Annotated in this window: 47 protein-coding genes (2 of these 47 running past the window's edge); 26 read left to right on the forward strand and 21 right to left on the reverse strand. The window is 64.2% G+C overall.

The window, feature by feature from the left end:
* Together ACIQLF_RS08340 and ACIQLF_RS08345 are read right to left on the reverse strand one after the other, a co-directional pair.
* Positions 1-503 carry the beginning of a BCCT family transporter gene (locus ACIQLF_RS08340; RefSeq protein ID WP_400296728.1) on the reverse strand. 1,243 nt of this gene lie to the left of the window's left edge, so 503 of the gene's 1,746 nt are visible here — the first part of the coding sequence; the start codon lies at positions 501-503; the stop codon falls past the left edge of the window.
* A 511-nt stretch (positions 504-1,014) separates the two neighbouring features.
* A complete protein-coding gene (locus tag ACIQLF_RS08345) occupies positions 1,015-1,686 on the reverse strand; it encodes a response regulator (protein WP_400296730.1) in 672 nt (223 codons plus the stop codon).
* A 383-nt stretch (positions 1,687-2,069) separates the two neighbouring features.
* Between ACIQLF_RS08345 and ACIQLF_RS08350 the strand changes: the two genes are divergently transcribed.
* Both ACIQLF_RS08350 and ACIQLF_RS08355 read left to right on the forward strand, forming a co-directional pair.
* Positions 2,070-3,335: a sensor histidine kinase gene (locus tag ACIQLF_RS08350; RefSeq protein WP_400296732.1), complete on the forward strand. Its 1,266-nt coding sequence runs from the start codon at positions 2,070-2,072 to the stop codon at positions 3,333-3,335.
* A 427-nt stretch (positions 3,336-3,762) separates the two neighbouring features.
* Entirely contained in the window at positions 3,763-4,386 is a 624-nt protein-coding gene (locus tag ACIQLF_RS08355; protein ID WP_400296734.1) for a malonic semialdehyde reductase, read from the forward strand.
* A gap of 92 nt (positions 4,387-4,478) precedes the next feature.
* Here ACIQLF_RS08355 and ACIQLF_RS08360 read toward each other — a convergent pair whose 3' ends face one another.
* Together ACIQLF_RS08360 and ACIQLF_RS08365 are read right to left on the reverse strand one after the other, a co-directional pair.
* A complete protein-coding gene (locus ACIQLF_RS08360; RefSeq protein ID WP_400296736.1) occupies positions 4,479-5,654 on the reverse strand; it encodes a hypothetical protein in 1,176 nt (391 codons plus the stop codon).
* 99 nt (positions 5,655-5,753) lie between these two features.
* Positions 5,754-9,131, reverse strand: coding sequence for an SNF2-related protein (locus tag ACIQLF_RS08365; protein ID WP_400296738.1), 3,378 nt, complete (start codon positions 9,129-9,131; stop codon positions 5,754-5,756).
* Between the two features lie 534 nt (positions 9,132-9,665).
* On the opposite strand from ACIQLF_RS08365, the gene ACIQLF_RS08370 reads away from it, so the two are divergent.
* From ACIQLF_RS08370 to ACIQLF_RS08380, 3 genes are all read left to right on the forward strand, one after another.
* Complete coding sequence (locus ACIQLF_RS08370) at positions 9,666-10,943, forward strand: NAD(P)/FAD-dependent oxidoreductase (protein ID WP_400296741.1); 1,278 nt, start codon at positions 9,666-9,668, stop codon at positions 10,941-10,943.
* Positions 10,944-11,156: 213 nt separating this feature from the next.
* Positions 11,157-12,377, forward strand: coding sequence for a formaldehyde dehydrogenase, glutathione-independent (gene fdhA, locus ACIQLF_RS08375; RefSeq protein WP_400296743.1), 1,221 nt, complete (start codon positions 11,157-11,159; stop codon positions 12,375-12,377).
* Between the two features lie 210 nt (positions 12,378-12,587).
* The gene (locus ACIQLF_RS08380; protein WP_400296745.1) at positions 12,588-13,052 is read left to right on the forward strand and encodes a hypothetical protein; all 465 of its coding nucleotides are present in this window, start codon (positions 12,588-12,590) and stop codon (positions 13,050-13,052) included.
* A 122-nt stretch (positions 13,053-13,174) separates the two neighbouring features.
* On the opposite strand, the gene ACIQLF_RS08385 is transcribed toward ACIQLF_RS08380, so the two are convergent.
* The gene (locus ACIQLF_RS08385; RefSeq protein WP_400296748.1) at positions 13,175-14,029 is read right to left on the reverse strand and encodes an SDR family oxidoreductase; all 855 of its coding nucleotides are present in this window, start codon (positions 14,027-14,029) and stop codon (positions 13,175-13,177) included.
* On the reverse strand, positions 14,026-14,655 hold the full coding sequence (locus tag ACIQLF_RS08390) for a uracil-DNA glycosylase (RefSeq protein ID WP_400296750.1): 630 nt from the start codon (positions 14,653-14,655) through the stop codon (positions 14,026-14,028). Before ACIQLF_RS08390 ends, ACIQLF_RS08385 begins: the two co-directional genes overlap by 4 nt.
* 152 nt (positions 14,656-14,807) lie before the next feature.
* Here ACIQLF_RS08390 and ACIQLF_RS08395 point away from each other — a divergent pair, with 152 nt between their 5' ends.
* From ACIQLF_RS08395 to ACIQLF_RS08410, 4 genes are all read left to right on the forward strand, one after another.
* The gene (locus ACIQLF_RS08395; RefSeq protein WP_400296753.1) at positions 14,808-15,320 is read left to right on the forward strand and encodes a nucleoside deaminase; all 513 of its coding nucleotides are present in this window, start codon (positions 14,808-14,810) and stop codon (positions 15,318-15,320) included.
* 217 nt (positions 15,321-15,537) lie between these two features.
* A complete protein-coding gene (locus ACIQLF_RS08400; protein ID WP_400296755.1) occupies positions 15,538-16,275 on the forward strand; it encodes a DsbA family protein in 738 nt (245 codons plus the stop codon).
* 18 nt (positions 16,276-16,293) lie between these two features.
* Entirely contained in the window at positions 16,294-17,169 is an 876-nt protein-coding gene (locus ACIQLF_RS08405; protein WP_400296757.1) for a cytochrome c biogenesis CcdA family protein, read from the forward strand.
* A gap of 148 nt (positions 17,170-17,317) precedes the next feature.
* Positions 17,318-17,665 (forward strand): LexA family protein, encoded by a 348-nt coding sequence (locus ACIQLF_RS08410; protein WP_400296760.1) that lies wholly within the window; start codon positions 17,318-17,320, stop codon positions 17,663-17,665.
* A 168-nt stretch (positions 17,666-17,833) separates the two neighbouring features.
* Here ACIQLF_RS08410 and ACIQLF_RS08415 read toward each other — a convergent pair whose 3' ends face one another.
* On the reverse strand, positions 17,834-18,403 hold the full coding sequence (locus ACIQLF_RS08415; RefSeq protein ID WP_400296762.1) for a dihydrofolate reductase family protein: 570 nt from the start codon (positions 18,401-18,403) through the stop codon (positions 17,834-17,836).
* Positions 18,404-18,861: 458 nt separating this feature from the next.
* Here ACIQLF_RS08415 and ACIQLF_RS08420 point away from each other — a divergent pair, with 458 nt between their 5' ends.
* From ACIQLF_RS08420 to ACIQLF_RS08435, 4 genes are all read left to right on the forward strand, one after another.
* The gene (locus ACIQLF_RS08420; protein ID WP_400296764.1) at positions 18,862-19,743 is read left to right on the forward strand and encodes an aldo/keto reductase; all 882 of its coding nucleotides are present in this window, start codon (positions 18,862-18,864) and stop codon (positions 19,741-19,743) included.
* 67 nt (positions 19,744-19,810) lie between these two features.
* The gene (locus ACIQLF_RS08425; RefSeq protein ID WP_400296767.1) at positions 19,811-20,122 is read left to right on the forward strand and encodes an antibiotic biosynthesis monooxygenase family protein; all 312 of its coding nucleotides are present in this window, start codon (positions 19,811-19,813) and stop codon (positions 20,120-20,122) included.
* A 242-nt stretch (positions 20,123-20,364) separates the two neighbouring features.
* Positions 20,365-23,073, forward strand: coding sequence for a PEP/pyruvate-binding domain-containing protein (locus ACIQLF_RS08430; protein ID WP_400296769.1), 2,709 nt, complete (start codon positions 20,365-20,367; stop codon positions 23,071-23,073).
* A gap of 84 nt (positions 23,074-23,157) precedes the next feature.
* Positions 23,158-24,435 carry a Y-family DNA polymerase gene (locus tag ACIQLF_RS08435; RefSeq protein WP_400296772.1) on the forward strand — a complete coding sequence of 426 codons (1,278 nt, stop codon included), beginning with the start codon at positions 23,158-23,160 and terminating at the stop codon, positions 24,433-24,435.
* Here the strand turns inward: ACIQLF_RS08435 and ACIQLF_RS08440 are convergent.
* Positions 24,432-24,878: a hypothetical protein gene (locus ACIQLF_RS08440; RefSeq protein ID WP_400296774.1), complete on the reverse strand. Its 447-nt coding sequence runs from the start codon at positions 24,876-24,878 to the stop codon at positions 24,432-24,434. The genes ACIQLF_RS08435 and ACIQLF_RS08440 overlap by 4 nt on opposite strands.
* 210 nt (positions 24,879-25,088) lie before the next feature.
* Between ACIQLF_RS08440 and ACIQLF_RS08445 the strand changes: the two genes are divergently transcribed.
* Positions 25,089-26,270 carry a glycoside hydrolase family 3 N-terminal domain-containing protein gene (locus ACIQLF_RS08445; RefSeq protein WP_400296776.1) on the forward strand — a complete coding sequence of 394 codons (1,182 nt, stop codon included), beginning with the start codon at positions 25,089-25,091 and terminating at the stop codon, positions 26,268-26,270.
* Here ACIQLF_RS08445 and ACIQLF_RS08450 read toward each other — a convergent pair.
* From ACIQLF_RS08450 to ACIQLF_RS08470, 5 genes are all read right to left on the reverse strand, one after another.
* The gene (locus tag ACIQLF_RS08450) at positions 26,267-27,466 is read right to left on the reverse strand and encodes a serine hydrolase domain-containing protein (RefSeq protein WP_400296779.1); all 1,200 of its coding nucleotides are present in this window, start codon (positions 27,464-27,466) and stop codon (positions 26,267-26,269) included. The two genes, ACIQLF_RS08445 and ACIQLF_RS08450, sit on opposite strands and share 4 nt — an antisense overlap.
* A 163-nt stretch (positions 27,467-27,629) precedes the next feature.
* Positions 27,630-30,959, reverse strand: coding sequence for a S8 family serine peptidase (locus ACIQLF_RS08455; protein ID WP_400296781.1), 3,330 nt, complete (start codon positions 30,957-30,959; stop codon positions 27,630-27,632).
* Between the two features lie 404 nt (positions 30,960-31,363).
* On the reverse strand, positions 31,364-32,188 hold the full coding sequence (gene thiD, locus ACIQLF_RS08460) for a bifunctional hydroxymethylpyrimidine kinase/phosphomethylpyrimidine kinase (RefSeq protein WP_400296784.1): 825 nt from the start codon (positions 32,186-32,188) through the stop codon (positions 31,364-31,366).
* Positions 32,189-32,363: 175 nt separating this feature from the next.
* Complete coding sequence (locus tag ACIQLF_RS08465; RefSeq protein WP_400296787.1) at positions 32,364-33,020, reverse strand: hypothetical protein; 657 nt, start codon at positions 33,018-33,020, stop codon at positions 32,364-32,366.
* Between the two features lie 198 nt (positions 33,021-33,218).
* Complete coding sequence (locus tag ACIQLF_RS08470; protein WP_400296789.1) at positions 33,219-33,866, reverse strand: TetR/AcrR family transcriptional regulator; 648 nt, start codon at positions 33,864-33,866, stop codon at positions 33,219-33,221.
* Between the two features lie 295 nt (positions 33,867-34,161).
* On the opposite strand from ACIQLF_RS08470, the gene ACIQLF_RS08475 reads away from it, so the two are divergent.
* The 5 genes from ACIQLF_RS08475 (at position 34,162) to ACIQLF_RS08495 (ending at position 37,984) form a co-directional block, all read left to right on the forward strand.
* Positions 34,162-34,884, forward strand: coding sequence for a queuosine precursor transporter (locus ACIQLF_RS08475; RefSeq protein WP_400296792.1), 723 nt, complete (start codon positions 34,162-34,164; stop codon positions 34,882-34,884).
* Between the two features lie 220 nt (positions 34,885-35,104).
* Positions 35,105-36,328, forward strand: a complete 1,224-nt coding sequence (locus ACIQLF_RS08480; RefSeq protein ID WP_400296795.1) for an MFS transporter — start codon at positions 35,105-35,107, stop codon at positions 36,326-36,328.
* 256 nt (positions 36,329-36,584) lie between these two features.
* Positions 36,585-37,025, forward strand: coding sequence for a MarR family winged helix-turn-helix transcriptional regulator (locus ACIQLF_RS08485; protein WP_400296798.1), 441 nt, complete (start codon positions 36,585-36,587; stop codon positions 37,023-37,025).
* A gap of 82 nt (positions 37,026-37,107) precedes the next feature.
* Positions 37,108-37,530 (forward strand): organic hydroperoxide resistance protein, encoded by a 423-nt coding sequence (locus ACIQLF_RS08490; RefSeq protein WP_400296801.1) that lies wholly within the window; start codon positions 37,108-37,110, stop codon positions 37,528-37,530.
* Positions 37,523-37,984, forward strand: a complete 462-nt coding sequence (locus tag ACIQLF_RS08495) for a hypothetical protein (RefSeq protein ID WP_400296804.1) — start codon at positions 37,523-37,525, stop codon at positions 37,982-37,984. Before ACIQLF_RS08490 ends, ACIQLF_RS08495 begins: the two co-directional genes overlap by 8 nt.
* Positions 37,985-38,110: 126 nt before the next feature.
* Here ACIQLF_RS08495 and tgt read toward each other — a convergent pair whose 3' ends face one another.
* From tgt to ACIQLF_RS08525, 6 genes are all read right to left on the reverse strand, one after another.
* Positions 38,111-39,418, reverse strand: coding sequence for a tRNA guanosine(34) transglycosylase Tgt (tgt, locus tag ACIQLF_RS08500; RefSeq protein ID WP_400296807.1), 1,308 nt, complete (start codon positions 39,416-39,418; stop codon positions 38,111-38,113).
* A gap of 146 nt (positions 39,419-39,564) precedes the next feature.
* On the reverse strand, positions 39,565-40,011 hold the full coding sequence (locus tag ACIQLF_RS08505; RefSeq protein WP_400296810.1) for a hypothetical protein: 447 nt from the start codon (positions 40,009-40,011) through the stop codon (positions 39,565-39,567).
* A gap of 105 nt (positions 40,012-40,116) precedes the next feature.
* A complete protein-coding gene (locus tag ACIQLF_RS08510; RefSeq protein ID WP_400296813.1) occupies positions 40,117-40,608 on the reverse strand; it encodes a hypothetical protein in 492 nt (163 codons plus the stop codon).
* Positions 40,609-40,813: 205 nt separating this feature from the next.
* Entirely contained in the window at positions 40,814-42,289 is a 1,476-nt protein-coding gene (locus ACIQLF_RS08515; protein WP_400296816.1) for an APC family permease, read from the reverse strand.
* A 232-nt stretch (positions 42,290-42,521) separates the two neighbouring features.
* On the reverse strand, positions 42,522-44,849 hold the full coding sequence (locus tag ACIQLF_RS08520; RefSeq protein ID WP_400296819.1) for an aminotransferase class III-fold pyridoxal phosphate-dependent enzyme: 2,328 nt from the start codon (positions 44,847-44,849) through the stop codon (positions 42,522-42,524).
* Between the two features lie 88 nt (positions 44,850-44,937).
* Positions 44,938-45,729, reverse strand: a complete 792-nt coding sequence (locus tag ACIQLF_RS08525; RefSeq protein WP_400296821.1) for an SDR family NAD(P)-dependent oxidoreductase — start codon at positions 45,727-45,729, stop codon at positions 44,938-44,940.
* Positions 45,730-46,110: 381 nt separating this feature from the next.
* On the opposite strand from ACIQLF_RS08525, the gene ACIQLF_RS08530 reads away from it, so the two are divergent.
* Positions 46,111-47,181 carry an FUSC family protein gene (locus ACIQLF_RS08530; protein ID WP_400296823.1) on the forward strand — a complete coding sequence of 357 codons (1,071 nt, stop codon included), beginning with the start codon at positions 46,111-46,113 and terminating at the stop codon, positions 47,179-47,181.
* Here ACIQLF_RS08530 and ACIQLF_RS08535 read toward each other — a convergent pair.
* Positions 47,178-47,717 carry an NUDIX hydrolase family protein gene (locus ACIQLF_RS08535; protein WP_400296826.1) on the reverse strand — a complete coding sequence of 180 codons (540 nt, stop codon included), beginning with the start codon at positions 47,715-47,717 and terminating at the stop codon, positions 47,178-47,180. The two genes, ACIQLF_RS08530 and ACIQLF_RS08535, sit on opposite strands and share 4 nt — an antisense overlap.
* Positions 47,718-47,881: 164 nt before the next feature.
* On the opposite strand from ACIQLF_RS08535, the gene ACIQLF_RS08540 reads away from it, so the two are divergent.
* The 4 genes from ACIQLF_RS08540 to ACIQLF_RS08555 all read left to right on the forward strand — a co-directional run bounded on the left by ACIQLF_RS08540 (position 47,882) and on the right by ACIQLF_RS08555 (position 54,123).
* Positions 47,882-49,324 carry an MDR family MFS transporter gene (locus ACIQLF_RS08540; protein ID WP_400296828.1) on the forward strand — a complete coding sequence of 481 codons (1,443 nt, stop codon included), beginning with the start codon at positions 47,882-47,884 and terminating at the stop codon, positions 49,322-49,324.
* A gap of 284 nt (positions 49,325-49,608) precedes the next feature.
* Entirely contained in the window at positions 49,609-52,356 is a 2,748-nt protein-coding gene (locus tag ACIQLF_RS08545) for an AAA family ATPase (protein WP_400296831.1), read from the forward strand.
* A gap of 92 nt (positions 52,357-52,448) precedes the next feature.
* Entirely contained in the window at positions 52,449-53,273 is an 825-nt protein-coding gene (locus ACIQLF_RS08550) for an alpha/beta fold hydrolase (protein WP_400296834.1), read from the forward strand.
* A 16-nt stretch (positions 53,274-53,289) separates the two neighbouring features.
* Positions 53,290-54,123, forward strand: coding sequence for an alpha/beta hydrolase (locus ACIQLF_RS08555; protein WP_400296836.1), 834 nt, complete (start codon positions 53,290-53,292; stop codon positions 54,121-54,123).
* Between the two features lie 447 nt (positions 54,124-54,570).
* Here ACIQLF_RS08555 and ACIQLF_RS08560 read toward each other — a convergent pair whose 3' ends face one another.
* Entirely contained in the window at positions 54,571-55,557 is a 987-nt protein-coding gene (locus ACIQLF_RS08560) for an Lrp/AsnC family transcriptional regulator (RefSeq protein ID WP_400296838.1), read from the reverse strand.
* A 163-nt stretch (positions 55,558-55,720) separates the two neighbouring features.
* Between ACIQLF_RS08560 and ACIQLF_RS08565 the strand changes: the two genes are divergently transcribed.
* Both ACIQLF_RS08565 and ACIQLF_RS08570 read left to right on the forward strand, forming a co-directional pair.
* Positions 55,721-56,968, forward strand: coding sequence for a M20 family metallopeptidase (locus ACIQLF_RS08565; protein ID WP_400296841.1), 1,248 nt, complete (start codon positions 55,721-55,723; stop codon positions 56,966-56,968).
* Between the two features lie 48 nt (positions 56,969-57,016).
* Positions 57,017-57,671, forward strand: the start of a protein-coding gene (locus tag ACIQLF_RS08570) for an MFS transporter (RefSeq protein WP_400296844.1). It continues 719 nt past the right edge of the window; the window shows 655 of its 1,374 coding nt (coding positions 1-655); the start codon lies at positions 57,017-57,019; its stop codon lies beyond the right edge, outside the window.

Below are 57,671 nucleotides of genomic sequence, written 5' to 3' on the forward strand. Positions count from 1 at the left end.
TGGATGGCGTAGGCCAAGGCCAACCCGATCACCACATAGATCGACCATGCATGAACTCCCCAGTGGAGAAATGTCTGTGCTTGTGCTTGCTGGGCAAGTTCCGCGGGGATCCCGGTAACGCCTGGTTTCGGTGACGCAAAGTGGCTGAGCGGTTCGCTTACGCCGTAGAAAACCAAACCGATGCCCATGCCAGCGGCGAAAAGCAAGGCAAACCATGAACCCAGTGAAAACTCGGGTTCGTCGTCGTCTTTGCCGAGCTTGATGTCACCAAATTTTCCGAACCCCAACCACAGGCTGAATCCAACAAAGGCAGTGGCGATCAGTACGTAATACCAATTGAAATAACCAATGATCTTGGATTGAACCGAAGCGAAAAGCGCCTCCGCGGTATTGGGGGCGATCATGGCGAACGCTACAAAAACAATAATGATCAGTGCGGCAGGCCAGAATACCCACCTATGGACGCGGGGTGATGAACTTTCCGTCTTTTGTTCCGTTGTCATTTGCTGAGCCTAAGCGATCGTAGGGGGCGACCTCCAAGTAAAGTGGTTTTGCCCACCAAATTTGCAAAAAGGTTAACGAATATGTTTTGCAGAATGATTTGGTTTGAAGATACTCCGCCACGGGTTTCAACGTAAGGTCTGGATGCAAGCCGACGGAGGCCAAACCTGCCAGCAGTGGCGATGCCCAGGGGTTTGGAGGTCGCAGCGAAAAGGGGGACCGGGTGCACAAAAGATGGGGCATGGATTGGGTGAAGAAGCATTGGCCAATTGGTGTCTACGGCTAGGTACGAACTCGCGGATACCGCAGGAAAAGTTCCATCCGGCGAAGCGCAATGGCATGACTAAAACGTATGCCCTGAAGCTGGTCGCCGTGGTGAGGGTCATTGATGCTGATTTGCCTGCCTGAAGGCAAGAAGGTCTCGTAACAAACAGGGCGCATTTCGAGACCGATTCATGCACGGGAGCCCGTCATGCCAATGCCAGTGGCAGCTAGGACTGGGATTGCCTGAAATCAGTCCATACTCAGTTCAACCAGGCCGAATTGAGTGGCCCGAATCAGTGTTTGCACTCGGTCACGAACCCCGAATTTGGCCATGATGCGACTTAGATGTGCCTTGACTGTGGTTTCTGCAACGTGGAGTTCTGCCGCAATTTCCGGATTGTTTCGACCTCGGGCGAGAAGGCGGAGTACTTCTAGCTCGCGTTCGGATAAAGCGATGGGAGCCATTCCTCCCGGGGCGGATGGCTTTACGTCGTGCGCAACGCGGATTGCCTTGATGAGGTCTTGTGAGACCGAGGGGGAGATGGCAGCACTGCCATCAAAGACGGCCTTGACGGCGGCAAGAAGTTCGGCTGGTTCTGAGTCTTTGACCATGTAACCGGCGGCGCCGGCACGCAGGGCGGGAACGAGGTATTCCTCAGAGGAGAACGCCGTAACCGCGAGTACTCCGATGCCGGGGTAGCTCGTGGTGATTACTTCCGTTGCCTCAACGCCGTTCATGCGGGGCATTTGCATATCCATGAGAATGACATCCGGAGTATTCCCGGCACAGAAATTCACTGCTTCGATTCCGTTGGTGGCTTCGCCCATCCAATGGAACCCGGGGGCTGCGTCGAGAATGATCTTGAACGCCTGGCGCATCAATGGTTCATTGTCGACAACTAGAACTTGAATATCCGTCACATTTTTGAGTCTAGTGACGATTGGAAGTTTCATCCGCGTGGACGCGAAATTGACATGAAAATGTGTACAAAAGTACCTATTGACATCAGGTAATAGCTGGAACAATGAGGCCTATGACGCATAAAACTCGCATATTCGCCACTGTTGCCATGTCCGTTGCCCTGCTGATCCCAGCAGCTATCCCTGCTCAGGCCGCTCCGACCTCCACTTTGGTGGTTTCCGGACCGATCTCGCAGGGCGCCAACAATCCAGGTGTTAGCACTCTCGGAATGTCCGATGCATTCAATGACTGGGTTTGCCGCAATCTTGGGGCCTTGTGCCGCTAACACACCTTGAGTTGGGGGTCCGCTGACTTGGGCCCCCAACTCATAGACAATGGAGGGGTGAAACTTTCGTTGCCCTTCCTATCTGGTCCTGCAGAAGCCGCTTCGTCGTATCCGATTGGACGAAAGTTCCTCTTGGTCGCGAGCGGCATTGCTGTGCTTCTTTTGGGCACCGATGTTCTAACTTTTTTGGGCGCAACCGATCCCGTGGTGGCCCAACGCGCCGGCCTCTCCGTGCTAGTGAGCGCTTTGTTTGTCGCTGCCTTGGGTTTGCTCTGGACCCGAACCACTTATGCTGTGATCGTCTCCATGATTGCCATGGTCGCAAGTGTTTGGGCGGGACAGTATCTTTTTGCGCTCTTTGTCGTTCCGTTCCTGGTCGGCATGATTACGCTTGCTGAAGACCGCAAGTACTCCATGCGCTTCTTTGGTGTGACCGTGCTGTGGGTCGTGTCGATCGCCGTGGTTCGTCCACTGGACATCGGTTTCTTGGCCCTGATTCTCCCTTTGCTCGGTCTGGCCTACGTGATTGCTTACGTTTCTCGGAAAATTCAAGCCCAGCGGGAAGCCGACAGGGCGCGCATGGCTGAACTCCGCCGCAAGCAACAAGAAGCCGTGGAGGCTGAACGAAAGGCGATCGCGCGGGATCTTCACGATATCGTCGCCCATGACATAACGGTCATTTCCATGCAGGCCAAGGCGGCTGAATTTTCCGGAGACCCTGTGGTGGCCCAGGCCGCGTTGAAGGTTATCGGCGCCACCTCCAAGGAAGCGCTCCAGGATCTCCGTGTTATGCTCAACGTTTTGCGCAGTGATGGCTCTGCCACCCGGGTTGACGGTTCCCTTGTTGATTCTGCCGGCAACGCGGCCAGTAGCCTCGAAATTCTTATTGGCGTCGAAATTTTCGCGGAACGTCTTGTGGATCTCGGGCATCCGACGAAAACAGCGGCGGATCCGCGCCTTTCAGGCCTGCCGCAGTCGGCGCAGGCCGCGCTTTACCGGATCCTCCAGGAATCGACGACCAATATCGTCAAGCACGCGGATCGGAATTCGGAGTGCCGGATTGAAGCGCTGATCGATGATGATCGCGTATGGCTCGAAGTCGCGAACCAGCTTCCGAAAAACATGGCATATGAGGGCCTCGTGCGGAGCGAGCACAGCTCTGGAATTGTCGGAATGACGGACAGGATGGCCGCCTTCGGAGGAACGCTCACGGCCAGGCGTCAGCGCGGTGACTGGGTCGTTCGTGCCGAGTTGCCCGCCGATATTATCGATTTCGAACGTACTCGGCTCGGGGAAGTGACCCCTAGCACGGAAAACAACTGAGGCAACCTCAGTAACTATGGTCAAAAGTCCAATGTGCAGCATCGATGAGGTCTATAAAGTTATTTATAGATCGACGGAACGGTTGGTCACAGGAAATCTGAAGAACGTTTTGCGAGTGGCGTTCTAAAGATTTTTTATCCAGCACGCCAGACGACGCCAATACTGCGAACCATTCCCCCAAGCTGGTTCGCACCCAGGGATACGCACAAGTACTTTCCCCCAAGCAGTACTTTTGTGAATGATTCCCCCGGGTTGCTGCAACCCCAAGTGCAGCAGCCCACGGCGTCGTCAGGCGTGCTGATGACTTTAACGGGCAAACCCCGGGTGAATGCGGTGATCGGCATCACGTGAATGGTCGGGAATGATTCGGGCGGTTGTACGGGTTCAACCTAAGGACAACCCCAAACGAATCACAAGGAGATTTTCCGTGAGCCTGGAAACCACCGAATCCATTTACTCGAATCTGGCGATTGACAGCGAAACCGCTGACAAGCTTTTCCTCGAGGCGCGCACGGCAAACACCTTCTCCGATGAAACTGTTTCCGACGAAGCGCTCAACACCATCTACGAGCTCACCAAGATGGGCCCGACCATGATGAACAACCAGCCGTTGCGCATCACTTGGATCAAGAGCCAGGAAGCTCGCGAGGCAGTTGTCGCACACATGATGGAAGGCAACCGCGCCAAGTCGCTGGCCGCGCCGGCGCTTGCCGTCCTGAGCTACGACGCCGACTGGCACGAGCAGTTCTCGGAGTTCTTCCCGCATGCGCCCGAGCGCAAGGCCATGTTCGACGAGGACGCCGTCATGCGTGCCGAAATCGCCAAGAACAACGCCTGGATGCAGTCCGGGTACTTCATCATGGCTGTTCGCGCTGCAGGCCTGCACGCCGGCCCGATGGGCGGCTTCAACCCGGCCGGCGTGGACACCGTGGTAAACGCCGGCAAGGCCCACCACTCGTTCCTGATCGTCAACGTCGGCACCCCGGGCGAAAACCCCTGGTTCGACCGCCTGCCGCGTCTCGACGCAGACATCGCCACCAGCAGCATCTAAGTTCCCTGCGGCTTCGAGACAGAAGCCCAGCATGAAATGAGGCCACGATCGCTTGAAAGCGGTCGTGGCCTCATTTCATGCCCAAGCGAAATCTAGCCGAGGACCTCTGCGGCGACCCGTGTCAGCGCGCGTTCAAGCGGAGCACGCAGAACACGGGGCACGCGCAAGTGCTTGCCGATCCGGACCATGCCCTCGGATTCCAGGGCGCGCAGGATTGCTTCGGCACCGGGGATGGTCTTCTCGAAAAGCGGCTGCAGGTGGGCCTGCTCGGGTTCAAGATCGTCAACGGTTGGAAAGTGGAAGGCAACTTCGGTGCGCGGCGGGTTGTTGGAGCCTGCCTTGCTCATTAGGGCCGCCGCCATCTGGGTGATGGTGTGATCGTTCTCCGGGCCGATGGCGTTGAGCAGCACGTGCGCGTAGATACCCTCCGCGGTGATGTCCTTGATGCCACGGGCGCTGAACCCGGAGTTGGCTGCGAGCGCTTCCGCCACCACCGGCGTGGGCACTGCCTTGTCATCCTGCTTGGTGAGCATGCCGGCGCGCAGCAACGCGTCCCAGTAGGCGCCCAGCTTGGGAAGGTGGGCCAGCGAACCCACGGCCGTCCCTGCCTCGGGAACCCAGTGGAAGGATTCCGGCTGTGCGTCGGCGTCGAAAACGACATCGATCCCGATCGCCGCTGCCGCGGAGACCAGTTCCGACTCCTTCAACAGGCCGTTTGGTTGCACCGCCCGGCCCTCGCCGACCCAGGCAAGGAGCTGTCGGGCCGTTGCAACCATGGGAAGCTTCGACCATTTTTCATCGGCGGTCGCCTCGTCGAGTTCCGGAACCGCAATGGGGGACTCGCCGCTCTGGGCGGAAATCAATCCGAACACGGCCTTGAACTCCTCGACCGTTCCGCTCCACAGGCCGGTCTCGGCCAGGAACAAGACGAACTCCTTGAGGATGCTGGCGCAGGCGATGGCAACGTCCTCGCCGATGGCGCGCAGGTCGCCGAACTGGATGGCCAGGGCGTCGTGTTCCAGTTCCGTCACGGAAACCTGGTTGCGCAGGCGCGAGTGCACCGTCAGCAGGGTGACCAGGCCCTCGATGCCGGCTTCGGTGTCGGCGGCGGTGTGTCGTTCGTTGAAGAACGCACGCAACTGCGCGGCGTACCGTGCCATGGCATTGCGCACCGGCTGCTCGAAGACGGAAGCCCCGTCGCTGGTGCGACGTGCCGGGTGTCCACTGCGTGACTTCGCGGCGGGGGACTTGGACTTGGATTTCGACATGACGTGGTTTCCTAGGGATCGACAGGGTTCTGATTGCTAATGACTATTGTGGCGACCAGTGGCCGCATCGTTGTGCCGGGGCACGCTGCTGGCGTGGCGCTACTCATCAAAGAGCGCACGCACATCATCGGCACTGACCGCCGAGGCAAACGCCGCGTCGTCGTCCAGCACCGCAGTGAAGAGCTTGGCCTTCTTTTCCTTCAGCGCCATGACCTTTTCCTCGATGGTGTTCTTGGAGACCATGCGGTAGACCATGACATTGCGTTTCTGCCCGATGCGGTGGGCGCGGTCGACGGCCTGGTTTTCCGAGGCCGGGTTCCACCATGGATCCATGAGGAAGCAGTAGTCGGCCTGCGTGAGGTTCAGCCCGAAGCCGCCGGCCTTCAATGAAATCAGGAACACCTGGACCTTGCCCGAGGTGAAGGACTCAATGACCTTGCCGCGGTTGGTGGTCGAGCCATCCAGGTAGGCGTGTTCGATCCCGGCTTCGGTGAGCATGGTGCTCGCCTTGCCCAGGAACGAGGTGAACTGGCTGAAGACCAGCGCGTTGTGGCCCTCCGAGGTGAGGTCCTCGAGCTGCTCCAGCAGGGCCTCGAGCTTGCTGCTGGGCACCGAATGGTACTGGTCGTCGATCAGCGAGGCATCGAGCGAGAGTTGGCGCAGCTTGGTGAGCGAGGAGAACACGGCAAAACGGTTCTTGTCCATGTCTTCGAGCATGCCCAGCACCTTCTGCCGTTCACGCTGCAGATGGCGCTGGTAGATGGTTCGGTGCTTCGGGCTGAGTTCCAGCTCCAGGATCTGCTCTTGTTTCTCGGGCAGGTCGGTGGCGACCAGTTCCTTGGTCCGGCGAAGCATCAGCGGGCGGATGCGCCTGCGCAGGCGCGTCAGGGCCTCGGCGTCGCCGTCCTTCTCGATCGGCCTGCGGTAGGTCTCGTCGAAGCGCTTCAGTGTCGCGAAAAGTCCCGGGGCGGCGATGGCGAACATCGACCACAGCTCGGAAAGGTTGTTTTCCATCGGCGTGCCGGTGATGGCCAGCTTGAAGCTGGTGGGGAAATCTCGGGCCTGCTTGGCGGCCTGCGTGGCCGGGTTCTTCACGAACTGGGCTTCGTCCAGGACGAGCCCTGAGAACTTGGCGTTGCGGTACTCGTCCTGGTCGATGCGGAACAGGCCGTAGGAGGTGATGACGATATCGACCTCGTCGGCGATTTCCTGGACCGGAACGCCGCCGCGCTTGATCGTCTCGGTGAGGTAGACGGCCTTGAGCCCGGGTGCGAAGCGCCTGGTCTCGGCGACCCAGTTGGGAACCACCGAGGTGGGCGCGACGACCAGGAACGGGGGCATCTTGCCGGCCGAGGCATCGTGGCGGTCCTTCGCATGCTGGATCAGTGCCAGGGTCTGCAGGGTTTTTCCCAGGCCCATGTCATCGGCCAGCACGCCGCCGAGCGAGTGGTCGTAGAGGAACGAGAGCCATTCAAACCCCTCGCGTTGGTAGGGGCGGAGGGTGGCGTCGATACCTGCGGGCACCGGGGCGTGCTCGACGGAGGCGATGTTGACCAGGCTCCCGGCGGAGGTTTTCCATTCCGCCGTGGCTTCGGCGTTTGTTGCTAGTTCCTTCAGGTCTTCCCACAGGGAAGCCTGGTGCTTCGAAATGCGGACGGTGTCCTCGCCGTGCGAGTCGGACAACGAGCGGGCTTCCTCGATGAGCCGGCGAAGTTGTTCGTATTCGGGCCGGTCGAGCTCGAAGTATTTCCCGTTGGGCAGCATGAGGTGCTTCTCGTCGTGTGCCAGCGCCAGGAACAGCTCGGTGAAGGGAACCTTGTTGCCGTCGATCTGTACCTCGACGCCAAGATCGAACCAGTCGTTGGTTTCGGTGTTTTGCGCCGAAACGGTGATCAGCGGATCGGCGGTGAGCTCCTCGAAGTCGGTGGCCGGGCCTTCCACGATGATTTCCAGGGAGGGAAGCTGCTGGAGCAGCGGCAAGGCCAGTGAAACGAACCGGGCGGCGGGGACGCCGTGCAGGACGGTGGTGTTGGCCCCGGATTCCCCGCCGGTGTTCGAACCGGGGAACAGCTCGGCAAACGCCTCGGGGAAGTCCGCCAAGGCCGCTGCAATTCCGCGGTGCAGGGACGTCTCCGCCCTGTGGTCGGGTTCGGCGGGGCCGGCGGGCGAATGCCCCATGGGCACGAACGTGCCGGAGTAGTCGTAACCCCAGAGCAGTTTCACGCCGGGTGCGGCGGTCTTGTCCTTCTTCTGCTTCCGGGTTTGCCCCTCGTCGCCGGCAAGGTGCGTGAGTTTCAGGACCATCGTGGGGGCCACGGAGGCCGGGACCGATACGGAGTGGTCCGACGAGACCAGAGGAGTGGCCCTGGCGATCTTGGGCAGGTATTCCCGCTCGAAGTTTTCGCGTCCGTTGGCCGGAATGGTGATCTTCTTGTCGGAACGCAGCAGGCCGGTGATGAGCGGGGACAAGCGTTCCTTGGAGGGCGCCAGGTGGATGTTGGCGTTCTTGAGGGTGCTGGAGCTGTCCCACCAATAGATGCCGTGGTCCGAAATCGTTCCGGCGAAGTCGGTGTCGAAGCCGGCAGGAGTTTCGTCGATCAGGGGCCGAAGCCGCAGTTTCTTTCCCTCGGAGGCGACATCGGCGCGGACGTTCACCGCGTCGTGCACAGTGACGAGGGACTTGGCCGACAGCGCGCGGAATTCGATGCCCAACGCGGGTGCCTGGGCAAGGTGTTTCCACACCATCGGGCTCAGGAAGTCGCTGGTGAGCAGGTGCGACCCGTTCCAGGCGGCGAAGGAATTGAGCTGCAGCAACGTGCAGAACCACTCGACCTGGATGGGGTCGTATTCGCTGTCGAACGGCAGCGTCGGGACTTCTCCGCTCCTGGTGTACCTGAAGTGCTGCCAGGTGAGGTTTCCGGAGACCCAGCGGCCCTTTTCGTTCAGCTGGACCGGGCGCATCGTGAGTTCAAGCTTCGAGGTGTGCGGGATTTCCCCGGAATTGATCTTCTCGACGGCGCTGGCGTAGTAGCGGGGGCTGGCCTTGGGGCGCAGTTCAAGCTGCACGCCCAGGGAACGCGTTTGCTTCTTTTCGCTGCCGAGTTCCTCCGCGCCCATCAACGCCAACAGCGAGCGTTCCCACGGTGCCCGCGGGTCGGGCTCTTCGAAGTTGGATTCCTCCCACATGAAGGCCAGCAAGACGGCCGCGGCATGTTTGCAGTTGTTGCCGACAGGGCAGGTGCAAATGCCGTGCTGCGGGTAGAGGTATCCGTTACGCACCTGGGAATGGATCGCAGTGCGGTAGATCTTGTTTCCCGACCCCACCACGCTGCCGCGCACGATGCTCATCGGCGGTATCCATGTGGTGTCAAGGACCCGGCCGGTGCTGGCGTATTCCGATCCCCGCTCCATGCTCGTCACGCCTACGAGTTCGGCAATAAGGGTGCTCGAAGCAAGCGTCGGGAAAGCGGAAGTCATGAAAACAGTCTAGGTGGGTCCGCCCACGCGAAGCGTCAAAACAAGCAGGATCACATCTCAAAGCTGAAACCGTGATTGGCGGGCCAACCGGCCGCGTTTGCTCCGCGCCTCGGCACGCCGGATACAAGCGCCGCTGCGCCCAAACGGCCGTGTCCGGACTCCGCGCAGGTCGGGTCGTGGAGATCGGTTGTCATCCCCGGGAGGCATCGATTGGACGCCGGGCTCGAGGCGATCGGCATCTACTTCGGCGCCGGGTTGCCGCCGAGTGCCCCGGGCCGCCCCGGCGCCGGCGGAAAGGACCGGTGCAATCGGGGAACAAAAAATGCAAAGCGGATGCGGCGGCTTGAAGTATGGCCGACTCGAAGCTTGCCCGTAGAAAATACTGAATATTGCCTTATTCGCCGCACTTAATGCAACCGGCGGTTCATTGTGGCTTGCGTCACCGATGAAATGCGAAATGCCGTTGCTTCGCACGCATTTCGGCGTCAAAGTTGAGGGCAACTGTTAAAAAATTCTTGAATCGGAGTGTGAATCATGGCCAGCGCAACGACGCCTGAGCATGTTGTAATCGTCGGCGCCGGGTTCGTCGGCCTTTCGGCGGCCTGGTACCTGCAGGAAGAGGGCGTCAAGGTCACGGTCGTGGACCGCGGCGGCGTTGCCTCGGGTGCCTCGTGGGGCAATGCCGGCTGGCTGACCCCTGCGCTGACCCTTCCGATCGCCGAGCCTGCGGTCTTCACCAACGGCTTGAAGATGATGTTCGACCCGGCTTCCCCGCTGTACATTCCGTTGAAGGCCGACCCGAAGCTGCTGCGCTTCCTGGTGGGCTTCGCCTGGCACTCCACCCCGAAGAAGTGGCAGGAAGCCATGCGGATCTACTCCGAGATCGGCACCACCGGCCTGGACGCCTTCGATGAGATCGCCGAAGGCACCAACGCGGGCCCCGGCGTGGTCGAGAAGACCAAGCCTGCCAACCCGTTCCTCACCGGCTTCAAGTCGCTGAAGGACCGAGACGGACTGCTCCACGAATTCGACATGATCCACAAGACCGGCGGCAACGTCGAGTTCGACCTGCTCACCGGCGACGAGCTGCGTGCGATCGAACCGACCCTGTCCGACACCGTCGCGGCCGGCGTTGCGATCAAGAACCAGCGCTTCCTGAACCCGCCGAAGTACATGGAATCGCTGGCCGAGTCAGTGATCGCCCGCGGCGGCGACATCGTTGGCGCGTTCAACGTCACCGACATCCGCGACAACGGCACCTCGGTCACCGTCATTGGTTCCGAAGGCCGCTCGATCACCGCCGACCACGTGGTGATGGCCACCGGCGCCTGGTTGAACGACATGACCAAGAAGTTCGGCGTGAACATCGTGGTCCAGGCAGGCCGTGGCTACTCGTTCACCGTGCAGCCCGAGGTCATGCCGACCCACCCGATCTACTTCCCGACCCAGCGCGTGGCCTGCACCCCGCTCGGGGACCGTTTCCGCATCGCCGGCACCATGGAGTTCCGCGACGCCAACCACGCGTTGGAGCCCAAGCGCATCGAGGCCATCGTGGCCGCGGCGACGCCGGTCTACAAGGGAATCAACTGGGAAAACCGCAAGGAAGAGTGGGTTGGCGGACGTCCGTGCACCGCCGACGGCCTGCCGCTGATCGGTGCCACCAAGTCCCCGCGCGTCCACGTCGGCGGCGGACACGGCATGTGGGGCGTGGCCCTTGGCCCGCTGACAGGCAAGCTGCTTGCCGCAGGCATCGTGGGCAAGGACAAGCCCGCAGTGGCTCGCCACTTCAACCCGCTGCGCAAGGGCTTCTAACCTGCCGCAGAATTTCCTGAAAACCCCGGTGCCTTGCGCGGATTTGACCTCCGCGCAAGGCGCCGGGGTTTTCTTGTGCCCGAGCTTTTCCTTAAAAGTTGCGATAGCCAACAAATGGGCGCGATTAACTATGGCAATTCGTCATATTCGTCGATAGCCTGTCCGGAGGTCGAGGCGCTTGCCCCGGCCTTTTGGTCACAGGAAGGAAAACTCATGTCAGGTAACAAAGCTGTTGCGTACAAGGGGCCTGGAATCGTCGAGGTCATCGATACCCCGTTTCCCACCTTCGAACTACAAGATGGACCGGGTGTAAACCCGGCCAACGTCGGCAGGAAGGTCCCGCACGGGGTCATCCTGCGCACTGTCACCACCAATATCTGCGGCTCCGACCAGCACATGGTCCGCGGCCGCACCACGGCGCCCTCGGACCTGGTCCTCGGGCACGAAATCACCGGCGAGGTCATCGAGGTCGGCTCGGACGTCGAGTTCATCAAGGTCGGTGACATCTGCTCGGTTCCCTTCAACATTTCCTGTGGCCGCTGCCGAAACTGCAAGGAACGAAAGACCGGCATCTGCCTGAACGTCAACCCGGATCGCCCCGGCAGTGCCTACGGGTACGTGGACATGGGCGGCTGGGTCGGCGGCCAGGCCGAGTACGTTTTGGTCCCGTACGCAGACTGGAACCTGCTGAAGTTCCCGGACAGGGACCAGGCGCTGGAAAAGATCATGGACCTGACCATGCTCTCCGACATCCTGCCCACAGGCTTCCACGGGGCCGTGAGCGCCGGCGTGACCGTGGGTTCCACGGTATACGTCGCGGGCGCGGGCCCCGTCGGCCTGGCAGCGGCAGCGGGTGCCCAGCTGTTGGGCGCCGCGGTGGTCATCGTCGGTGACCTGAACGAGGAACGCCTGGCCCAGGCCCGCAGCTTCGGTTGCGAGACCATCAACGTGGGCAACGGCGACCCGGCGGACCAGATCGAGCAGATCCTCGGCGTGCGGGAAGTCGACTGCGGCATCGACGCCGTCGGGTTCGAGGCCCGCGGCCACGGCCACGGAACGGGGGCCCAGGAGGCGCCGGCCACGGTGCTGAACTCGCTGATGGACGTCACCGCCGCGGGTGGGGCACTGGGCATCCCGGGGCTTTACGTCACGGGCGACCCGGGGGCCGTCGACGACGCCGCAAAGCGCGGCAGCCTGTCGTTGAGCCTCGGCACGGGTTGGGCCAAGTCGCTGTCCTTCACCACGGGCCAGTGCCCGGTCATGAAGTACAACCGCCAGCTGATGATGGCGATCCTGCACGACAAGATCCAGATCGCCAAGGCGGTCAATGCCAAGGCGATCTCGTTGCTTGACGCGCCGCGCGGGTACGCGGAGTTCGATGCCGGAGCGGCAACGAAGTACGTGCTGAACCCGAACGGCTACGTCAACAACTAGCCTTGCCGCATTCGAGGGCGCAATCCCGAGAGCGACGGCACTCAGGCTGAGTGCATGGTTGCGAAAGCGCCAGGGTTCCCGATTCGTCGGGGATCCTGGCGCTTTCCGGTTTCGGTGATGCAGGGAAAGGATCGGATGCGCAGATTCCGTGCCGATTCACGGGGTCATTTTCGCGCAGGGAGGCCGTTCAAGTCGTGTAAGCATGGAGGCATGGACCAAACTCCCCAAGACCTCACCGCGAAGCAGTACAAGGCGCTGACCAAGAGCGCCGGCAACTACTGGGTGACACAATTTGCCGCCTGTGTGCTCTTCATGCTCATGGGGTTTGCCGGGGTCGTCGCCGCGTGGGGATATGGCATCGGGTTCAGCGGGGATGACGCGGCGGGAGGCGACGGGCTCATGGCGCTGTTTATTGCTTCCCTCTTTGTTGGGTGCTTTGTATACCTGCTCAAGATCCGCAAGCGAAGCACGGGACTGGGGAAGCTGCGCTTTGCATGGGTGATCAGGCAGACCGAGCATGCCACCATCGCAAACTTCCGCAACGTAGGCCGGGACATGGCGGCGTTGGCCCTCGCGCAAAAGGCGTCAAAGGACGAGCTGACCAAAGAGGAACTGGCCGGGCTGCAGGCGATGGATCCGGAATTCCCGTACCCGTGGCGGATTCCGCCCAGCTAGCTGACCGGGCGTATGGGTGCCGCTTCATCTTTCCGGCCGAAAGGTGCCAGGGCCAAGCCGAGCGTAGACCAAGAATTCGGCGACACTGTTTCGCCGGTCAAGCCACTACCGACCCCACGCCCTTAGGGGTGCCGGACGCCCTCGCCGGCCAGCACGCTGGCATAGCCCTCACGGTAGGTCGGGAATGCGAATTCAAAGCCGCTGGCCAGCAGCCGCGCGTTCGACAATCTGCGGTCACCGCCGCGGTTCACCGAGGCTTCGCCCTCCGGGGGAGGGGCAACGCCCAGACGCTCGGCCAGGAATCCCTGGACCTCGGCAAGATCCACAGGTTCATGGTCCACGCCCAGGTAGAGATGCTCGGGAGTCTTCTCCGTGGTTCCCAGATGAACGATCGCGGCCGCGGCGTCGTCGCGGTGGATCCTGTTGGTCCACACCACTCGTCCTGCCGTGCGTGCCTTGCCGTCCCGGACCTGGTTGATCAGGTGGTTGCGGCCGGGTCCGTAGATACCGGCGAGGCGCAGGACGATCGGAGTCCCGGACTGCCCGAGCACTAGGTCTTCGGTTGCGGCAAGGACCTGCGCGGTCTCGGCGCGCGGATCGATGGGGGTTTTCTCGTCGACCCAGCCGCCGGCGGCATCGCCGTAGACGGCGGTCGAGGAGACCATGATGAAGCGCGCGGGGTGCACGTTGTCGCGCTCAAGCGCCGACAAAACGCGTTGCGCCGCCAGCAAGTAGGTGCGCCGGTAGGCCTCGAGGCTGCGCTCGGGCGCGGCTGGGGTGAAAACAACCAGCTCGGTGTCGGGGTCGATGGCCGGAAGTGCGCGTTCGGAATCGCCCAGGTCTGCGGACACCGCAATGAAGGAAGCGGGCAGCAATTCGGCGCGTCGGCGCCAAGCTGTCACCTCGTGCCCGGCGGCGACCAGGCGAAGCCCTGCCTCGGTGCCGAGGTCTCCGGCACCGAGGATCAGGACCTTCACTTCTCGTTGGGTCGCAGGCCGGCGCGCGCCATGGCGTCGGTGTAGGCGGCGACCATTTCATCGAACCAGGCTTGCTGCTTTTCTGCCGATCCCAGGAATGCGCGGTCCGCGGTGGAACGCACCTCGTAGATCTTGATGCCGCGCTGGTTGATGACCTGCTGGCCACCTGCCTTGATCCAGGCCTGCACCAGGCGCTTGGCCTCGGTGCCGTGCGCCACGATCGCGGAGGTCCGGTACGCAATGCGCATCAGTTCCTTGAGCGGGCGGATCCCGGCCTTGACCTGATCCGGGGTCAGCTTGGTTCCGCCGTCGGGGAGTTCCCACGGGAACACGTTCCACGGGATGCCGTAGCGCGGTTCCAGCCCGGCTGCCTCATAGACCGACGCAAGTCGGGCTGCCGTCGGATCGTCGTTGCGCAGTGAGAGGAAACCCGAGGACGTTCCGGGACCCGGCGCGATTTGCAGGGAAATAACCCGAGCTTCATCCACGTCGTGTATCGGATCGATCAGCGGAACCCGCGAACCGGGCTGCTGTTCCTGCAACTTGCGACATAGTGCAGTGAGCTCGGCGATGGAATCGTCCTCCACCTTGCTCAACTGTTCTTCAAAGTACTCGGATTGGCTCATTATTCACCTTTCGCCCTACCCCTGAGCCTACGCCGATTGTGCCGTCCGCGCATTCGCCGCCCGCCGGGCGAACCATTCCGCCGGCTGGATCGGTTGAATCCCGGCGCGGGAACTGCATGGTCAACCGGCAAATGCCGGTGGATGATGGGTCGATGGGAATCAACGCGAACGATCTGTATTACCTGCGGCGCTGCATCGAATTGGCCGGGCAGGCGCTGGAATCGGGGGACGAGCCGTTCGGGTCGGTGCTCGTCGACGGGACCGGGACTGTGCGTTTCGAGGGACACAACCAGGTGGCCTCCGGTGACGGCACCGCCCACCCGGAGCTGGCCATTGCGCAATGGGCGTTCAGGAACCTTACCGCCGAGCAGCGGGCAGCATGCACCGTCTACACCTCGGGGGAGCATTGCCCCATGTGCGCGGGGGCGCACGGATGGGCGGGTCTCGGCAGGATCGTGTTCGTCGCCTCGGGCGCCATGCTCGATGCCTGGCTGCGGGAATGGGGCGTGGCTCCCGCGCCGGTGGCGCCGCTGCCGGTAAACGCCATTGTCCCGGGCGTCGAGGTCGACGGCCCGGCGGAGGAACTTGTGGGCCAGATCCGGGCGCTGCACTTCCGCTCGCATCATGGATCGGGCGCCGCGGCCGGATCCGAAAACGTGGTTTGACCAGAACGAATCCGGACCTGGCCAAAGCACTTCCCGGCTCCTGCAGGGAAGCCGGCATTTCGGGTGGACGTGCGCGGCCGCGATTTCACCTTGTGTCCTTGGCTCCGATACGTTTCTTGGTAGACCTCTTGCCGCAGACGTTGGAGCGCCCGGATATCTGTGTAGCCCGACACCTCGGTGAGGAATGCCCCCGATGGAAGGACCCTGCGTCTCCCTCATGTCAGAAGCACCCCAAACACCGGCCAAGCCAAAACTGCCCTGGTTCTGGATCATGCCGATCCCCGTGGCACTGCTGATCGGCATTATCATCGGGATGCAGATCCCCACTCCGGGGGATACCGTGGCGACCCCGCCCGCGGCCGCGGCACAACCCAGCGAGAGCGCTCCGAACACCGAAGCCGCACAGCAGAAGATCAACGTCGAACGCCGCGCCGCCAATGATCCGACCGCCGTCGGCGCCATCGACGCACCCGTCACCATGGTCACCTACTCGGATTTCCAGTGCGGATACTGCGCCAAATGGGCCGCGGATTCCTTGCCCACGATCGTGCAGCAGTACGTCGATGCCGGCAAGCTGCGCATCGAGTACCGGGACATCATGTTCTTCGGCGAAAACTCACGCCAGAGCGCCGAGCTGGCAGTCGCCGCTGGAAAGCAGGGCAAGTACCAGGAATTCCACGACGCAATCTTTGCCGACGGCTCCACCGCCAAGAACGCTGACTTCTCCGCCGAGGGCATCAAGGAACTCGCCAAGAAGATCGGTGTGGACCACAAGCAACTGGTGGCCGATGCCGCATCAGAGGAAACCTCCGCGTTGGTGCAAAAGAACCACGACGAGGCCAAGGACCTTGGCGTCACGGGAACCCCGACGTTCATCATCAACGGAACCCCGGTCGTCGGGGCCCAGCCGCTCGAGGTCTTCGTCCAGGCCATCGACGCCGAGCTCGCCGGTTAACCGGAAGGCCCAACACACATGGAAGTCGGGTTCGCCTACGCCGTCATCGGCGGAATGCTCGGGGTGTTCAGCCCCTGCAACGCACTGCTGCTGCCGGCCTTCTTTGCCAACATCGCCGCGTCGCGTGCCAAGTTGCTGAGCCTCGGCGCGGTCTTCCTGGCCGGGCTGCTCATCACCCTGGTGCCGCTGGGGCTGGGACTGGGCTGGCTGGGCGGAATGCTAAGCATCGATCGCGGCGTCCTGCTGACCGGTGCCGGATGGGTGCTGATCGTTTTGGGCCTGGTCACGGCGTTGGGTGGCGGGTTCGATTTTTCCCGGTTCATACCGGGCGGCAGGCCAGCGCCGGCGGCCGGATCCTTGGTTGGGACGTTTGCGCTGGGCGCGGTTTCGGGCGTGGCAGGGTTCTGCACCGGACCGGTGCTCGGTGCGATCCTGACACTCGCGCTGACCTCCGCAAGCCCTGCCCGCGGCGGCCTGCTGCTGGGGCTCTACGGGGTGGGAATGGTCATCCCGATCCTTCTCATCGCCTTGTTGATTCGCAAGACCGGGCATGGATCCGTGCGCTGGATGCGTGGCCGCAGGTTCTCCGTCGGGCCGCTGAAGTTCCACACCACCTCGCTGCTCATCGGTGCGGTGACCCTTGTGGTTGGTTGGCTCATGATCTTCACCAACGGCATGGCTTCGATCCCCGAGCTGCTGCCCTCAAGCTGGATCTCGTTCCTGGAAAACTCGGGCCGATGGCTTGATTCGGTGGTTCCGTCCTGGGTGTGGACGCTGCTTGTTGGCGTCCTGCTTCTGGTCTGGTGGCTGCGCGCCGCGATTCGCAGAACCAACGGCCCCAACGAGGCCGCTGACGAAACCCCTGCTATTTCAACAGAGAACGCACAGCGCTAGCGCTGAGAGATAACGCCTCCCTACCCTCACTGCTAGGCTAATGGCCGAATCTTTGTTCTAGGAGGTGTGTGCGTTGTTCGGGATCAATCTGCCGCAACCTCCCACGCCTGGCCCCGAGTCGCAGGGCCCCGTCGGCGCCGTTGAAGCGATGGGATTTCCTTCGCCGGCCCGCGACTACTACAACGGCGGAATCGACCTGAACAGGTTGCTGATTCGCGACCGCACTTCGACATTCCTCATGCGCGTCTCGGGGAACTCCATGGCTTCGGCGGGCATCGCCCACGGGGACGAGGTCATCGTCGACCGTTCGTTGACCCCGAAGGACGGATCGGTTGTCATCGCGGTGCAGGAGGGTGATCTCGTCATCCGCCGTTTGGTCCTTCACCAAGGGGCCATGGTGCTTTGCAGCGACGAACAATCAGCGGCCGAAGCCGGTGCCATCCTTGAGGAAACGAGCATCTGGGGCGTTGTGACCCGTTGCCTGCACCACGTCTAAATTAGGTGCCACGTCAGGCAACGTTTGCCCTGTCCTCTGGCGGCACCTGGGAGCGATGTTCCCCGTCGATATGTCCGCGCGTTCGGGGGCACGGCCAGCGCGGGGCAACGCGACCCCGAGTCGTCGTTCCGATGCGAGGGATCGGTCAACGGGCCAGAACAAATCACGTCAAGCCGTAGCTCGCGTGGGTCGGTATCGCAGGGCGACCGCCCCCGACCGGAACTCACGGCAGTCCACGAGCTCGAGCTGGATGCGCTCGCGCAGACCGGCGAGCAACGTCGGCCCGTGTCCGGCAAGGACCGGCTGCACAAGGAACTCGTACTCGTCGATCAAACCCAGATCTGCCAACGCCAAGGGGAGCGTCACACCACCGACCCACAGGCCCTCGCCTGACTCCTGCTTGAGCCGCTGAACCGCTTGCCCCAAGTCGCCTCGCACCAGCTCGGCATTCCAATCGACCCCGCTCAGCGTGCTCGACACGACGTACTTCTTCGCCCGGTCGATGGTCTCGGCGAACGGGATCTGCCACTCATCCATCCAGTCAGGCCACGTGCCCGTGGCCGGCTTCCGCCACGCCGACGCCATCATCTCGTAGGTCACCCGGCCGAATAGCAGGGCATCGGCTCGCTCCATCTCAGCGGTCCAGTAGCGCATCGACTCCTCGTCCGGGGGGAGCCCTGCCTCGTGATGGCAGCAGCCGTCGAGCGTGACGTTGATCGAATATCGAAGTGGTCTCATCTCGTTGCTCTCCCTTGATGCGCGCCCCGCGTTCACCGGACCGTACTCAGACGACTGCCGGCCCCATTTCTCATCGGCCCCGATCGCACCTACTTTAACGCCGTCGTGATGCGAACCAGGCCGCAGACCATCCGCGCTCTGCCCTTGCCCGACTGCAGAGCATCACGCAGATCGCTGAAGACAAGAAATGGTGCATTTGATCAGCGATCGTATGAATAGATGCAGCACATGTCAATCGCAACGCTGACCGCCTTGTCAATACGCCGAAGCCGCGAGCCTGCCCCTCCATGATCGTTTCGAGCAAGCCACAGTTCAATCTGTTGCATGACGCATTTTCTGCAACTGGCCACGTTTGAAGGTGTCTCGGCCTACCATTCAGTTTCCGCGTGGGAGGGTCCGGCACAACAGGTAATAACAGTGCCTCCCACCTCCGCAGACAGGGGCGTAGCGTTGCCGGCATGACAACCACGAACCTAGTCCTGAACAACGGTGTCACCATGCCCGCAGTGGGCCTCGGTGTATTCCAAACACCTCCCGAGGAGACCACAACCGCCGTGGCCGAAGCGCTGCGCATCGGATACCGGCACATCGACACTGCCGCCGCATATCTCAACGAACGCGAGGTGGGCCAAGGGATCCGCGAGTCGGGGGTGCCCCGCGACGAGGTCTTTGTCGAAACCAAGATCTGGGTCACCGACTACGGGTACGACGAAACCCTCCACGCCTTCGAGAAGTCCTCCGCGAAGCTGGGCATCGACCAGATCGACCTGCTGATCCTGCACCAGGCGGTTCCCACGTCCTTCGATCGAACGATCGCCGCGTACAAGGCGCTGGAGAAGCTGTACGCGGATGGCAAGGTCCGAGCCATCGGGGTCAGTAACTTCATGGTCGAGCACCTCACACGGTTGCTTGAGGCCACGGAAGTGGTACCGGCGGTCAACCAGATCGAGATGCACCCGTACTTCCAGCAGCGCGACGTTGTTGCACTTGACGCAGCCCACGGCATCCTTACCCAGGCGTGGTCGCCCATCGGCGGCATCACGTTTTACCGGGACGGCGAGAAGAGCACCCTCCAGGACGAGACCCTGCTCAGGATCGCGAAGAACCACGGCAAGTCTGCCGCCCAGGTGATGCTCCGGTGGCACCTGCAGCAGGGGCGCTCTGCCATCCCGAAGTCCACGCGGCCGGAGCGCATCGCCGAGAACTTCAACGTGTTCGATTTCGAGCTGGCTCCCGACGAGCTAGAGGCCATTGATGCACTCGACACGGGAGTGCGCGGCGGGCCCGAACCGGAACTGATCACGTCCGATGGATTCGGGCGCGTGATTCCCGAGGCCTGACCCGCCACGGATGATTCAGTGCGGTCCACGCTTTCTTCCTCCCGCGAAGCTGGGGCAGAATGGCCGGATGATCACGGAACATGCATTGCTCCCAGTCAGGCCCGGCATGGAGGGCGAATTCGAGATTGCCTTCGGCACGGCAAAGTCGATCATTTCGTCCATGCCGGGCTTTCAGGGCCTCACGCTTTCACGCTCCCTGGAAAGCCCGTCAACGTACCTGCTGTTGGTTGAATGGCGAACCCTGGAAGACCACACGGAGGGGTTTCGCGGCTCTGCGAAATACCAGGAATGGCGCGGACTGCTGCACCATTTCTATTCGCCGTTCCCGACCGTGGAGCACTACGAAGAAGTCTTTGCCGTGCCGGGTCTGCCGGAATAACTCGCCGCCATCGCCGAATTTCTCGGTGGCTTCGTTCCGGGATCCGTCATGGCATCCGATCCGGCCTGGCCATTGCGGATGCCGCACCGTCGGAGTCCGGTCTTGCCGGATCCGAACGGAACGCCAACAGGTTCTGTGAACCGCTACTTGTGTCTAGCCCCGTTGCGCAGCCGGTGCAAGACTACGAACAGCAGCGTGGGATGTCAGCGGCACGCCGGAGGAACGCGAAAGGGGCATGCGGGATGCGCTACATCAGGGGCCTGAACACCATCGGGGCAACGGACATCGACCTGGCAGGAGGAAAGGCAGCGAACCTCGGTGAACTGGTCACGGCCGGTTTCCCTGTGCCAGGCGGGTGCGTGCTCACCACCGATGCCTACCGGGTCTTCGTTGCCGCCAACGGGCTGGAGGAACGGATCCTGGAGCTTGCCACTGCCCCTTCGGAGGAAGGCTTGGACGCCGCCGGTTCCATTGCCGCGTTGTTCACCGCCGGGGTGATCCCCGTGGACATGGCCTGGGAACTCAGCGAGGCCTACAAGGCCTTGGGTGCCGGAAACGGCGCCGGCGTGCCTGTCGCGGTCAGGTCCTCCGCCACGGCCGAGGACCTGGCGGAGGCCAGCTTCGCGGGGCAGCAGGAAACCTACCTGAATGTCATCGGGGCCGATGACCTGCTAGACGCCGTCCGCGAATGCTGGGCCTCGCTGTGGACCGAACGGGCCATGGCCTACCGGACCCGGGCGGGCATCGCGCCGCGGGACGTCGCGCTGGCCGTGGTCATCCAGGAAATGGTCGACGCCGATGCCGCGGGGGTCATGTTCACGGCCAACCCCGCCACCGGAAACCGGGACGAAGTCGTCATCGGTGCGGCCTGGGGACTCGGCGAATCGGTGGTCGGGGGCATGGTGAGCACCGACGACATCGTCGTCGACGGCGGGACCCTGAAGGTGCTCTCCAGCAGCATCGCCTCCAAGGACACCATGACCGTGAACGCGGGGAACCGGACCGGCCAAACCGCGGTGCCCGAAGGCCTGCGCCACAAGGCCGTGCTGGAAACCGGGGAGGCGCAACGCCTGGCCACCCTGGGACTCAGGATCGCGCGGCACTTCGGTGTCCCGCAGGACATCGAGTGGGCCCGGTCAGGAGGCGCGTTCCGCATTCTCCAGGCCCGCCCCGTCACCGCGCTGCCGGACCCCGGGGCCGCAGTGCCCGAGACCTGGCCGCTTCCCTACCGGCACGGCCTGTACTTCCGCGCCAGCATCGTGGAACAGCTGCCCGACCCGCTGACCCCGCTCTTCGCCGACCTCATCGACCCCTCTGTGACCGCTTCTCTGAGCGCGCTGATGTCCAAGGCCTTCGGCCGGAACGTCATGCGCGAGGGCGACGTGGGGTTGCCGACCGTCAACGGCTACGCCTACTACTATTACCGGAACTCCGGATTCATGCGCGTGCTGGCTTTGTCCCCGATCGCCGTGGCCAGGCTGGGCCGCGCACGGGCGGGGATGGGGCTGGAGGGCTGGAAGAACGAGTCGCACCCCGCGTACCGGGCGGCCATCGATGCCTGGGCGCAACGTGACTGGAAGTCGTTGCCCGGGGACGAACTGCTGTCGGCGGCCGTCGAACTGCTCGACGCCGGCACCCGGTACTACACCGCTGTGCAGTCCGTGGTGCCCACGGCTGCGGCCAGCGAGATCGCCCTCCGGGCCTTCTACGACAAACTGGTCAAGACCCCGGGGGACCCGGCCGCCGACATCTTCCTGCTGGGCTTCGACAGCGAACCCATCCGGGCCGAATACTCGCTGTACGACCTCGCCGCATGGGCCCGCGAGCGGCCCGGCCTCGCCGACCGCCTGCTGGCCACCGACAGCGCGGTCCTCGCCGCGGAGGTGCTGGATCCGGGCGATGGCGATGGCGATGAGGGTGACGAGCCGGCGCCCGATCCCGACCGGGCCGAGTTCCTGGCGCGCTTCCGGACCCACCTGCAAAGGTTCGGGCATGCCGTCTACAACCTGGACTTCGCGACCCCGGTGCCGGCCGATGCCCCCGCACAGTTGCTGGACATGCTGAAATTCAACCTGCGCGGCGAGGCCGGCGACCCGCACGAACGCCAACGCAATTCGGCGCAACGCCGCGAGGAATGCACCGCCCGGGTCATGGGGCGCCTGGCGGGGCGCAAGGCCCGGACCTTCGGGCGCCTGCTGGCCTGGGCGCAAAAGGCGGCGCCGATGCGCGAGGACGCGCTCTCCGACATCGGCCTGGCCTGGCCGCTGCTCCGGGCCATGCTGCTGGAGCTGGGGGAGCGGCTGAAGACGGCCGGGGTCGTGGGCGATGCCGCGGACGTCTTTTGGTTGCGGCTTGCCGAGCTTCAGGCGGCCAACGGCTTCGGGCTGGCCGACGCGGCACCTGCGGCGGGTGCCGGCGCGCAAGGGCCGGTCCAGATCACCGGCGCCCCCGGACCTGTGCGGGCAGGGGCGGTGTCCGAACGCAAGGCCCTGTGGAAGGCCCGGCGCCGGGCCGATGCCCCACAGATGCTTCCGGTCGCCCGCTGGGCGGACAAGGCGCTGTCCGGGATGATGCCCGCGGGTCAGCAGGCGCAGACCGGGGACGTGATCAGGGGGGTGGGTGCCAGCCTCGGCACGGTGCGCGCCCCGGCACGGGTGTTGGCCGGGCCGGAGGACTTCGCCTCGATGCATGCGGGGGAGGTGCTGGTGGCCCGGATGACCACACCGGCGTGGACCCCGCTCTTCGCCATGGCCGCGGCGGTGGTCACCGACGTCGGCGGCCCGCTGAGCCACAGCTCGATCGTGGCCCGGGAATACGGGATTCCCGCCGTGCTGGGCACCGGGGTGGCGACCCGCCGAATCCGCACCGGGGACATGATCACCGTGGACGGGGATGCCGGAACCGTGACCCGGGATTCCCCGACGGAACCAGGAAACACCCTTCTCGATTAGGCTGGAGTCACCCCTCCACGATCCCGAAGGCCCGCCGATGTCGACTCCGTTCAAGTGCCCGGCCCGCTCCCGGCCCTGGCCGTCATGAGCAACGAACGCATTGCGCTGATCGATGTCAACAACTTCTACGTGTCCTGCGAACGCGTCTTTGACCCCAAACTCACGGGACGTCCCGTCGTCGTCCTCTCCAACAACGACGGCTGCGTGGTCGCGCGCTCGCAGGAAGCCAAGGACCTCGGCATCACCACCGGGGCGCCGTTCTTCCAGGTGAAGCAGTTCATCCGCAGCCACGGCATGGTGGCCCGGTCCAGCAACTACGAACTCTACGGCGACATGAGCGCCCGCGTCATGGAGGTGCTCTCGCGCTTCGGCACCTGGCAGGAGGTGTACTCCATCGACGAATCGTTCCTCGGCGTGCAGGGAAACCCCGACCAACTCGGGGAACTGGCCACGCGCATCCGGGCGACAGTGGCCCGCAGCGTTGGCGTGCCGGTGTGCGTGGGTGTCGCGCCGACCAAGACCTTGGCCAAGTTCGCCAACCACGTGGCCAAGCACAACGCCCACTTGAACGGTGTCTGTTCGATGGACTCCATGGATCCGGACCTGATCGAGCGGATCCAGTCACGGGTGCCGGTGACCGATCTGTGGGGAGTGGGCGGCAAGACGGGCACCAAGCTGGCCGGCCTGGGCATCACCAGCATCGCCGATTTGAAGCGCGCCGACGTCACGGAGATCCGCAAGAAGTTCTCCGTGGTCCTCCAGCGCACCGTGCTTGAGCTCAACGGCACCCCCTGCATCTCCCACCACGAGGAGCGCGCGGACAAGCAACAGATCATGTACTCGCGGTCGTTCTCAAGCCCGGTGACCACCTTGGAAGCCATGCAGGAAGTCATGTCCATTTACGCCCAGCGCGGCGCGTCCCGGCTCATGGGCGACGGACTGTGGGCAACGCTCCTCACGGTGGCGGCCGGAACCAGCCGGTTCGCGGCGGGGGAGGCATCGTTCCCTTCGGTGACGCTCAAGCTGCCCAAGCCAACCCAGGACCCCATCTTGCTCACGAGGCTGGCAAGCGCCGCAATGAGCGACATCATGCGGCCCGGTGCCTCCTATGTGCGCGGCGGGGTCGTGCTCTCCGGGCTCCAGCCGGACCCGGGCCAGGAAGCCTTCGGCATTTTCGAGGATGAGATCTCGGAAAAGCACGTTGGCGATGTGCTGGGTGCGGTCAAGGCCAAGTTCGGCGACAAGGCCATTGGCCTGGGGTCGGGTGGACTCGCCGTCGAGCCAAAATGGTCGATGAAGCGTGAGTACTCATCGCCGAAATTCACCACCGAATGGGCCGAGCTTCCCGTCGTCCGGGCCTAGTCTTCGCGGTCGCGAACCGTTCGGCAGATTTCTTCCGGGCACCCCTGCCAGGTCTTGGAGAAATAGGCGACGATTTCGAGGCCGCGCTCGAAGGGGTACCTCTGAGCGGGTTCGCCGTTGACGGACACCGCCGAGGCACGGATGGCCATGAGGAAAAACTCGCACACAGCAACGTAGTTCCACAGGTCCATGGCCGTGTCGATGACTTCGTCGTGGGTCATCCACTCGGGATCCTCGACAAGGTCCTCGGCGAAGGACAACACGGTGTCCCGGTCCAAGTCGTGATGTTCCCCGCAATCGCACCACTCGGTGCCACGCGAGGGCATGGTCCATGGGTCGGGTGCTGCAGCAGGTCCGGCGGGAGTGGCCGGGGTCTGCAGATGGGCGGTCACGGTGAGCGGTTGAAAGCCTGCAGCCAAGCAATCCAAGGAATTTTCAATCAATGTAGTTTCCTCCGCTCGTGTTGTGCCAAGACTAGACGCACATGCTGACAGTTTCGAAGGCGGTGCCCATTTCGATGGAATCCAGGCTTTCTCTCCAGCCTCAGGGGCAACGCGCCAACCAAATATCTGGCAGTGTGGAACAAGACGGACTCAAGCGGAAGACGGGCAGTGAAGACATTGAGCAAGACGGTTTCAAAAAAATACGGAGCGATGCTGTGGTTGGCCATCCCGTGTCTCTTGATATCGGGTTGCAGCTCCAGCCCGGCCCCGCAACAGGCTTCCGGCCAGGCCTCGACGACGCCCGCACAAACCCAGGTTCCCGGGCCCGGAACCCAGTCTCCCGCGCCAACGGAGCCAAGCAATGCGCAGGCGTTGCTGGCGCGCATGAGCCTCGAGGAAAAAGTCGGCCAGGTCCTGATGACAGGGTTTCCCGCTACCGGAAGCAGCGCGCAAGACCGAGCCATCATCGCGGAGCATTCGCTCGGAAACGTGTTCCTGAAAGGCCGCAGCACCGAGGGGGTCGAGGCCACCAAGGGCGAAGTCGACCGCGTGAAAAAGGCAATTGCCAAGTCCCTGGACGTCGCGGTTGCCCCGTACGTTGCCACGGACCAGGAAGGCGGCCTCGTCCAGGTTCTCAAGGGCAGCGGGTTCGATTCGATGCCCGCGGCCAAGGTCCAGGGAACCTGGGACCCGGCTGAGCTGCAGGCCAAGGCAACAACGTGGGGCAAGGAATTGGCCGGCGCAGGCATCAACGTCAATCTGGCACCGGTCGCCGACACCGTTCCGAGCGCCGCATTGGCCCCCTCGAACGCGCCCATCGGCCATTTCGGCAGGCAATTCGGGTTCACCCCGCAAGCGGTCTCGGCCTCATCCATGGCTTTTTCCGAGGGCATGCTGGCGGCCGGCGTGGAGCCGGTCGTCAAGCACTTTCCGGGGCTTGGGAGGGTCACCAAAAACACCGATGTCGCCTCAGATGTGACCGACACGAAAACGACGCGCCAGGATGCCTACCTGCAGCCGTTCCGGGACGCAGTCGACGTGGGGAACCAATGGGTCATGGTGTCGAACGCATACTATTCCAAGATCGATCCCGAGAACATCGCACCGTTCTCCGGCACCATCATGCGGGACATGCTTCGAGGTGACCTTGGGTTCGAGGGCATCATCGTGTCCGACGACGTGTGCGAGGCAAACCAGCTTTCGCCCTGGGGACTGGGCGAGCGTGCGCTGCGCTTCTTCGAGGCGGGAGGAACCATGCTGCTGTGCGTGGAATCCGGCAAGACAGCAACCATGGCCGATGCCTTGGTCAAGAAGGCCGTAAAGGACCCGGAGTTCGCCAGGCAGATCGACCAGGCGGCGCTGACTGTCCTGGAAACCAAGGAAGCCGGCTAGTCGAAGAAGACGTCGTCGACGATATCCAGGTAGTCGCCGGCCTCGGCCCGGATGGCCTCCTGGATGCTGAGCCGTTCGACGCGTGAGGCCACACGGGTTCGTTCATCCACCCACCCGCGTTCGTGGTGGAAGTGGGCGTCCCAGCCATCCATCCAGGCACGCAACCGCTGCGTCAGTTCTTCGCTGAGTCCCAGCTCCTGGGGCTCGATCTCCAGGGTGCTTGAATCATCGGTAAAGGGCCACTTCATGGCGTAGTCGGGCCCAAACACCAGGGAGTGGCGACCCTTCCTTCCCAACATGCGGGCGAGGGCATCCTCCGCCTCGAAGGAGCCGGCGCCCGGGCAGATGACTGCCGCGGCGGCACGGGAACCAAAGCGGCCGAACACCGCGCTGCGATACCCGGGGCCCGAACCGCCATGCCCCCAGATGGCCAGGGCCGGATCCATCATGACACCGGCTCCGTAACGCGGCACCCGCCACGGATCCTGGGCAGGCACCGGAACCGAATCGAAGAACTCATGGGTGGCCGCGGCGCTCAATGGCGGCAGCCAGAAGGATTCGACGCCGAGGATGAACTGCTGGAAGCGCAGGAGATCGGCGGGCGTTGAAAACGCGGCCCCCGCGGGGCCCGCCCACAGCGTGGAATAGCCGCTGGGCGTGATCGAGGTTTCAAGATCCGGATAGCGGGTGTCCATCATGTTCGCCGGTTCGAAAACCTCCCGGTGCAGGTACTGGCCCAGGGCCATTCCCGAGACCTGTTCGAGCATGGCCCCCAGGTACCAGAACCCGGTGTTGCTGTACTCGAAGCTGCCCCGGGTTCCGGGGACGCTGGCCGCGGCGATCCGCTCCAGGCCCCAGGGTTCGCCCGGCATCTCGGCAACGGCCCGGACATAGTCGGGGTGGGCCGTGTAGTTGCCCAGCCCCGCGGTGTGGTGCAGGACCTCGCGGATGGTGCACCCGGTCGGCGCCCCTTCAAGGCGCGAGGCCAACGAATCGGAAAGTTTCAGTTCCCCGGCATCCATGGCACGCAGGACGCCCGCGGCGATGAACATCTTTGTCACGCTGTACACCGGAAGCGGTTCGGTGGAGCCGCTGTGGCTGATGTTCCCGAACGGTTCCTCGGGGCCGCGGTAGGCGGCGACCGACCCGCTGGGCAGCAGGGCGAGAAGATCCTCCAGCGCGCGTGATTCATCCATGTGCCCCAGCCTACGGGCGCGCCGCTGTTTCCGGGTACCGTCCGCGGGCAAACGAACGGCGCGGGCGGTTCCGCCGCGGAAATCACTCCGCCGCGAATCCGGCCGCGCCGCATTCGGGTCGCCGATGTGGGTTGTCACCCGGCACGGCTAGGTCCCGCTGGACCTATTTCTTGTTGCTGATTTCCACCTTCACAACCTCGGCGCGGTCTCCCGTGGCGTTCTTGTTCTTGCCACTCAGGTTTCCGGTGGCATTGTGGAGGTGCAGGAACAATGCCTGGGTCTCCTTGGTGCCGGCCTTCAGCTGTGCGGTCAACTTGGTGTTGTCCAGGTCGGCGAACACGGTGCCCGCTCCGGCGAAGGAAAGCTTCGGGGCGACTGCATCGAAATCGATCCAGTTGGTCCCGTCCACCGGCACGTTCTGGCCGGACTCGTCGGTGTTGTACTGCGAGTACGTGAGCACGCGGTACTTGATCGGTGCGCTGGTGCCCTTCAGCCCCAGTGCAGCAAGCCTCACCGGGAAGGTCGCGGTGTTGGTGTCGAACGTGTTGCTGTCGACGCTTCCGGGCAGGCCGTTGAGCATCTGCATATCGACCTGCTTGAAGGTGCGCATGTCGTACGTTGCAACGACGTCTAGGTCCAGGCCCTCGGCGGTGGTGTTGAATGTCAGGAAGTCGGCCACGCCGTCGCCGTTGGTGTCGATTTCGATGTCGACCTCGGTGCCTCCGGCAAGGTGCGCCCAGTTGCCCCAGGTGCTGACGCCGAAGTTCAACAAGCCATTTGCGGCACCGGTGGTCGGGGCCGTGGAAGCCGCGCCAACGTACTGCAGGTCCATTTCCCGGGCGCCCGGGGTCGAATCGAGGGTCTTGCCCTGGCGCGGTGACGAAGCGCCGAATTCGAAGGCCGAGACCAGCGAAACCACCTGGGTGTCGCCCTGGCCCGCACGGATGTCGTCGCCTTCGAGCTCTACCTTGGCGGTGGTGGCGCCCTTCTTGAACTCGATCGCGTCATCGACCTCCATGTCGGAGACCAACTTCGGTGCGGCGTGGACTGGAACACGCAGGGTGGGAGCGGTGGAACTGGTCAGTTCAACGCGACCCGAAACATCCGCTACCCAGGCACGCGGCGCACCCAGCTGGGTGCGATCCATCGTGGGATCCAGTGTCTTGGCGTACTTCCTGGCATCGATGTTCAAGGTGACCTTGACCTTGGTGCTCTTGCCGGGCCTGAGCGTGACAACGCGCTCGGAGAGCGAGTAGCCGGCACCCGGGATCTCGGTGGCTGGAACGTACTTCACGTTGTAGGTCTGGGTCTTGGAAGACTTGTTGACCACGGTGATCGACTTGGTGTCCTTGAACTTCTTCTTGTCCAGTTCGATGACGCCGAAGACCACGCTGGTCAGGTCGGGTGCGTCGGATGCGAAGGCATACGCAGGGGTGCTGACGGCGGCATCGGCGATGACCCGTCCCGAACCCACGCGGTTGGGGCCGTAGGCCTTGCCGTTTGGCGCCAGCACGTCTGCCGAGGCCGTGTTCATCACGATCGACTTGATTTGGTAAGCGTTGTACTTTCCGCTGCCCGCGACCAAGGCCGCAATGCCTGCCGCGTACGGGGCGGCCATCGAGGTGCCGGACATGACTGCGGGACCGTCGCCGGTGCCTACGCCGACCGAACCAATCGCTGTGCCGGGAGCCGCGACGTCGGGCTTGACGATGCCCTCCGAACCGTGGACGCCGCGCGAGGACGAGGAATTCAGGGTGTCGCCCAGGCCGGATTCGGCCGTGGAGGTGCCCACCGAAGCCGCGTCCAGGGTGACGTCGAGCGTGCCGGCCTCGGCGGCCGGACGCAGGGATTCTGAGAATTCCTTGGTGAACTGGGCGCCCGGGATGGTTGCGTTTCCGGCGATGCCGGCCTCGAAGACCGAAGCCTCGGAGTCAAGGATGACGCCGGTGGCGCCCGCGGCCTCGGCGCTGTCGAAGCGTGTCTTCGAACCGCACTTGGGTGCGCCGTCTTCTTCCCACTTCAGCCACACCCATTTGCCGGTCAGCGACCCCGGGGCAAAGGCCGAGCATCCGTATGCATTGTCGGCCGGGCCCATGACGACCTGTCCGGTCAGCTTGGCAGGATCCGCTGCAGTGTAGTTGAAGTTTGCCGAGTATTGCCCTGCCGCTTCGCCAGCGTCCGCGGCGGGGGCGTTGACCTTGATGCCGTCCAGGGTGACCTTGGTGCCAACCGAGTTGGCGACAGTGAGCGCCGAGCGTGCATTGCCGGGCGCACCGCCGATGTCCGTGATGTCCCCTGCATTTCCCGAGGAAACGACGGAGAGAATGCCGAGCTTGGCCAGCGCGTTGACGATGTCGGTTTCAGGATCGTCCGCGGGGGACTGGTCCGAGCCCAAGGACATGTTGACGATCTGGGCGCGGTCATCGAAATTGCCGTCGTTGTTGGGGTCAAGCACGTAGTCAAGCGCCTGGCCGACCACGTCGGAGGAGCCTGCGCAGCCAAAGACGCGGATGCCGACCAAGGCTGCATCGGGGGCGCTGCCCGGGCCGATGCGCATGTCCGAGACTTCCTCGCCGGTGAGCTTGGTGTAATCCCCGTCGTAGGTGCTGCCGTCGGCTTTCACGCCGTATCCGGCTGCGGAACCCGAAACGTGCGATCCGTGTCCGGCCGAGGAGCAATCCAGCGGGTTGGCATCGGGCTTGGGCACGGGCTGGTAGCCCGGTGAACGCGGGTCGGCGTTGTAGTCGTCGCCGACCAGATCCCATCCGCCGATGAACTTGTCGGGGTCGTAGAGCCCCGAGTCCTTGGACGGCAGTGCGGTGGAGGACTGTGCCTGCTCGTAGGCCTCCAGCGTGCCTGGCCCGCCGAACCCCGCGTGGGTGTAGTCAATGCCAGTGTCGAGCACGGCAATCTTGACGCCCTTGCCCGTTTGTTTCAGGGCGCTCCACGCCTCGATGGCCTTGGTGTCAATGACCGAGTTCTTGTTGTCCGGTGTCTTGGGAACGATCGCGGTGATCTTCTTGACATCGCTGCGTGCGGACAATGCGCGCAAGGCATCGGCATCGCCGCGCAGTGCCACGCCCGGAATCGCGTTGGTGGTCGTGTAGATGACCTTTGCGTCGGCCTCCTTGGCCGCCGTCCTGCCCTTGGCCTTGATTCCGTCGCGGATCTTTCTGACCTTGGCTGTGTCCTTGACCAGTGCACTGCCGGGGGCTGCTGCGGCCGCGGGCTGGGTTGCTGCGAAGGCGCCTTCGCCTTCGAACTGGACGAAGACCGAAACGTCGCCCTGTGCTTTCTTCAGGGATCCTGCGACTTTGAGGGATTTCAGGTCCTTGGAGGCGAGGCCGCCAAGCGACGTGGCGTCACCGCCCGGTGGCGGGTCAATGACTGGTGGTGCCGCAAGGGACGGGACGGACATGGTGACGGCCAGGGCTAGCCCGGTGGCCGAAGCCAAGATCGTCCGCGCGAGTTTGGGGCGACGCGGGTTGATCATAGTTCTCCTTGAATTCAGTGGGAGTGATGAGTGGGACATGCCGCCAGAGAGCCTGCACGTCACAAGCGAAATACTATGTGAGTCAGCCCATATCTCAAGGACTTGTTTGAGAGCGTGTCTAAATGTGTACCTTTGTACACACGCGCCTTCGGCCTGCCGCAACCGGTGACCAAAACGTCGGGCCTGATTAGTAGTGTCTGCTGCGATGACGTGTTCCTTGGGGGAATGGGTCTTCAATGCGGGGCTGCCCCCGTGCGCGGTACCGGGCAAGGGCGCCGGACGCGAGGGCAGTCGCGCATGCAACACCATGCGCTGGTAGAAGCAAAACGGTGGCCTCATTCGTTGAATGAGGCCACCGTTTTGTTCCCGCTGATTGGCCTGCCAGGGAGCAGGCGATGACTGGTCTAGCGCGTGCCACCCTGCCACAGGGCGTCGAACGGCGCCGCCGAGGAAACGCGGTTCTTGATGCCTTCGGTGACAAACGCCTTGGCGTTGCGTGCAGCCTCAAGCGGGGTTGCACCCTTGGCCAGTTCGGCGGTGATTGCCGCGGCAAGCGAGCAACCGGCGCCAGATACGGCAACTTCGCCGACCTTGGGTGCGGAGAGCACCTCCAGGGTTTCGCCGTCGTAGTAGACATCCACTGCTTCGCTGCCGGCCAGGCGGACGCCGCCCTTGGCCAGGACTGCGGCACCCGAGAGTTCGTGGATCTTCTTGGCAGCCGCGGTCAGGTCATCAATGTTGTTGATGGTGATGCCCGAGAGCGATTCGGCCTCGAAGTGGTTTGGGGTGACGAAGGTTGCCAGCGGCAAGAGGTTGGCCTTCAGCGCTTCGTCGGTGTCCAGCGCGTGGCCCGGTTCCTGGCCCTTGCAGATCAAAACGGGGTCCAGGACGATGTTGTCCCATTCCTGGTTGCGCAGGGCGGTGGCCACGGTGTTGATGGTGGCGGGGGAGCCCATCATGCCGAGCTTGACTGTCTTGAGGTCCCCTGCGTAGCAGGTCTGGATTGCCTCGAGTTGGTCGGCGATGACGTGGGTTTCTACCGGAACAAAGCGGTGGTTCCAGTTGTCCGTCGGATCGAATGACACGATGCACGTCAGGGCGGTGATGCCGTAGGTGCCCAGTTCCTGGAAGGTCTTGAGGTCGGCCTGCGCACCGGCGCCGCCGGTGGCCTCGGAGCCTGCAATGGTCAAAGTAATGGCGGGACGAATCCCGTTGGTGGCAGAAGTCATGCTTCCTAGTTTAGGGCGATTGGCGGGCGCCACCTTCATCCGCGAGGCCGACGGTGCGCCCGCGAAATCAGGGCGGCGTGCACTGTGCGGCACCACGGCTTTCCCGGGGCATGCCCCGGGGCCCGGCGGGATTCGGCAAAGTCCGGGCCGAGGGTTTTGCGGTATGGATGCGGGATTAGTTGCGCGTAAACGTGGTAATCAAGGTCGCGTTTGACCAGCCAGTGCCGCGAAGGGTGCGGGTTCCCGCCGAGTTGTCGGCTTCCGCGACCATGAACAGCCAGGGCAGGCCTTGGCTCGACGCCGAAGCCGCCAGATTGGCGATGATTGCGGAGCGGAATTGTTCGGAGTTGCTGCTGGACATGATCTCGGGCTCGCTCAACAGCGCAAAGCCCTTGGCAAAGCGGATGCGGCCGCGTCCCGCAGGCGCATCGAAATCCGCAATTTCCACGACGTCGTAGTCATCCATGGGCGCCTCGAAGAGTGTGGCGGTCTCCGGGATGCTGGCCACTTGTTCCACGTCATCGGTGGTGGCAGCCAACAGGACATGGTGCCCCTTGATGCTCCATCCGTGGGCTGCCAGCTCGCCGATAACGGTTTCATCGGGCGTTCCAAGCAATGTCAGCTGTGCGGCGCGCCCCTGGGCGCGTTCCGACAGCAGGTTGTTGAGGGAAGGTACCTCGTCGCGGGCCGGCCACCAGCGGAGTATCTCAAAGTCGCCGTTTGCGGTACCCACGCTGTGCAGCTCGGAGGAGGTGTCGTTGGTGATGGTGCGATCCTTGAGCGGCGCAAGTTCGCGGACCCAACTTGGAAGATTCTTGGGGTCGGATGGCATTCGTTGTCTCCTCATATATCTGCTGAAACCAGGAAGCCAGTAAAGGTGCTGAAGCGAACCGCAATGGGTTGAGCCGGATTGCGATTTCCCCTCGCCTGACTTCAATTTCGACTCTACGCCTCATGGCCTGCCTGTGTGGATCGACATGTCCGCAGTGCGAGACCGCAACCCCGAGCCTGCGGGGTCGGTCCCCTGGAATCAGTTCGCCGTGCGCACCAGCGAAAGCACGTCGTCGAGGATCGTCCGGACCACCGGCATGCGTGAAAGAACAACCAGGCGAGCAACGACCGGCGCCACGTTTTTCACGAGTCTGCGGCTTCGTTTGGCCTCGGGGGAAGAATCATGGGCCCAGAAGATGAAAACGCCGCGCTGGATGAGCCACAGCAATTGGGGAAGGTCCTGCCTGATGGCCAACGGGGGAAGCGGCCTGGATGCGCTGACAACCTGGCGCCACAAACCGAATTCCTGTGCCCGATGGGTATCGCCCGGGTCCCCCTGCGGTCCGGAAAACGCAGTGCGAATAAACGCAGGTCCAAACTCGTGAAACGGGGCCATGATATCGAGGTTCTTTTCCAGGGCCAGGCGCACATTTGTCTCAAGGTTGTTGCCCTCGACCAACAGCGGCCACGTGGCTGCGCGATGTTGCTCGGCAAGACCGCGATAGAGCTCGTGGACGATCGCATCCTTGGACTCGAAGTAGTAGTAGGCATTCCCCAGCGAAAGGCCCGATTCCCTTGCAATGGCACGCATCGTGGTTCCGGAAAAGCCATCTTGGGCGAAGAGCCGGAGGGCGGTGTTTAGCAACAATTGACGCGTTTCGGCGCCCTTTGCGGTTTGCTGCGCCACGTGACCCCTTGATTCATTAGGCATGTAGACCATCATAGTGGTTTTTGAACATGTTCAATAAGCTGATTTCGTGGCGCAGGTCACGTCTGGGCGGGGTAAGCGTGATCAAAATTGCGTGCAGCGGTCGGAAAGCGCAATTGATCCCTAAAAACGCCGTGGGATACTTGAACCTCAAGTGCTAATACAGCGAGTGCTCCAAGTGGCCCGCAATCGACCCCCGAAACATGTTCAAATCGCGGGGAAGAATGCTGCCCCGGAGTGACTTGGCGAACCACTTCTTCGATTGGGTATAACCATGGGCGAAATTGCCGCCTCACTTTCACAACGTCCAAAGGCTTCGCGCGCGGTTTTCGCGGCTGCAGGAAGCCCCTATTTCTCCACCGTCCTGGCCTTGATGGCAGTGGTTGTCATTCTTTCCAACATCGGTGCAGCCAAGGGAGTCACCTTTGGCCCGATCGTCACCGACGGCGGATTCTTCCTCTTCCCGCTGGCCTACATCCTGGGTGACGTCATCTCCGAGGTCTACGGATTCAAGGTCGCACGCCGGGCAATCATCACGACCTTCGTGCTGGCAGCATTCTCCACGCTCTGCTTCTGGATCATGATCGAGCTGCCAGCGGCTGAGTGGTACGACGGGCAGGAAGCACTCGAGCGCACCCTCGGCCCGATCTGGCTCATCGTCCTGGCCTCGCTGCTGGGCTTCCTGGTGGGCCAGACGCTGAATTCCCTGGTCCTGGTCAAGATGAAGGAGCGTTTCGGAGAACGCGGCCTCGTCGGCCGACTGATGGGGTCCACGGGCGTAGGCGAGTTCGCCGACACCCTGATCTTCTGCTCCATCGCGGCATCCGTCATCGGGATCACCGACGCGCCCACGTTCATCAATTACGTGCTGGTCGGATTCCTCTACAAGACGGCAGTGGAATTCGCGTTCGTTCCCGTGACCGCCTTCGTCATCCGGTGGTTCAAGCGCCGCGAGCCAAGCTACTCGCTGGGTGAAAACGAACCCGCAACTGCATAAGGCGGCAGCCCCTTCCGGGCGGCAATCCACTCACAGCACTGGTGAGTGGATTGCCGCCCGTTGCGTTTGGCCGGCGGTCGGGACTTCCCGAACCATGCGGCCAGCTGCTTCGGTTAACGTGGGCGACACCGATCGCGGGGCTTCGGGCCGCCCATGCAAAACTGGAGAGCGTTCCGGCCTTGACCCGGACCCCCAATTTGCTTGAGCCGAAAGGACCGCCTTGGAGACCCGTGCCGAGCGCCCGCCACTAAGCCTTTTGGCGATTCTGCTGACCGCGGTGGGTGTTGCCCCGATCCTGAGCTACGGGCTGAGCGCCACGAGCGACCTTGTCATTTCCGACCTGGGTATCAGCGAGGCGCAGTTCGGGCTCCTGGCCACCGTGTGCTTTGCATGCGCCGCGATCGGCAATGCGGTATTTGCCAAATTCACAGACGGACAGCCGGACAAGACGCTTCTGTTCGTGGTGTTTGGCATGGCCGCCTTGGCCATGGTGCTTGCGGCGATCCCTGGCGGATACGTGCTGCTGTTGGTGGCCTCCGCAGTTGCCGGGTTTGCCCAGTCGTTCCCGAACGGGGTGACGAACAGGATCCTGGCCGAGCGCGTCCCTGCCGACTATCGCATCGGATGGACGGGGGTGAAGCAGTCCGGCGTGCAGGCCAGCCAGCTGGTGTCGAGCCTCGGTTTCCCGGTGTTGGCCGCGTGGATCGGCTGGCACGGGGCCAGTGCGGTCGGAGCCTTGGTTGCCGCGCTGCTGGGAGTGGTCGCCGTCCGAATGATCTCCACATTTCTGCTGGTGCCGGCCGAACCCCGCCCGGCCCAACGGGTGGCGGCCGGTGCAACGGTGCGGCCGGAGTCCAGCACCCGCTTCGTTGTTTTTGCCTTGGCCATCTTCGGGTTCGTGAATGGCGTGGGTGTGCAGGCGACAAATGTGTACCTGCCGCTCTTTGCCGTGCGCGAACTGGGCTTTTCGCTGGTGCTTGGCGGGCTCACCGCCGCCGTGGCCGGAGCCATCGGGGTCAGTGCCCGGGTTGGCTGGGGGCGGATGATGAGCCGCGGGGTGTCCGCGCCGAAATTGCTGCTGCTCCTGGCCGTCATGGCCACCTGCGGTGCCGGGGCATTCCTGGTAGCCGGCGCGACGGGCTTCGCCCCGTTGCTGTGGCTCGCCGTCACATTGCACGGCGCCTCGGCTCTGGGCGTCTCGGTCGTGCTGATGGCCAGCCTCTTGCGCAGCGTCCCCGCAGCCTCCATGAGCTCGGCCACCGGCTGGGTTTCGGCCGGGCTGTTCGGAGGGTTCACGATCGGACCCCTGGGCATGGGGGCGCTGATCGGCTCGCCGGGCGGGTTCGCTGCCGGGTGGATCGCGGTGGGCTTGACCTATCTTGTCTGCGTGGGGCTGGGGCTGTACCTGGTGCTTCGACGACGTCCCTCTGCATCGAAGGGTTAGGGTTCTCGCGGGTCGGGACTGCCGGTCCTGGCTGGGGAAGGACGACTCTCTTCGGCGCCCAGGGCAAGGTGCCGTGGCCATCGTGTGGGTGAAAATGGCCATCGGCCACCCACGCACTTCGTGCGGGTCGAAAACGGGCTGCGGTTTGGATTTTCCCTCTTGGGCAGTTGGGTGCGCGATGTCGCACGCGTCGATCTGAGGATGGCTTCAAGAATATATATTGCGCGCAACTTAGTTGTGTGCAACCATGTTAAGCATGTCAATTGTCGATGAAATGGTCTGCTTCTCGTTGTACTCGGCCACGCGGGCCACCACGAGGGCCTATGCGGAGCTGTTGGCTCCGTGGGGCCTGACGTATCCCCAGTACCTGGTCCTGGTGGTCCTCTGGTCGGAAGGGGACAGGTCGGTGAATGAGCTTGGTGAGTTGCTCCAGCTGGATTCCGGCACCCTTTCACCGCTGCTTCGACGCATGGAGGCAAAACTCCTGATCGAGCGCAAGCGGGTTCATGAGGACAACCGAGTGGTCACCATCGTGCCGACCCGGCGGGCCAGCGAACTTCGGAAAGAACTCGGACACATTCCCATGAGCATTGCGTGCGCCACGGGACTTCCCGACGCGGCTTCGGCCCGTGAACTCATCGACACCTTGCAAAAGCTCACGGTGGCCATGAGCCAACTGGGCAAGAACAACAGCTAGACACCGAGCGCTGACATATTTCACGCCCGTTTTTGGCGGCAACAATGTTGGCCGCATTCAAGACCCTCGAAAGGCACAAACCATGAACGCCATTTACACAGCCGAAGCGCTCTCCACCGGACAGGGCCGCGAGGGCCGCGTCGCCACCCCGGACGGAAGCATCGATCTCGCCATGACACCTCCCCGGGAGTTGGGTGGATCGGGTGCCGGAACCAACCCCGAGCAGCTGTTTGCCGCCGGATTCGCCGCATGCTTCCACTCCGCGCTGCACGCCGTTGCCCGCAGCAGGAAAACCAAGGTCGAGAATTCGAGCGTGGGCGGACGCGTCACGATCGGCAGCAACGGAGAGGGTGGCTACCAGTTGGCCGTCGTGCTCGAAGTGGTCATTCCGGACATGCCGCACGAAGAGGCCCGGGAACTCGCCGATGCCGCACACCTTGTCTGCCCGTATTCCAACGCCACCCGCGGCAACATCGAAGTCACGGTGCTGGTATCCGATGACTGACCCGGCGAAAGGGTTCCTGGGCCGGTCCCTGGAAGCCCGGGTGCCGACCTCACGCACGCGTTCGAGTGCACGGATCGCCATGGGCGGACTTTTTGCCGGTGCCGGGATCAGTCACCTGACATTCGCTCGCGGGGAGTTTTCGGCGCTGGTGCCGGCATTTGTCCCTTTCAAGGCCGACGCAGTGGTTGTTGCCTCAGGGGTCATTGAAATTTCCCTGGGGGCGGCGTTGATCCTGCTGGCCAAGCGGCGCGTGCCTCTCGGTTGGGCTGCAGCCCTCTTCCTGGTTGCGGTATTCCCCGGCAACATCTCCCAGTGGATCCACGCCCGTGAGGCTTTTGGCATGGATACTGACTCCAAGCGCTTCGTCAGGCTGCTTTTCCTACCGCTGTTGGTTGTTGCGGCGCTGTGGTCCACGGCCGCTTGGCGGGATCGTCCGCTCGCCGGCAGTCACTAGGTGAATCTCCCATCGGAGCAGGAACGGCCAAAGGCCGCCCTGCCCGAGGGCGGCATCAAAGAACGGCGGCAGGGGATGCCACGTCGGTTTGTCGACGTGGCATCCCCTGCCGCCATTGGGTAGTCGTTAGGCCGTGGTGACGAGCACCGGGAGCCCCTGCGGGTCCGGATTGCCCGCGTAGTACTCGGCCATGACGCGTTCCTTCATTTCGTGGAAGGTTCCGTCCTCGATGGCCTGGCGTGCGTCGTCGACCATCTTCACCACGAAGTGCTCGTTGTGGATGGAGATCAGCGTGTGGCTGAGGATCTCCTTCGACTTGAACATGTGCTGGATGTAGGCGCGGGTGTAGTTCGTGCAGGTGTAGCACTCGCACCCCTCGGCGAGCGGGGTGAAGTCCCGCTTGTACCGGCTGCCCGAGAGGTTGAAGCGGCCGTGCGGGGTGTAGAACGCCGAGTTGCGGGCCACCCTGGTGGGGGAGACGCAGTCGAAGGTGTCGGCGCCGTTTTCGATGGCCGTGAAGATGTCGTCCGGCTCGGAAATGCCCAGCAGGTGGCGCGGCTTGTTCTCCGGGAGTTCCTCCGCGCACCAGCCCACGATGGTGCCCAGGTTTTCCTTCTCCAGGGCCCCGCCGATGCCGAAGCCGTCAAAGGCCATGGCGCCGAGGTCCTGGCAGGCCTTGCGGCGCAGGTCCTCGTACTGGGCGCCCTGGATGACGCCGAAGAGTGCCTGGTATTCCTTGCCGACGCGGTCGTCGGTGAGGTTGAAGTGCTCCCGGACGCAGCGTTCGGCCCAGAGGCGGGTGCGTTCCAGGGATTCGATCTGGTAGCCGCGGGAATTCTGCAGCGTGGTCAGCTCGTCGAACGCGAACATGATGTCCGCGCCGATCTCGTGCTGGACCTTCATCGAGATCTCGGGGGAGAAGCGGTGCTTGGTGCCGTCGAGGTGGGACTTGAACCAGACCCCGTCGTCGTCCACGTTCGCCAGGCGTTCCTTGCCCGGGGCCACGGCGTCGTCGGGACCGGACTGGTCAACCGATTTCATGTCGATGACCTTCTTGAATCCCGAGCCCAGGCTCATGACCTGGAATCCGCCCGAGTCGGTGAAGGTGGGGCCGGACCAGTTCATGAACTTGCCCAGGCCGCCGGCGGCGTCGAGCAGGTCGGAACCCGGCTGCAGGTACAGGTGGTAGGCGTTGGCCAGCACGGCCTGGGCGCCGAGCTCGGCGACGGCCTCGGGCAGGATCGCCTTGACCGTGGCCTTGGTGCCCACGGCAATGAATGCGGGGGTCTTGATCTCGCCGTGCGGGGTCTTGATGACACCTGTGCGCCCGAGCGACTGCGAGCCGTCGGGGTTGGTCAGCCGGGTTCCGACCTCGAAGGAGAAATCGGTTTGGCGTGAATGGGGCGCTGTGGGGTCAAAAGAATCGTGGGGCACCTATCTAGTGTGCCGCATGGTCCGGCGATAGACGGAAAAACGGGACGTGCGGTGGCTCACCGTCCGCTGGTTAGGTCTTTTGCGCGCGGCGTTCGCTGCCGCACGGTCGATTCGGCGCGGCGATGGCCGACGGCTGCAAGCTGGCCTCACAGGTCAAGCTTGTCCGGCACCGGGAAGAAGACGCGGTGGCCGGTGTCCTTCAGCTGGGTGATCTGGAACGTGAGTGGTTCCAGATCAGTGACCGGTCCGCCGCTGAGCGTGTAGCTTTCAGTCTCCTGTTCGGGGTCTCCGATCTTAAGCATCTGGACGTTTTCCGCGGTGATGCCCTGTTCCAGGGCTGCGGTGCGTAGCTTCGCAAGTTCCCGTCCCAGGTCCTTGTCCTCCGGGCTGCCCGTGGTCACGGTGCACGCCAAAGCGGCATCGGACTGGCTCGCGGCTTCAAGCAGGATCTCCACCGCCGTTTTGGGTGTGGCAACGCCTCCTCCGCCGTCGAAGGAATCCGGGATGGATTCGCCGCGGTCTGAGTTGGCGGAGCACCCGGTGAGCGCCATTGCGGCCAGAGCGGCGACCGCCGCTCGTTGCATCCAAACCATTGGACTTCCTTGACTGGACATGAGTCGCCAGAAGCGGCGTCTGGATTGCCGATTGCCGGCCGAACGAGTCAACCCTCGCCCGTGAAGCCGAAAATGCGGGCGGCACTAGTGGATGAATGCCTTGAGCACAACGACGCACACGCCCAACAATGCGGTCCCGAGTCCCACCCTGAGGCGCTGCGACGTGTTGCTGGTCCACGCGCCGGATGAGAAATACCCCAGAAGCCCCAGCAAGACCGCGTCCACCCAGAGCGCGGTCCACAGGGCGACGTCGTCACTGATCAGGTTCACCACGCCCAGCAGCACGATCCCCAGCGGCACCACCGCGGCAATGAGCAGTCCCGCCGAATGGGCCAAGGCATGGCGGAACGATTCCCTGAACGGGGCCTTGGCGTCGGCCACCACGCCCATGTGTGACACCGCCGTGGCGAAGGCGTGGGCCAGCCAGAAGACCACGACCGTCCCCAGGACCTTGATGAAGACCTCGCTCGAGGTGGCATCGTATTGGTTGGTCACGAGGAGCAGGGCCGACACCATGACCAGTCCGTAGACCGCGGACTCGGAAAAGAGATCGGCCTTCTGAAGCTTGTATCCCACTGCGCCCCCAGGGTGGTTGAGCCGCCGACCGAAACCAGACGTCGGAAGGTTGATTGAGTCTAGCGCGGAAGGGCACCTGGACAAGGCAATCCGGCGTCCGGAATCCAGCCGACCAACGAAGACGGGTCCGGCGCCGCCCGCAATGGGCGGCGCCGGACCCGGACCGGGGAAAGGCTGCGGACGCCAAGTGGCCTGGCGCGTTGGATCAGCCCCGCAGATCGGCCCGATCGTGCTCTTCCTCGAACTTTTCCAGGTCCCGGCTCAACCCCGCGAAGACTTCCGGCTTCTTCGAACGCAGGTGGGCGCCGTAGGCAATTCCGCCGACCAGGGCGACCAGCAGCAGGATCGGCAGCAGGGACACCGCCAACGCATCGGAGCCGGCCAGCAGCGGGAAGTTCCAGATCGCCATGACGACGATCAGCAGCAAGCCCAGGAACCCCAATCCCGGGGCCACGAACGTGCTCAGCCAGCGCGGGTCGGATTCCTTCCGGAAGTACACCACGATGGACAGGGCCGCCATCAGCTGCAGCACCAGGATGCACAGGGTTCCGAACCCGATCATGGTGGGAACCAGGGAAAGGATGGGATCCAACCCGGACAGCGCGAATGCGCCTGCCACGGCTCCCGCAAACACGGCGTTGATGATGCCGGAGGTGCGCGGCACCCCGTTGGGCAGGGTGGCGCCCAACGCCCGCGGCAGCACCCGGGCGCGCCCGAGCGCAAACAGGTAGCGCGTGGCGGCGTTGTGGAAGGCCAGCAGCGCGGCAAAGAGGGAAACCAGCAGCAGGATCATCATGGTGTGGGTGAGGAAGCCGCCCAGATACTGTTCGGAGAGGCTGAAGATCAGGTCCCCGGATTCCAGGTGTTCCAGGGCGACCTCTTGCGCCTGGAAGGCACCCGTCGCGCTGACCACGGCCCAGGTGGTGAACGCCATCAGCAACCCGATGGTGGTGATGGCAATGTAGGTTGCCCGCGGAATGGTCTTGAGCGGGTTCTTGGATTCCTCGCCGAACAGCGCCGTGGCCTCGAAGCCCAGGAAGCCCGTGGAGGCCAGCAGCAGGCCCACGCCGAAGGACCCCGTCATGATGACCTTGGGGCTGAAGACCTCAAAGGTGAAACCGTCCTGGAAGAGCACCGAGAAGTCGAAGACCATCAGGATCAGGATTTCCAGCACCATCGCGACGCCCAGCACCTTGGCGCTGAAGTCGATGCCGCGCTGGGCAAAAAGGAAGGCCACGACCAGGGAAACCAGACCCCAGACGAACCAGTGGATGTCCAGTCCGAAGAGGTCGGCAATGATGATCTGCATGAAAAAGCCGCTGGTGCCGATGGCCCCGGCAACAAAGAAGTTGTAGCCCATGGTGGCAATGAATCCGGCGACCAGTCCACCGATGGGTCCCAGCCCCTTGACCACGAAGGCGTAGAACCCGCCGGCGTTCACCAGCTTCTTGGACATTTGCGCGTATCCGACGGCAAAGAGCAGCAGGACGGCCGCGACCACCAGGAAGGAAACCACCATGCCACCGCCGTTGCCCAGCGCGATGGCCATGGACGCCACCACGATCACGCCGGTCAGCGGCGCAACGGCCGCCAGGACCAGGAACACGACCCCGGGTACCCCCAGTGCGTTGGCCTGCAGTTTTCCGTCCTGGCTGGCGGCCGCGCTTCGCGATTCATTCATCTGGAGTACTTCCCCTCAAGTAAGTGGTGCCCGAATGCCTCAACCAGCTAAGTCTGTATCGCTTTCGATCACAGGGGCATGACGTTGCGCGCACGCGGCTTGCGGATCAGCGCAGAGTCTCGGGAAGCTGCGCTCGCCGGAGGGGCTGCAAGGGGATGTGCCCGGGTGCTTCCCGTCGTGATGACGGGAGCGCCCGGGCATACCCGTGTGGCGGGTGGCCACCAGAGCGGACTCATGCTTGGGGCGCTGTTGCCTCCACGGCCGCCAGGGCATCGGCGAACGCCGTGACCAGCATGTCGACCTGCTCGGCATTGATGACCATGGGCGGGCGCATCTTCAGCACGTTGTCATCCGGCCCGATGCGGGAAACCAGCACCCCGTGTGCCTTCATGTGTTCGATCACTGCCTTGGCGCCGTCGGCCCAGGGGCTGCCGGCGGCGTCAACGATCTCCACGCCGAAGAAGAGCCCGGTGCCCTTCACCGCACCCGCGTTCGGGGAAGCGGCGGCCACGCTTGCCAGCGCCTGTTTCGCCCTGGCACCGAGAACCTTGGAATTTTGCACGAGGTTTTGCTCCTCCATCACCTGAAGCACGGCCATGCCGATCGCTGCGGAGACCGGGTTGCCGGCGAAGGTGTTGAAGTACATGTTGTGGGCGCCGAACTCCTCGAGCAGTTCGGTGGTGGTCACCACCCCGCCCATCGGGTGCCCGTTGCCCATTGGCTTGCCCAGTGTGACCAGGTCGGGGGAGATCCCGTGGAGCTGGAAGCCCCACATTGCCTCGCCCGTGCGCCCGAAGCCGGACTGGACCTCGTCGCTGATCACCAGTCCGCCGGCGGCGTGCACGCGCTGCACCAGGCCCGGGACGTAGCCGCGCGGCACCCGGTTCAGTCCCTCGGTGGAGAACAGCGGGTCGAAGAGCACCGCGGAAAGCCCGAATCCTGCATCATTCAGCGAGGCGATTGCCTCGTCGACCTGGGCCAGGGCCCGCGCCGTGAGCGTAGCCTCGTCCAGCCCGTCGGCGTGTTCAAGATCCGGAATGTGGATCGGCCGGGCGTGGGCACCCAGGCCCTCGCGGGTGCTCAGCCCGGTGGTCAGCTCGGCCAGCGACGTGGTGTTGCCGTGGTAGCTGAAGTCGCTGATGAGCACGCCGCGGTTTCCGGTGTGCTGGCGTGCCAGGCGCAGCGCCAGCTCGTTGGATTCGGAGCCGGTGTTGGTGAAGAAGACCTTGTCCAGGGGTGCCGGGAAGGTCGCCAGCAGCTTTTCGGCGTAGTCCACCATGGGTTCGTTCAGGTAGCGGCTGTGCAGGTTCAACGCCATGCCCTGCTTGCGGGCGGCCTCGACCACCGCGGGGTTGCAGTGGCCCACATGCGGGACGTTGTTGTAGCCGTCCAGGTAGCGGGTCCCGTCCGTGGCGGTGATCCACACGCCTTCGGCGGAGGACAGGAAGAGCGGCTCGGAGTAAAAGAGCGGGGAATGCGTGCCGACCGTCGCATGGCGGCGGGCCAACAGGTTGTCGGTGGATGATGTGGTCATGTCCAGTCCCTTCGGGTAGTTTTCGGCAAGGCGCAGCACCAGCGGCAGCAGGTTCTCGGTGATGAAGCCCGAATCGTCCTGTCCCTCGCGTTCGGCGGCCCAACCCAGGTAGCTGGCCCCGCGGGCCAGGCGCAGCGCCGGCCACAGCTTCAGGTGTTCGGGGTCCAGTTCCCGCACCGATCGATACCCGGCGAACAAGGCGTCCTGGAATCGGCCGTAGCCCGGGTGGGGCTGGTACCAGAAGAGTGCCGTCACCAGGTCAAAGAGGAAGTAGCCGGGACCGAAGTCGTCGAAGTCGATGATCCGCAGCGCGCCGTCAGCCACCAGCACGTTTTCCGGGGTTGCATCGGCGTGGATGGCCCCGTACCTGTCGCCGGCGGTGCCGAAGGCGGACAGCTCGGCGCCCGCCGTCCCCAATGCGCCGCGCAGCAGCGTCCGCTGGGCGTCGTCCATGCCGGACAGCGCCAGCGGATCGCCCCAAAGCGGAGCGGGACCCGTCAGCCCGGCGGCGTCCCAGGCTCCGCGCGAGGCCGAGGCTTCCGGGTCAAGGGTCACGGCCAGGTCGTGCAGCCTGGCCAGCTCGGCGCCCAGCTCTCGGAACGCCGCAGGCTCCAGGTTGGAGGTGCCGGCGAGCCCTTCGTCGATGGAGCCCATCTGCGCCGAGCCCTCGATCCATTCCTGCAGGTCCAGCTGGCAGTCGCGTCCGAAGGCATCCGCCGCGGAAATGAACAGCCTGCCGTCCTCCGCGCGAATGGGCCGGGGGACATGGATGCCGCGTGCGGCCGCGGCCGCCAGGAAGTCCATTTCGGCCCCGATCTGTTCATCGGTGCGCAGCCCCGGCCGGTGCAGGCGCACCACCAGGTCGGGGCCGTCGGGAGTCGTGAGCCGGTAAACGAAGTTCTCCCGGTGCTTGAGCAAGTCAAGCACCACGGCAGCGGGGGCGATGCCGTAGGCGGGCAGTGCGGCACGGACCAGCGCATCGGCCTCGGCCAGGGTGATCGAACGCAGATCTGTGGTGGTGTCCATGGTGTTCTCTTTCGCGGTGGGAGGGGGAACGCTGCGGCGCGTTCAGTGGCGGGGATGGCCGGTGCGTTGGAGCGGCCGGCTCCGGCGGTTACGGCTGGAAGGCAAGCGTGGGCAGGTCCACGATGTGCGCCCCGCCGTCGGCCACGATGGTGGAGCCCGTGATGTAGGAGGATGCATCCGAGGCGAGGAAAGCCACGATCGAAGCCATCTCCGCGGGTTCGCCCGGCCGGCCCAGCGGCACGTTGCCGGTCACCTTGGCGTAGGCGGCTTCCCTGCTCTCGAACCCACCGTCCTTCATCAGCACGTCCATCTCCTCGTCGGCCATGGGCGTGCGCACCCAGCCGGGACACAGCGCGTTCACGCGGATGCCGTGCCGGCCGTAGTCCCGGGCCAGGGATTTCACCAGACCGATCAGCGCGTGTTTCCCGACGGTGTAGCCCGCGGTCTGGGGCGCGGCAAAGAGTCCGGCCAGCGAGGAAACGACAACGACAGTTCCGGAGGCTTCGATGAGCGCCGGCAGGGCGGCGCGGATCGGCATGAACGCGGTGGTCAGGTTGGCATCCAGCGATGCGCCCCAGGATTCGTCCGTCGTCTCGCCCACGGACGAGTATCCATGCCCTCCGGCGTTGGCCACCACGACATCGAGCCGGCCGTGTGCTTGGAGGACCGCTTGGATCACCGCTTCGGCTCCGGCCGAGGTCGACATGTCGCCGGGCACCGCCATGCCGCCGATCTCGGTGGCTACCTGCTGCAGCGGCTCGGCCCGGCGCCCCGTGACAACAACCGTCATGCCGTCGGCCGCCAGCTTCGCTGCCACCGCGGCTCCGATCCCCGTTCCGCCACCGGTCACCAGGGCTACCTTCGGACTGTTTTGCTGCACGGTGTCGCTCCTTTGATCGGGATTTCTGGTGAATGTCGTTTGCCTGCAAGGTTGCCGTGCTCGACACGCCAGAAGTCGCGCCAGCCGGGGAACGCCCATCGAAATTGCAGGCAAGGCTGCCTCTACCTTGAACTATGTCGCATCCAGCAAGGACAACGCTTGGCTTTGAGTGATCACTGATTGACGATCAGCGCATCAAGGAAATCCGGTGGCCCATTGCATCTCCGACCAAATGTGTTTCACTTCCAATGGGGCGGGCGATGGCCTGTGAGGCGTTCGTTGCAGCCGATATTCTCGGTACTTGGGATGGCTGGTACGGCAGCGAACACCGAGATCTGCGGCATGGTGAAGTGCAGGCCGACGAGAAACGGGGATGCCGGAATGGGCGAAAAATTCGGAGGGTTGCTGACCCTGGGCCCGGCGCGTGACGATCACTTGATTGCCCTGCGCACGGGCATCGGAGTGTTCGTCCCGCTCCTGGCAGTGCTGGCGATGGGCCGGCTCGACCTGGTGCCGTTCGTCGTGTTCGGTGCCTTCACCGGCGTTTACGGCCGCGTGCCGGGGTACGCGAACCGGTTGGTTGCCCAGTCCAAGGCGGGAGCGCTGTTCCTGGCCGTCATCCTGCTGGCCGCGCTGTGCTCCACATACCTGGTGGACCATGCGGATCCCGCGCGAGGGGCCTGGATGATCGTCGCGCTGACCACCGTGGTCTCCGGTGTCTGTGCGGTGGCCGCAGGCCTGCTGCAATTGCGTCCCGGCGGGTCGCTCTTCCACATCTTCGCCTTCGCGGCGATCGCCTCGATGCCAACCCAGCCGCCGGTGGCCCAGTCCCTGGGTGCTGCGCTGGTTGCAGTGCTGCTGGCCATAGTGATCGGATTTTCCGGCATTCTGCTACCCGGTTCCAAGGGATGGGGAGCGCGAACGCGCCAGCCTGCCATGTCCAAAGCCGTGCGCACGGCCATCTGGTGGGAAGCGTTCTTCTACGTGATCGCCGCCGGCCTGGCCGGTGGCATCGCCAACCTGCTGGCACCGACGCTGTTCACCGGGCACAGCTACTGGGCCATGGTCGCCGCAGTGGTGCCGCTGGTCGGGCATACCACCCGGCATCGGGTGCGCAGGGGAATCCACCGTGTGCTCGGCACGCTCACCGGCATCGTGCTGATGGCCGCCATCATCGCGTTCCAGCCGCCGGTGTGGGCGCTGCTGGTCCTGATCGGGCTGCTGCAGGTTTGTGCCGAGCTGTTCATCGCCCGGAACTACTTCATTGCCCAGATCTTCGTGACCCCGTTGGCGCTGATGGGCGCCTCGATCGCAACCGGATTGAACACCAAGTTGCTCTACGACAGGGTGCTGGAAACGGTGATCGGCTCGGCGGTCGGTATTGCGGTGGTGCTGCTGGGTTCGCTGTGCGGCAATTGGTACAGGCGCCGCACAGCGAACAAGGACGGCTAGCGGATGTAGCCCACGTGGGCGAGCGCCTGGCGCACCAGGTTCCCGCGACCGCCGGCGAACTCCTCCTGGATGTTCGGGCTCAGTGCCTCTTCCGGGGTCAGCCAGGTCAGCTCGAGCGCGTCCTGGCGCGGGGAGCATTCGCCGCGCATCGGCACGATGTAGGCCATCGCAACGGCATGCTGGCGCTCGTCGGTCAACCCGGTCTCCGAAGGGGACGGGAAGTACTCGGCGACGGTGAAGGGTGCGGGGCTCGGCGGCAGCTGCGGCATGGCCATCGGACCCAGATCCTTTTCGATGTGGCGGATGAGCGCCGCTCGAATCGTTTCGCGGTACACGACCCGGCCCGATACGAAGGTGCGAAGCATTCGGCCCTCCGGATCCGCCGTGAGCAGCAGACCGAGTTCCGTGACGTAGCCAAGGGGATCAAGCCGGACCGGGATCGCCTCGACGTAGAGCATCGGTAGGCGGGCACGAGCCTCGTAGAGGTCTTCGTCTGACAACCAGCCGGGGTATGGATCCGGAGTGCGTACGTTCATGTTCTCCATCTTGGCGTATGGGTGCCCCAATGGCGATCTTGGCGTCGCCGTGTTGTCCTGTGTGTGCCAAGACCTATCCGTGTTCGGGAATGAAATGACGCCCGCGAACGCTAGCATCAAATGTTCCCCGACCGCCAAATACTTCATGGAAGAGGCCACACTTCGTGACCGAGACCAATACCCGGCTCAATCCCAAGGACCTGGCCACCATTACGGTGCTGATCATCTCCGCCTTCATCGTGATCCTCAACGAGACGATCATGAACGTTGCCTTGCCCGTGCTGATGCACGAATTCAAGGTCAGCGAGGATGCGATCCAGTGGCTGGCCACGATCTTCATGCTCACCATGGCCGTCGTCATTCCCGCCACCGGATTCCTGCTGCAGCGCTTCAGCACCCGCGGGGTCTTCCTGCTGGCCATGGGACTGTTCTCCGTCGGCACCCTGCTTGCCGCGGCGGCACCGAGCTTCGCACTGCTGCTCGGCGCCCGCGTGATCCAGGCTTCCGGCACGGCGATCATGATGCCGCTGTTGATGACCACCATCCTTGACCTGGTGCCGGCCCACCGCCGCGGCGTGATCATGGGAAACGTGTCGATCGTGATCTCCGTGGCCCCGGCCATCGGCCCGACGATCTCCGGGCTGATCCTGCAGTTCCTGAACTGGCGCTTCATGTTCCTGATCGTCGCCCCGATCGCGATCGCCGCCCTGATCATCGGCGCCCCGCGCCTGAACAAGAACGCAGAGGCCTCCGGAACGCCGCTCTCGATCCCGTCGATCATCCTTTCCGTCCCGGCCTTCGGCGGCCTGGTCTACGGGCTGAGCAAGCTTTCCTCCAGCGGCCTGGACGCCACGACGCTGGTCGTGTTGGTGATTGCTGTGCTGTCGCTGGTGACGTTCGTGATGCTGCAGCTGAAGCTGCAGCGCAAGGACCACGCGCTGCTGGACATGCGCCCCTTCACCTACCGCCCGTTCACGCTCTCGCTGGTGTTGATGGTGTTGGCCATGGTGGCGCTGTTCGGCGTCATCATCCTGCTGCCGATGTACCTGCAGAACGTGCGCGGCCTGGACACGCTGGCCACCGGCCTGATGCTGCTGCCCGGCGGCCTGCTCATGGGCCTGCTGGCCCCGTTCGTGGGACGCGCCTATGACAAGGTCGGCCCGCGCCCGCTGGTGATCCCCGGCTCCGTCATCCTGGCCCTGGTGCTCTTCGGGTACTCGCGCCTGCTCGGCGCCGAGACCCCGATCCCGGTGATCATCGGTCTGCACCTGACCATGTCGCTGTCCCTCGCGCTGATCTTCACCCCGGCGTTCACCACCGCGCTGAACCCGCTGCCACACTCGCTGCACTCGCACGGTTCGGCCGTGCTCAGCACCCTGCAGCAGCTGGGCGGCGCCGCGGGCACCGCACTGCTGGTCGGCGTGTTGGCTTCGCGGATTTCCGCGGGGGCAGTGGCCGGTAGCGACCCGATCGCCGCACAGATCTCCGGTTTCTCCGCCGGCTTCACCGTGGCCGCGATCTGCGCAGTCGGCATGGTCGTCGTTGCACTGTTCCTGTCCAAGGCCCCGGCCGAGGAACACGCGGAGAAGGCGCACGTCTCGCACTAGATGGGCAAATCCCGCTGACTCGCCGGCCTCGGGCTCTCTTGGCCACTACGGAGAGCGCTAAGCCGGGCCAGTGAGCGCTCAACCACGCGATCTCTTGGGCGCACTTTAGGTCTTTGCCACCGGCCAGGTGGATCCGGTACACCGGATCCACCTGGCCGGCATGTTTCCCGGGATCCTGCAAAATCCGGCTACGACAGACTGCTTCATGGCTGCAGCGTAGCGGCGCAGGGTTTCGGGGCGGAAACCGCTGGCACTTGGCGGTCGATCGGGACTAGCATGCTGCCATGGCCGAGTTGCCGACGCCGGCGTTGGTCGGGCGCGAACCAGAATTCCGCCAGTTGGGTGGCATGGTCACGGCCGCGCGAAATGGCGTGAGCGCGGCTCTGGTCATTCACGGGGAACCGGGGATCGGGAAGACCGCGCTGCTCGACGCGGTGAGCCACAGCGCCGAGCCGGCCGCACTCGTCATCCGAGCCGATGGGTTCCAGTCCGAGTCGGCAATGCCGTACGCAGGGCTCCAACGGCTCGGCATGCCACTGTCCCCGTTTCTCGACCGGCTCCCGCCGGGGCAGCGCGACGCCCTGTACGTCGCCGCCGGAGCGATGCCCGGCATCCCTCCACAGCCGTTCCTCGTCGGTCTCAGCCTGCTCGGGTTACTCAGCGAAGCAGGCCGCGAACGGCCCGTCGTGTGCGTGATCGATGATGCACAGTGGCTCGATGCGGAGTCGTTCGACCTGCTGATCTTCATCGCCCGGCGCTTGAAGGCCGAGTCGGTTGTCCTGCTGATCGCGTTCCGCGATTCGCCCGATCTGCTCGAGCGTGCCGCCGGGATTCCGTCACTTCGGCTTCAGGGACTGGACGTTGTAGCTGCGGTCGAACTGCTCTTGCGCTCCATCGATGAGCCCATCGACCCGCTCTCGGCACGCAACATTGCGACCGCGACCGGCGGCAACCCCTTGGCGCTGATCGATCTCGCCCACGAATTCACGATCCGGCAACTCACCGAGGCATCACTCGGCGGGGAGCCGATCCCGATCGGACGCAACCTGGAATCGCACTATCTCCGACAGGTCCGCGCGCTGCCGCCGGCCACGCAGGAGTGGCTGCTGGTTGCGGCCGCCGAGACGACCGGGAACGTCGACGTCGTGATGGGTGCCGCGGACGCACTCGGTCTCCATGTCGAGGATGCCGCCCCGGCCGAGCTCGCCGGGTTGCTCGAAGTGGGCCGAGGCATCCGGTTCCGGCATCCGCTGGTGCGATCGGCCGTCTACGCGGCAGCACCAGGCCCGGCACGGCGGGCCGTGCACGCCGCGCTCGCGGCCGATGCCGACGGGCGAGGCCTCGCTTCCACTGCCGCATGGCATGTCGCCCTGGCGGTCGTTGGAACCGACGAATCGGCCGCAGCGCGGCTCGAAGCCGCTGCAGCGACGGCCGGCGAACGGGGCGGACTTGCCTCGCGTTCCGCGCTGCTTGGCCGGGCCGCAGCGCTTTCCGCGGATGGACGTCTCCGGGCGGCACGGCTGTTGGACGCTGCGGAGGCCGCCTTGGCCGGGGGTGCGGCGGGGGTCGCTGGATCCCTTCTCGACGGGATTGACGAAGCCCGGATTGACGGCGTCGACCGGGGCCGGATCTTGGGCGCGCGCGCCGCGATCGCCCTCTTTGCTGCGGACCCGGGAGGCATTCGGACCGGCACCCGCGACATGCTCCGTGCCTCGGCCTGCTTCCGTGGCGTCGACGAAGAGCTCGAACACGCGGCCTTGGTGCGCGCATTTGAATACTGGATGGCCGTCGAATGGCAGCTCGAGGGGACCGATCTTGCCGAACTCGGCAGCCGCCTCCGCGTCGCAGCGGAGGAGTCCGAGACCCGGTACACGCCGATACTGCGGGCACTGGCCTCACTCATTCTTGACCCCTATGCCGCGGCGGCGCCGCTGATGCGCGACGCCCTCAGCGCCATCATGGCCACCCCGGACGCCGAGGTGGTCCGGCTGGGGCATACCTGCATCGTGTTCTCGACCGCGCTGTGGGACGCCCAAACCGGCTACGCCGCTTTGACGCGCCTGGCCCGGCTGGCACGCGATGCCGGAGAACTGCTCGTGCTCGATACGATCCTTTGGATCCTCTCCGTCTTTGAACTCGGCCGCGGCAATCCCCGTGCTTCGGGGCAATACATCGATCAAGTCCGGGAGCTACGCCGGGCGATCGGGTATCCGGCCGAAAACGCCGTGAACGCCGGCTATCTCGCCTGGATCGGCACCCCGCTGGCCGAGGTCGAAGCGATAGCGGCGGAGGCCGAGAGCGTCGGTTTCGGCGGCGTCCACACCGCGGCGATGACGGCAATCGGGATCCGAGAGATCGCGGAAGGGCACTATCACGCCGCTTTCGAGCGAATTCGCACGATCGCCGAACGGCCTGCACTGCAGGCGACCTACTACGTGATGGGTGATTTCGTGGAAGCCGCCCACCGCAGTGGGCACCCGCTGGAAGCAGAGCATGCACTTGCGTTCCTCGCCGAACGCGCAGCGGCCAACGATGCGCCATGGCTCCACGGCGTTCTCCTCAGGTCGCGGGCACTCCTTGCCGGTGACGACGAGGCCGAGGCCCTCTACCGTGCCGCGATCGCAAAGCTGTCCGTCGCTGCGGCACCCGGCGACCTCGCCAGGGCCCACCTCCTCTATGGCGAATGGCTCCGCCGCATGAAGCGTCGAGGGGACGCTCGTGGGCAGCTTCAGGTCGCGGCCCGGATGTTCGACAGGATCAGGGCGACCGCGTTCCTGCACCGAGCGCAGGCGGAACTGGCGGCAACCGGCGGCACCGTCGCCCTCGAACCCGGGGATGATGCCCTGGCGTTCCTCACTCCCCAGGAGCTCACTGTCGCGCGTCTCGCGGCCCAGGGACTCACCAACGCAGAGATCGGCAACGAGCTTTTCATCAGCCCGAACACAGTCGACTACCACCTGCGGAAGATCTTCCAGAAGCTCGGTGTCTCCTCGCGTCGAAAGCTTGCCGGCATGATGCCCCGCGGGCTCTGAGCGGTTCAGGACTACGCGTTCCACGTGGTCCGCTTCGACGGGGATCCGTCCATCCTCGAAAGTACAGCTTGCTTGGGACAGAGGAGAAAACCATGCCATACGTCACCACCGAAGACGGCGCCCGGATCTTCTACAAGGACTGGGGCGGTGCGGGTTCGCCCGTGCTCCTGTCCCACGGTTGGCCGTTGAACGCCGACGCCTGGGACGCTGCAGCACTTTTTCTTGCGATGCACGGGCACCGGGTCATCGCCCACGACCGCCGCGGCCACGGACGGTCCTCCCAGACCTGGCAAGGCAACGAGATGGATACCTATGCCGACGACCTTGCCTGCCTGATCGACACCCTCGATCTTCAAGGCCTCACCTTGGTGGGCCACTCCACCGGGGGCGGTGAAGTCGTTCACTACATAGGCCGGTACGGCAACGACCGCATCGCGCGGATCGTGCTTGTCTCCGCGGTGCCGCCCTTCATGCTCCGCACCGACGGCAACCCCGAGGGCATGCCCGTGGAGGGGTTCGACGCCATTCGCGCCGGTGAAGCTGCCGATCGCTCACAGTTGTACCGGGAGCTGGCCGACGGGCCGTTCTTTGGCCACAACCGAAACCACGACATCTCCCAAGGCGTCCGCGACGCTTTCTGGCTGCAATCCATGGCCAGCGGACACCGTGGCGCCTACGAGTGCATCGCCGCGTTCAGCGCGACCGACTTCAGGCCCGACCTGGCGAAGATCGCCGTGCCGGCGCTGATCATCCATGGCGACGACGACCAGATCGTCCCGTTCGAAATCGGAGGCAAGCGTTCTGCGGGGCTGATCGCCGGCGCCACGCTGAAGGTGTACGCAGGTCGTCCGCACGGGCTGCCGGACACCGACCGGGACCGCCTCCACACCGACCTGCTCGAGTTCATCGAAGCCTGAGAGTCAGGAAGACACCATGAACCAGACCACTGACACCATCGTCCTCGTCCACGGCCTCTGGATGACCCCACGAAGCTGGACGGACTGGGTCGCCCGCTACGAAGCCAAGGGGTACCGCGTGATCGCACCCGCCTACCCGGGATTCGAGATCGAAGTCGAGGAACTCCGGAAGAACCCGGAAGTCATCGCCAAGCTGACCGTCCCGGAGACCGTAGACCACCTCGCCGGGATCATCGGGAATCTCGACACCGCGCCGATCATCATGGGCCACTCGTTCGGCGGCACGCTCACGCAACTGCTCTTGGCGCGGGGGCTTGGTTCGGCCGGAGTGGTGGTCAATTCGGCGCCGACCGAGGGCGTGCGGGTAACCCCGCTTTCGCAGGCAAAGTCTTTGCTCCCGGCGCTGAAGAACCCTGCGAACTTCCACCGTGCCGTCGGGTTCACCCCCGAGGAGTTCCACTACGCGTTCACGAACACCCTCAGCCGCGAGGATTCCGACGTTGCATGGGAGAAGTACTCGATCCCGGCACCCGGCAACTGGGTCTGGGCCTATGGACTGCTCGCGAACCTGACGCCGGGCCGGCAGGAAACCTGGGTCGATTACTCGAAGGACCGGGCCCCGCTGCTTTTCATTGGCGGCGAGAAGGACCACATCATGCCGCCCTCTGTGAACAAGTCGAACGCGAAGCACTATGCCAAGTCGCCTGCGCTCACCGAGTACCACGAGTTCGCCGGGCGCGACCACTGGACGTGCGCCGCTCCCGGTTGGGAGGAAGTCGCCGACTATGCGCTCGGCTGGGCCACCGAGCACGCCGGCACCCGGCGCCTTGTCCAAGGCGATACGACCTAGGCTGGCAGGACAGTGGCAAGGCATGCGGTTCGCGCGGATGGGCGACGGACCGCATGCGCTGATCGCGTTCGCTGGACGGTGCATCCCCCGAGGCCCCGCGTTTGAGGCCCCGACCGGCGGGGCGGTAGGGCTTGTCCTTCCAACCTGTTGAATCCAAAGGAACAGCGGTGGCAATTTCAAGGAGGCCAAGGGACTCGAGGTTGGAGGCCCGGACCCGCACCGCCGCACCTTGGAAGATGACAGGCGACAGGCACCGCCGTCCGTTTCACATGGACGGCGGCATCTGATGCGCTTTGCCCACGAACTCGCGGCGCCTCTTGCCGCCTCCGGTCTCGCAATCACTGTGCATCCCGGCCCGGCCGGCCCATTGACTACGCGGGTTCAATGGTTTTGGCAGCCAACGCATGAAATCAAGCATGCCGCTTGGCGCACTCCAGACATCGACACCTAGACGACGACTTCCCCGGTCGGCCGTCCCTCCGGATCCAGCATCCATCCCATGCGCTTGAACGAGCGCACTCCCACGCACGATTCGACGATGACGACCCCCGGCACGCGTGCCGCAAGCCGGGCTTCGATGTCGGCGATGTCGGCGGGGGTGCGCAGCTGCATCATGAAGGTGAAGTTCGCGGCCCCGGTGGTCGAGGCGCACAAGCGCAGCGTGCGGTGCTCCGTCAGGAATGCCGCCACCGCGTCTTCGGCACCAGCCGGCACTCGGGCGAACCACTGAACGACCAACGGGCAGCCGGTGTAGTGGCTGGCCAGTTCGCAGCGCAGGCTCACCATGCCCGTATCGAGTGCGGTTTTCAACGCGCGCCCGGTCGTGGACGGATGCTGGCCGGTCGCCTGGGCGATTTCCTTGGCGGTGGCCCGCCCGTCGCGCATCAGTACGTGCAGCATCGGCCAGAACGTGTCGGGGATGAGGGTCGGCGGGGACGTTGCGGGGTGGCTGAGCCGCTGCAGGGAGACCTTTTGCGCCGGGGAGAGCACGTCCAAGCGCCAGATGTTGCCCGTGGCGAAGAGCCGGGTGCATAGCGATACCTTGATGCGTTGGACCCCAGTGGCATTGCGGATCTGCGGCAGCACCTCCCTCGCCATGGTGAGCCAGTCGGCGGCGAGGCACGTGAGCCGGAAATCCGCGGTGCTGCTCGCGTCGTCAACCGTGAGCACCTGGGAAATGGCGCATAGCTCCGTGGTGGCCTGGTCGATGAGTTCCGGGTTGGCCTGAACCTCGACAAAGGCCGTGCAGTGCTGCTCGGGAAACCCTCCAAGGTGGCCCAGTACCCAGGCCATGCGGTCCTCGCGCAATTTGTTCCAACGAGCGGAGAGTGTGGCGGGGTGTCGACCCAGTGCGGCACCCAGCTCCGCCCAGCTGGCCCGCGGCGCGATCTGGAGCGCATTGACCAGCTGGAGGTCTTCGACGGGTAGTTCCAAACTCGGCCCCCTGGATCCGTGCACAAGATCGCGGTTTTTTGCATGCCTTGCGCAATTTTTATCGAATTTTATCCCATCATCCTGCACATGCCTCAACATCGAAAGTGATACGGATCACGAAACGTGAATCGAAATCACCGAACTACAGGAAGTGAACCCGGGCATGAGCAACTCATCAACCTCAATCCTCCAGGACGCGCAGGAACTGGCGCCGGAGATCACGGCGCTGCGCCACGCGCTGCACCGGGCGCCAGAGGTTGGGCTGCAGCTGCCCGGCACCCAGGAACGGGTGCTGGAATGGCTGGAACCGCTGGGCTACGAGATCACCCTGGGCAAGGACCTGACCTCGGTCACCGCCGTCCTGCGCGGCGGGGCCGCAGCCGACGTCCCCGTCGGCGAGCGCCCCACCGTGCTGTTGCGCGGCGACATGGACGGATTGCCGCTGCAGGAAAAGTCGGGCGTCGAGTACGCCTCGCAGACCGGCGACACCATGCACGGCTGCGGTCACGACCTGCACACCTCGATGCTTGCCGGTGCCGCAACCCTGTTGGCCGAGCGCCGCGAATCGCTGGCGGGGGACGTCGTGTTGATGTTCCAGCCCGGCGAGGAGGGCTGGGACGGTGCCTCGTACATGGTGCGCGAGGGCGTGCTGGAGGCCTCGGGCAAGAAGGTCGATGCGGCCTTCGGCCTGCACGTCATGAGCGCCATGGAGGAAACCGGCGTGTTCACCGCCAAGAGCGGCCCGATCATGAGCGCCAGCGACGGCCTCTTTGTCACGGTGCACGGCGCCGGCGGCCACGGCTCGGCCCCCTTCGCCGCCAAGGACCCGGTCACCGCGGCCGCCGAGATGGTCACCGCACTGCAGACCATGGTCACCCGCCAGTTCAACATCTTCGACCCGGTGGTCATCTCCGTGGGCGTGCTGCGTGCCGGCACGGTACGCAACATCATCCCGGACACCGCATACTTCGAGGCGACCATCCGCTCCTTCAGCAACGAGGCCCACGAGAAGCTCCAGGCCTCGGTCCCGCAGCTGCTGCAGAGCATCGCCCGGGCCCACGGCCTCGAGGTCACCGTCAACTACCAGACGGAGTACCCCACCACCGTCAACGACGAGTCGGAGACGCTCTTCGCACGCAACGCGGTCGAGGAACTCTTCGATGCAACCAGCTACAAGGCCATGCGCGATCCGCTGGCCGGCAGCGAAGATTTCTCCCGCGTCCTGAACGAGGTTCCGGGTTCCTTCCTCTTCCTCTCCGCGCTGACCCCCGGCGCTGACCTGGCAACGGCCGAGTACAACCACTCGCCCTATGCCAGGTTCGACGACTCGGTGCTCTCCAGCGGCACCGCGCTCTACACGCACCTGGCCGTCAGCCGGCTACAAGCACTTCGTGCATCCGCGGCGAACTAACCCGCTCCCTCCCGCTTCTCCCAGGCCAGCACCGAAGGAACCCCACACATGAGCATCACCGAGAATTTCCCCCCGGCAAACGGAACTGACACGCTTCCCGCAAGCCCGCGCCACGCCGAACCCGTTTCCCCGCACGGCGGACCCGCGCAGTCCAAGGCCAAGGCCCTGTTGGGCATCGGGGCCGGCAACGCCGTGGAGTGGTTCGACTGGGCGATCTACGCAACGTTCGCTTCCTTCATCTCCGGCCAGCTCTTCTCCAAGGCGGATGCGACCTCCGCGTTCCTGGCCACCATGGCGATCTTCGCCGTCGGCTTCGTGGCCCGCCCCTTCGGCGGCCTGTTCTTCGGCTTGATCGGCGACAAGGTTGGCCGCAAGGCGGCGATGACCCTCGCGGTGGGACTGGCCTCGGTCGGTTCGCTGATCATCGCCGTCACCCCGACGTACGAGTCCATCGGCGCCGCGGCCTCGCTGATCCTGCTGGTCGCCCGCCTGTTGCAGGGCCTGGCGCACGGCGGCGAGATGCCCAGCGCGCAGACCTACCTGGCCGAGATGGCGCCGGCCCCCAAACGCGGCCTCTACTCCACGCTGATCTACTTCTCCGGCACCGCCGGCATCGTGATGGGCACCCTGCTCGGCGCCATCCTGACCATGACGCTGAGCAAGGAACAGATGGCGGGCTTCGGCTGGCGCATCCCGTTCGCGC

Source organism: Paeniglutamicibacter sp. NPDC091659 (assembly GCF_044756805.1).
Lineage (GTDB): Bacteria > Actinomycetota > Actinomycetes > Actinomycetales > Micrococcaceae > Paeniglutamicibacter.

What these genes read in the sequence shown, in the direction of transcription:
- ACIQLF_RS08565 (WP_400296841.1), top strand. Translation starts at nt 55,721, where the DNA reads ATGAGCAACTCATCAACCTCAATCCTCCAGGACGCGCAGGAACTGGCG.
- ACIQLF_RS08550 (WP_400296834.1), top strand. Translation starts at nt 52,449, where the DNA reads ATGCCATACGTCACCACCGAAGACGGCGCCCGGATCTTCTACAAGGAC.
- ACIQLF_RS08435 (WP_400296772.1), top strand. Translation starts at nt 23,158, where the DNA reads ATGAGCAACGAACGCATTGCGCTGATCGATGTCAACAACTTCTACGTG.
- ACIQLF_RS08530 (WP_400296823.1), top strand. Translation starts at nt 46,111, where the DNA reads ATGGGCGAAAAATTCGGAGGGTTGCTGACCCTGGGCCCGGCGCGTGAC.
- ACIQLF_RS08455 (WP_400296781.1), bottom strand. Translation starts at nt 30,959, where the DNA reads ATGATCAACCCGCGTCGCCCCAAACTCGCGCGGACGATCTTGGCTTCG.
- ACIQLF_RS08450 (WP_400296779.1), bottom strand. Translation starts at nt 27,466, where the DNA reads ATGGATGAATCACGCGCGCTGGAGGATCTTCTCGCCCTGCTGCCCAGC.
- ACIQLF_RS08555 (WP_400296836.1), top strand. Translation starts at nt 53,290, where the DNA reads ATGAACCAGACCACTGACACCATCGTCCTCGTCCACGGCCTCTGGATG.
- ACIQLF_RS08520 (WP_400296819.1), bottom strand. Translation starts at nt 44,849, where the DNA reads ATGGACACCACCACAGATCTGCGTTCGATCACCCTGGCCGAGGCCGAT.
- ACIQLF_RS08410 (WP_400296760.1), top strand. Translation starts at nt 17,318, where the DNA reads ATGGGATTTCCTTCGCCGGCCCGCGACTACTACAACGGCGGAATCGAC.
- ACIQLF_RS08535 (WP_400296826.1), bottom strand. Translation starts at nt 47,717, where the DNA reads ATGAACGTACGCACTCCGGATCCATACCCCGGCTGGTTGTCAGACGAA.
- ACIQLF_RS08485 (WP_400296798.1), top strand. Translation starts at nt 36,585, where the DNA reads ATGTCAATTGTCGATGAAATGGTCTGCTTCTCGTTGTACTCGGCCACG.
- ACIQLF_RS08360 (WP_400296736.1), bottom strand. Translation starts at nt 5,654, where the DNA reads ATGTCGAAATCCAAGTCCAAGTCCCCCGCCGCGAAGTCACGCAGTGGA.
- ACIQLF_RS08390 (WP_400296750.1), bottom strand. Translation starts at nt 14,655, where the DNA reads ATGAGCCAATCCGAGTACTTTGAAGAACAGTTGAGCAAGGTGGAGGAC.
- ACIQLF_RS08445 (WP_400296776.1), top strand. Translation starts at nt 25,089, where the DNA reads ATGCTGTGGTTGGCCATCCCGTGTCTCTTGATATCGGGTTGCAGCTCC.
- fdhA (WP_400296743.1), top strand. Translation starts at nt 11,157, where the DNA reads ATGTCAGGTAACAAAGCTGTTGCGTACAAGGGGCCTGGAATCGTCGAG.
- ACIQLF_RS08430 (WP_400296769.1), top strand. Translation starts at nt 20,365, where the DNA reads ATGCGCTACATCAGGGGCCTGAACACCATCGGGGCAACGGACATCGAC.
- ACIQLF_RS08490 (WP_400296801.1), top strand. Translation starts at nt 37,108, where the DNA reads ATGAACGCCATTTACACAGCCGAAGCGCTCTCCACCGGACAGGGCCGC.
- ACIQLF_RS08465 (WP_400296787.1), bottom strand. Translation starts at nt 33,020, where the DNA reads ATGCCATCCGACCCCAAGAATCTTCCAAGTTGGGTCCGCGAACTTGCG.
- ACIQLF_RS08425 (WP_400296767.1), top strand. Translation starts at nt 19,811, where the DNA reads ATGATCACGGAACATGCATTGCTCCCAGTCAGGCCCGGCATGGAGGGC.
- ACIQLF_RS08395 (WP_400296753.1), top strand. Translation starts at nt 14,808, where the DNA reads ATGGGAATCAACGCGAACGATCTGTATTACCTGCGGCGCTGCATCGAA.
- ACIQLF_RS08415 (WP_400296762.1), bottom strand. Translation starts at nt 18,403, where the DNA reads ATGAGACCACTTCGATATTCGATCAACGTCACGCTCGACGGCTGCTGC.
- ACIQLF_RS08515 (WP_400296816.1), bottom strand. Translation starts at nt 42,289, where the DNA reads ATGAATGAATCGCGAAGCGCGGCCGCCAGCCAGGACGGAAAACTGCAG.
- ACIQLF_RS08545 (WP_400296831.1), top strand. Translation starts at nt 49,609, where the DNA reads ATGGCCGAGTTGCCGACGCCGGCGTTGGTCGGGCGCGAACCAGAATTC.
- ACIQLF_RS08420 (WP_400296764.1), top strand. Translation starts at nt 18,862, where the DNA reads ATGACAACCACGAACCTAGTCCTGAACAACGGTGTCACCATGCCCGCA.
- ACIQLF_RS08475 (WP_400296792.1), top strand. Translation starts at nt 34,162, where the DNA reads ATGGGCGAAATTGCCGCCTCACTTTCACAACGTCCAAAGGCTTCGCGC.
- ACIQLF_RS08505 (WP_400296810.1), bottom strand. Translation starts at nt 40,011, where the DNA reads ATGGTTTGGATGCAACGAGCGGCGGTCGCCGCTCTGGCCGCAATGGCG.
- ACIQLF_RS08380 (WP_400296745.1), top strand. Translation starts at nt 12,588, where the DNA reads ATGGACCAAACTCCCCAAGACCTCACCGCGAAGCAGTACAAGGCGCTG.
- ACIQLF_RS08400 (WP_400296755.1), top strand. Translation starts at nt 15,538, where the DNA reads ATGTCAGAAGCACCCCAAACACCGGCCAAGCCAAAACTGCCCTGGTTC.
- ACIQLF_RS08405 (WP_400296757.1), top strand. Translation starts at nt 16,294, where the DNA reads ATGGAAGTCGGGTTCGCCTACGCCGTCATCGGCGGAATGCTCGGGGTG.
- ACIQLF_RS08370 (WP_400296741.1), top strand. Translation starts at nt 9,666, where the DNA reads ATGGCCAGCGCAACGACGCCTGAGCATGTTGTAATCGTCGGCGCCGGG.
- ACIQLF_RS08365 (WP_400296738.1), bottom strand. Translation starts at nt 9,131, where the DNA reads ATGACTTCCGCTTTCCCGACGCTTGCTTCGAGCACCCTTATTGCCGAA.
- ACIQLF_RS08495 (WP_400296804.1), top strand. Translation starts at nt 37,523, where the DNA reads ATGACTGACCCGGCGAAAGGGTTCCTGGGCCGGTCCCTGGAAGCCCGG.
- thiD (WP_400296784.1), bottom strand. Translation starts at nt 32,188, where the DNA reads ATGACTTCTGCCACCAACGGGATTCGTCCCGCCATTACTTTGACCATT.